Below are 49,090 nucleotides of genomic sequence, written 5' to 3'. Positions count from 1 at the left end.
GGGCCAGGCAGGGCCGGGCCAGGCCAGGCAGGGCCGGGCCAGGCAGGGCCGAGCAGACCCGGGCGGGGCCGGGCGGGGGCGGGGCCGGGTCAGGCCAGGCCGGGCGGGGCGGGGCGCGGCAGTGGCAGGCGGGCACGGCAAGACCGGGCCGGGCGGCCGGCGGCCGGTGTCGGTTCCGCCCGGCTCGCCGGCCAACCGGGCGGGGTGGTCGGGTGGGTTCGGGGCCGCCGCCCGCCGCACCGAACGAAGCGGCCGTCGCCGGACCCGCTCCCCCGCCGGTTACCGCACCGCGTGCGGCGGCTCCCACCACCCCGTCACGCCCTCGGGCCACTCGGCCGCCGCCAGCGCCGGTTCGTGCTCGGGGTTCGGCGCTTCGACCTCGCGCAGGTACAGGTCGTACCAGCCGGTGGAGAGGCCGAGGCCGCCGCCCGCGCTGGGCACCTCCACCGAGCCGGGCAGGCCGAACACCGGGTGCAGCAACCGGTCCGCGATCTTCGGCACGCCGAGGCTCGTGGGCCACTCGACCCACCACCGGTCGCCCTGCACCAGCGCCCGCACCCACGGCGCGGCGCTGAACAGGTGGTAGCGGCGCAGCACCGCGCTGCCCACGCCGGTCGGGTACGGCGTCTCGTCCAGGTGGTCCTGCTCCACCCGGGTCAGCGGGCCGTCGATGAACGCGCTGCTCATCCGGCGGCCCTTGAGCAGGTTGTGCACGTACCGCATGCCCTCGGCCCACGCGCGCTCGTCCACGCCCGCCAGGTGCACGGCCGCGTCGAGCCCGATCAGCCGCAGCTCCACCGACCGCGGGTGGTGGGTGACGCGCAGGCCGGCCACCCCCGCGACCCACGACTCGTCGTGGCGCGGCAGCAGCTCGTACAGCAGCGGCCCGAGGGCGTGCTCGGTGAGGTGCACGCGGGGGTGCGCGAACGGCTCGACGGTGCGGAACGCGTGCGCCGGCCGCAGCATGCTCGCGGGCGGGCGCAGTTGCAGGTGCCCGGCGGCGTCCAGGCCCGCCTTGAGCAGCACGCACTCCAGCGCGCGCTGGTCGTCGTGCTCGGCGTCGGGCAGGAACAGGCCGCGCACGTCGGCCTTGCCGTGCAGCGCGTCGACCACGCGTTCGCGCCGGTCGTCGGGCAGGCCGTGCAGCACGGCCTTCACCGCGGGCACGGCCTGGGTGAGGTTCTCGCCGGTGTAGCTCCGGCGGAGGTCGACCAGTTGCTCGGTCAACGACGATCGCGCCATGGCAGTCCTCGCTCCCGCCGCCCGGCCCGGCGCAACAAGGACGCGTCACGCGTCGTTCAACGGTCTTCGGTGTACCTCGCGAGCAGGGGTGCCCTCACCCCGCGGCGGATCACGCCACCCGGTTGCCGGGGAGTGGCTCCAGCCTCACGTCTGCTCGCACACGCCGTCACCGACGATAGCGCACCGTTGCCCCGGGGGCCGCGCGTCCCTAGCGTCTGGCGCATGGTGAGCGGGGCGGAGCGGTTGCTGGGTGTGCTGGCCGCGCACGGCGTCGAGGTCGTGTTCGGGCTGCCCGGTGTGCACAACCTGCCCGTGTGGGAGGCGCTGCGCACTTCCGGCATCCGCCTGGTCGGGGTGCGGCACGAGCAGACGGCGGTGTACGCGGCGGACGGCTACGCCCGCGCCACCGGCCGGCTGGGCGTGGCCCTGGTGACCACCGGTCCGGGCGCGGCGAACTGCCTGGGCGCGACCGGCGAGGCGTACGCGTCCGGGTCGCCGGTGCTGATCGTCGCCACCGACATCCCGTCGTCGCTGCGCCGCCCCGGCGAGTACCGCGGCACGCTGCACGAGACGCGTGACCAGCGCGCGATGTTCCTGCCGGTGGTCAAGGGCGGGTGGACGCTGCGCGAGGCGGAGTCGGTCGGCATCTACGCCGACAGCGCCGCGCTGCTGGCCACGACCGCGCCGCAGGGCCCGGTGTACCTGGGCGTGCCGACCGACTTCCTCACCGCGGACGCCGGGGTGTGGAGCCGCATCCCGACGCGGGCCCCGTCCGCGCCGGACGTGGGTCCCGGGGTGGAGCTGGTCGCGGGCGCGGAGCGGCCGTTGATCTGGGCCGGCGGCGGCGCGGCGCGGTCAGGGGCGGGCGCGGCGCTGGGCGAGCTGGCCTCGCGCATCGGCGCGCCCATCGTGACCACGTACGGCGCGCGCGGGCTGGTCGATCACCCGCACGTGGTGCACGGACCGGTGCACCTGCCCGAGGTCGGCGCGCTGTGGGACGAGGCGGACCTGGTCATCGGGGTGGGCAGCGACTTCGACGGGATGATGACCCAGAACTGGCTGCAACCCGCGCCGCCGCGGTTGTTGAACGTCAACGTCGAGGCGATCCGCAACTACCGGCCGGACGTGACGCTGCGCGGCGACGCCCGGGTGGTGGTGTCGGCGCTGGCCGCCGCCGTGCCCGCGCGCCCGGAGAACGGCATGGCCGACCGGGTGGCGGAGCTGAACGACCTGGTGCGCAAGGCGGTGGAGGCGGACGAGCCGCGCGCGGTCCCGTTGCTGGAGGCGCTGGAGGGCCGGCGGGTGGTGGCCGACATGTGCGTGGCCGGGTACTGGGTCGGCGGGTTCGGCCGGATCACCCGGCCGCGCGGGCTCGCCTACCCGGTCGGGTGGGGCACGCTCGGGTTCGGGTTCCCGGCGGCGCTGGGCGCGGCGCTGACCGGCCGGGTGGTGGCGGTGTGCGGCGACGGCGGGTTCCTGTTCGCGTGCGGCGACCTGGCCACGGCCGCGCAGGAGCGGCTGCCGGTCACCGTCGTGTTGGTGGACGACGGCGGGTACGGGATGCTGCGGCACGACCAGGTGCGGGCCGGCCACGAGCCCTTCGGGGTGGACCTGCGGTCGCCGGACTTCGTGGCGCTGGCGGGGAGCTTCGGCGTGGAGGCGTCCGCCGTGGACGGTTTCGGCGCGGCGTTCCGGGAGCGGCTGGACGAGTACGCGACACGGCCGGGGCCCAACGTGCTGGTGGTGCGGGCAGCCGCGCTGAAACCGCCGGTCACCACGTCACCGCGGTGGTACCGCCGGACCCGCCTGACCTAAGGTGTCGAACATGAGTTCGAACGAGCGGGTGTGGCCCGAGGTGGCCGCCCACGACGAGCTGCGGCTGCTGACCGAGTTCCTGACCTTCCTGCGCCTGACCGCGGTGTCCAAGGTGGAGGGCCTGAGCCGGGAGCACGCCTCGGCCGCGCCGATCCCGACGTCGCCGGTGGTGAGCGCGCTCGGCGTGCTGCGGCACCTGACGGCGGTGGAGCGGTGGTGGCTGTCGATCGAGACGGGCGGTGCGGACCTGCCGTCGCTGTGGGGCGAGGACGCGGACGCGTCGTGGCGGCTGCGGGAGGGCGACACGGTCGAGTCGGTCATCGCCGAGTACCGGGCGGAGTGGGAGCACTCGGCGCGGGCGCTCGACGGGCTCGGGCCGGACGACCGCACGCGCGGCGACCGCGACGGCCGGGGCCGGACGGTGCGCTGGGTGCTCGCGCACCTGGTCCAGGAGACCGGCCGGCACGTCGGCCACCTGGACTTCCTGCGCGAGCTGGCGGACGGGCAGAAGGGCGAGTAGCGCCACTGCCGGCCGGCACGGCACGCCTGGCGGTAGGCCGAGACCGGGGTCGGCATCGGCGGGCGGAGGGTTCGGCGGGCAGGGGTTCGGCGGGCAAGGGCAGGGTTCGCCGGGCAGGGCGGGACAGGGCGGGCCGCGAGACCGCCGCGCGCCCGCCCTCCCGTGACGCGAGCGGGTGAACGGGCGTGCGGCCCCCGGGTTCGGCTGATTGGATCAACGCCCATGCGCCATCCGGTAGCGGTGCTCGCCGCGCTCCTGCTGTCCCTGTCCGCCGTGCCCGCGACCGCCGTCCCCGCGACCGCCGCGCCGGTCGCGCCCGCGCGGGCCGACGTCGACTTCACCGGGACCGTGTCCCTGAAGGGCTGCTCCGGCGCGGTCGTCCGGCCGCCCGAGCACGAACCGTCGGACCCGGCGCTGGTCATGACGAACGGGCACTGCGTGCGGTTCCTGGGAGCCCGCGAGGTCGTCCGGGACGAGCCGTCGGAGCGGGAGTTCACCCTGCTCAACGCCTCCGGCGACGGCTCGCTCGGCACGCTGCGCGCCTCCTCCCTGGTCTACGCCACCATGTTCGGCACCGACGTCGCGCTCTACCGGATCACCTCCACCTACGCCGACCTGGAGCGGCTGGGCTCGCGGGCGTTGGAGCTGTCGGCCGAGCACCCCGGCGACGGCATCGACATCACCGTGGTCTCGGGCTACTGGCGGCGCACCTACTCCTGCGAGGTGGACGGCTACGTGCACGAGCTGCGCGAGGGCCGGTACACGTGGCGGGGCTCGCTGCGCTACACCGAGGCGTGCCGCACCAGGGGCGGCACGTCCGGCTCCCCCGTGGTGGACGTGGCCACGGGCAAGGTGGTCGGCGTGAACAACACCGGCAACGAGGACGGCGAGCGGTGCACGGACAACAACCCGTGCGAGGTGGACGCGAACGGCGAGGTGACCGTGCGCCAGGGCATCGGGTACGGGCAGCAGACCCACCAGATCGTCCCGTGCCTGACCGGGGGCGGCCGGGTCGACCTGACCGCCCCCGGCTGCGGGCTGGCGCGACCGGAGGAGGGGTCCCGCTAGAACCGCTCGCCGGACAGCGCCCGGACCGCCGCCATCGGGTCGCCCAGGTGGTAGTGGTCCACGGCCAGGTAGGTGGGGGTCTTGCGGGCGGCGGGCTCGCAGAACCGGCGGGCCCGGTCGGCGAGCTTGCCGTTGTCCGTGGTCGCCGTGCCGGTGAACGGCACGTCGCGGAAGTGGTTCATCACGAACAGCGGCCGGAAGCCGGGCTCGGTGCGGGTGAGCGGCGTGCTCCAGCGGCTGTGACAGGACCAGTCCGAGCCGCCCAGGCCGGGTCCCATCGACCAGTGGTTCTCCACCGTCCACTCCGGCTGGTACATCACGCCGAAGCTGTCGCGCGGCACCGCGTCACCCGACCGGGCGTGGTCGGTGAAGATCATGAGACGGGTGCCGGCGGCGCGCAGGGTGTTCAGGGTCGGCCAGCCGCCGGTCCGCACGCCCGCGAGGTCGGGGCGGAACAGGAGGTCCCGCAGGCCGGTGACGCGGTCCAGCTCGGCGCGCAGCACCTCGGCGGCGACGTAGTCCTCCAGGAACACCGTGACGAACTCGTTCGGGTTGCGGCGCAGGAAGTCCACGATCCGCTGCAGGTCCACCCACAGCGCCACCGGGCGGCTGACCAACGTGCAGCTGTTGTGGCACAGGATCGCGCCGTCCGGGGTCTGGTGGACGTCCAGCTGGAACCCGCGCACGCCGTCCGCGAGCTGCCGCTCGATGCCGCGCGCCTGGTTCGGCGCGAGGTTGACGAACGGCGGGGCGAAGCCGCCGTCCACGCCGTTGGCGTAGGCGTTGTGCGCGGTGAGGAACGTGACCTGGTCCAGCCGCCGCTCGCCCTCCGGCGGCACGGGCACCCGCCGAGGGGACACGGGGGTGAGGTACCAGAGGTCCGCGCCGGCGCCGACCCGCACCTGGTCCGTGCCGACGGCGACCAGGTGGCGGTCCGCGCCGGGGACCTTGAGGCGGTACCGGTCGGAGTCGCCGTCGGGCAGCACGTCCCACTGCGCGTCGGCGCTGTCGCACGACGTCATCACGGCCAGGTCGCCCCGGCGGCCCAGGCACTGCGCGCCCTCGCGCAGCGTGCGGCCGACGAGGGTCCACTGCTGGTGGTCCTCGTCGCCCTTCGGCCGGCGTTGGAGCACGGACGTGCCCGACACGCCGGCGTTCAGGCCCGTGGTGGCGCTCTGCACGTAGTAGACGCCGTCGGCGGTCCCGGCGTGCGCGGTGACCGGCGCGGCGAGGGCCGCGGCCGCGAGGAGGGTGGCGATCAGGACTGGTCGGGTGGCGCGCATCAAGACGTCCTCTCGAAGGCTCCGCGGCGGCGGAACCCCGAGAGTAAACGCGAAAACGGTTCACGTCAGCCCGTCCTACGCTGGTGCCATGACCGAACCGTGGGGTGACCCCGAGAAGATCCGCCGCATCCTGGCGGAGGGCGAGACCTGGGCCGTCGTGGGGCTGGCCGAGAACCCGAGCCGGGCCGCGTACGGCGTGGCCCGGTTCCTCCAGCAGCGCGGCAAGCGCATCGTGCCCGTGCACCCGGACGCGCCGACCGTGCACGGCGAGCAGGGCTACGCGTCGCTGGCCGACATCCCGTTCCCGGTCGACGTGGTGGACGTGTTCCGCCGGTCCGAGGCGGCGGGCGAGTTCGCCGACGAGGCGGTGCGGATCGGGGCGAAGGCGGTGTGGTTCCAGCTCGGCGTGCTCGACGAGGAGGCGTTCGGCCGGGCCACCGAGGCCGGGCTGGACATGGTCATGGACCGCTGCCCCGCGATCGAGTGGGCCGAGCACGGGCCGCGCTGATCACCGGCGGACCGCCGGGAACCCGTGCCCGCGGGCGGCGACCACGACGACCACGACCGGCACGAGGAGCGCCAGCGCGCTCCACGGCAACGCGCCCGCGCCGAACCGGTCGAGCAGGACGCCGCCCGCGACGCCGCCGCCCGCCATGGCCGCGTTCCACACCGTGACCAGCAGGGCCTGCGCGGGGTCGGCGGCCTCGCCGCCCGCGTCGCCGACCGCCGTGGTGAGCAGCGTCGGCACCCCGCCGAAGCCCAGGCCCCACAACGCGGCCGCGACGTGCACGAGGAGCGGCGACGCCGGTTCGGCGGCCAGCGCGGTGACCGCGACCGCCACCAGCACCGCCGCCGTGATCATGAGCACGCGCAGGCGGCGGTCGATGTGCGCGCCCACCACCCAGATGCCCGCCACCGACGCGACGCCGAACACCAGCAGCACCGCGTCCACCCGGTCGGCCAGGCCGAGGCGGGCCAGGTACGCGGCGACGTAGGTGTAGAGGACCGTGTGCGCGAGCACGAACACCAGCGCCACGACCAGCACCGGCACGACGCCGGGCCGGGCGAGCGTCCGACCCACCGGGATCCGGCCGCCGCGCGGCTGACCGGGCAGGTCCGGCACGACCGCCGCCACCCAGCCGAGCAGCACCGCGGCGATCGCCGTCACGGCCCAGAACGCGGCGCGCCAGCCGAGCGCGCCCCCGAGGAACGTGCCGGCCGGCACGCCGAGCGACAACGCGACCGGGATGCCGGTCATGACGAGCGCGGTCGCCTTGCCGCGCAGGTGGTCGGGCGCGATCCGGCGGGCGTAGCCAGCCAGCAGCGCCCACACCACGCCCGCCGCCACGCCGGCGACGAACCGGGCGGCCAGCGTGAGCGCGAAGTCCGCGGACGCGGCGGTGACGGTGTTGGCCAGCGCGAACCCCGCCACCCCCACCAGCAACAAGCGCTTGCGCGGCCAGCCGGAGGTGATCGTGGACAGCGGGATCGCCGCCGCCACCGTGCCGATCGCGTAGACGGTGACGAGCTGGCCGGTCGCGGCCTCGCTCACGCCCAGGCCGGCGCTCATGCCGCGCAGCACGCCGGCGGGCAGGGCCTCGGTCAGGACGGTGGTGAACGCGGCCGTGGCCAGCGCGAGCAGTGGCCGCAGGGGCAGCTTCGCCGCGCCCGGCGCGGCGGTCGTCGGTGTCGTGGTGGTGCGCATGCCGCATGGTGGAACCTGACACCGGTGTCAGTTTCAACCCCGGCGTTCCCGTAGCGGTCGCGTGGAGCCGATCAGTAACCTGCGGGCCATGCCGGTCGTCGCGCTCAACGGGATCAACCTCAGCTACCAGGTGGAGGGCGAGGGGGACCTCGTCGTGCTCGTGATGGGCACCGGCAGCCCCGGCCGGGTGTGGCACGCGCACCAGGTGCCCGCGCTGCGCGCGGCGGGGTTCCGGGTGGCGACGCCGGACAACCGCGGCATCCCGCCGACGGACGAGTGCGCGTCCGGGATGGTCATCGGGGACCTGGTGGGCGACGTCGCGGCGTTGATCGAGTCGCTGGGCGGTCGGGCGCACGTGGTCGGCACGTCCATGGGCGCGCGGGTGGCGCAGGAGCTGGCGCTGGCCCGGCCGGACCTGGTGTCGAAGGCCGTCATGCTCGGCACGGCGGGCCGCAACGACCCGGTGCAGAACGCGCTGTCCCGGGGCGAGCGCGAGCTGCACGACCAGGGGATCACGCTGCCGGCGCGGTACTACGCGGCGGTGAACGCGGTGCTGAACCTGTCCCCCGCGACGCTGCGCGACCCGGTGGTGGCGCGCGACTGGCTGGACGTCTTCGAGTTCACCGGCTCGACGGTGGGCAAGGGCGTGCGGGCCCAGATGGAGATGAACGAGTTCGACAACAGGCTCGACGCCTACCGCGCCATCAGCGTGCCGTGCCTGGTGGTGGGGTTCGCCGACGACCGCGTGCTGCCCCCGCACCTGGCCCGCGAGGTGGCCGAGGCCATCCCGGGCGCGCGGTACGAGGAGGTGGCCGACGCGGGCCACTACGGCTTCCTCGAACAGCCCGCCGCGGTCAACCGCCTGCTGGTGGACTTCCTCCGGGGCTGAACCGCCGCACGCCCCGGCCGAGCCGGGACCACCCAGCGTGACCGCCCGACCACGGGAACTCGCCTACCCCCGCGCCGCGAACGCCGTTACCGTCGTTCGCGACCTGGTGGGAGGGCAGATGGACGCGCGACGCGGCGGGGGCCGGCTGGGCCGCACCGCCCGCCTGGTCGCGCTGGTCGTGGTCGGCGGGGTGACGGTCCTGGTGCTGGTCCCGGTGGCGGTCAACGCCGTCACCGGCGGGTCCGCGCCGCGGGTGCTCGGCCCGTACGCGTCGTGGCTGTGGCCGGCGCTGGCTGGGCTGTCCGCGCTCACCGCGTGCCTGGCGGCGTGGGACCGGCTGGCCGCGCTGCTCGTGCGGCGGCGTCCCGCGCACCCGACGAACCGGCGGGTGGCGCTGGACCGGGTCGAGCGGTTCGTGCGGGCGCGCGTGGCCGGGTCGCCGGCCGAACAACTCCGGCTGAAGCTCGGCGTCGCGCCCCGCGTCGGACCGCGCCTGCCGACCCGGATCCGCGACCCGCTGGTCGTGGTGGGCGAGCCGGGCGCGGGCAAGACGACGTTGGTGCTGGAGCTGGCCGAGGCGTTGCTGGCGCGGGCCGCGGCCGACCCGATCCGGCCGATCCCCGTGGTCGTGGACCTCGGCGGGTGGCGGCGTGACGACGACTTCCGCGAGTGGCTGCTGCGCGTGCTGGCCGACCGGTACCGGATCGCGCCGCGGGTCGGCCGGGCGTGGCTGCGGGAGCGCAACCTGGTGCTGCTGTTCGACGGGCTGGACGACCTCGCGCCGGTGGACCGGGTCGAGTGCCTGGCGTGGATCACCGCGCTGAACGTGCCGCAGGTCGTGGTGTGCACCGACGGCGACGAGCACGAGCACCTGCCCCGGTACCGCGTCGTGCGCGTGGAACCGTTGGCGCGCACCGTGGTGCTGGAGCTGATCGACGCGTGCGGGCCGCGGTTGGACGGGCTGCGCGACGAGCTGGACAAGAACCCGGACCTCTGGGACGAACTGCGCACGCCGCTCGCGTTCGGGCTGCTGGCGCTGGCTTACCGGGCCGGGCGGGTCGAGTACCGGGGCGTGCTGGACACCTACGTGGTGGAGTCGGCCGCCCGCGGCGTCCGTCCTGATCGGACGGTGCGCGCCCTGCGCTTCCTGGCCAGGATCGCGCGGCGCCGGCACGACCTGGTGGCGCGGTCGCACCTGCCCCCGCGGCACGTGTGGCTCGACTTCGTCGGCCCCGAGGTGGTGTGGCGGATGTTCCGGCGGGCCGCGCCGGGCGCGTTGGCGGGCGCGGCGGCGGCACTGGGTTTCGTGGTCGGTGTCCGACTGGGCCTGGTCGCGGGCGCGGTCGCCGCCCTCGCCACGATCGCCTTGCCCCACGGCGACTTCCGGGTGCCCCGCAGTGATCCCCGCCGCGGGAACCTCTGGGCGGCAACGGGTTTCGCGGCCGGGGTCGTGGTGGTCGGCGCGGTGGCCTGGCTCGGCGGCCTGCTCGGCGCGTCGGCCGCGCGGTGGCCGGCGCCGGTCGGGTACGCGCTGGTCGTCCTGGTCACGCTGCTCGTCGGCTACGGCAACACCCGCGACCGGTACTGGGCCGTGGTGTGCGCGCTCGTGCCGGCCGGGGTGATGGTGGTGACGGGGCCTTCGCCGCAGTTGGTGTCGGGCCTGGGGATCGGGCTCGGCACGGGCGCGGTGGCGGGCGTGTTCGTCGGCGGTCTGCGCGAGGTGTGGTCGGGCCTGCGGGTGCGGCCGGTCACCGGGCTGCGCTGGCTGCCGGCGGCAGGCGCCGTCGGGGTTGGCCTCGCGGGGCTCGCGGGCGCGGAGGTCCGGCCGTCGGCGTGGGGCGCGGTGACCGGGCTGCTGGTCGGCCTGGCCGTCACGCCGCTCGCGGACCGGCCCGCGCACCCGGTCGCCGAACTGCTCGCCCGGCCGCTCGCGCTGGACGAGTTCCCCTTGCGGCGCAAGGCGGTCCTGCAATCCGCGCGGGACCGGGTGCTGCTGGTCGACGGGCACCGGTTCCCGCACGACCTGGTCCGCGACCACCTCGCCGAGTGCGACCCGGCGGACCTCGTCACGATGGTCGAGCGCCGACGGGCCGAGCTGCACCCCACCGGGTCCGGCCCCAGGGCTTGAACACCGACAGCGCCGTGTTCACCGTGTAGAGGGTCAGCGAGACGCAGGCCGCGGTCAGCACGTCGCCGCCCGCCGTGCCGACGACGCCGTCGGCCGCCTCGTGCAGCGCCGAGCGCAGCGAGAACGTCGTGGCGACCACGGCCACGACGGTCAGCGCGAACTTGGCCAGCACCCACTTGTGCCGCACCAGCCCCCACTTCGTGCCGAGCGACAGCACCACCCCGGTGACCAGGGCGGCCAGCGCCAGCGGGAGCACGACGGCGTCGCCGAGCAAGGACATCGCCTGGTACAGCTGCGGCGCGTCGAACGCCGCCAGCGCCAGCACGAGCATCCCGATCGTGACGCCCAGCCAGCCGACGGACGTGATGACGTGCAGCAGCACCCAGGACTTGCGCGCGTTCGGTCTCATCATGGCGCACAGCGTGGCGCGGGCCGCCCCGTCACCGCGTCGGCCCGGCGGCGGCTCGTGCGCCTACGCCTGCCGACGTACCCAGTGCGCCGGGCGGGTCACCGACTTCGGCAGCCTGGTCGCCTCGTCGCCCGCGGCGGCGTCCACCTGGGCCTGGGTGAGGAAGAAGCTCCCGGTCAGGTCCGCGCCGGACAGGTCGGCCCCGCGCAGGTCCGCGCCGATGAAGTCGACCAGCCGCAGGTCCGCCTTCGTCAGGTTGGCGCCGATCAGGTACGCGCCGCGCAGCGTGGACGCCCGCAGGGTCGCGCGGGTGAGGTCCTTGCCGACCAGGTCCGCGCCGCGGCGGTTCTTGCCCTTGCCGCGGGTCAGCTCGCTGGCCCGCAGCAGCAGGGCGTTCGCCCGTTCCCAGCGCGGGCCGACGTCCAGCGCGACGAGGTCGTCCGGTGTGCCGGCGGTCAGGGCCTCGATCTCGTCCCTCAGCTCGCGCACGGCGGGGTGCAGCGCGCGGGCGCGCTCCAGCTCCAACGCCTCGGTCAGGTACCACAGCAGCTCGTGCAACTGCCGCATGACCGGGAACACGTCGAACATGGTCCGTGCCGACGCGGGGTCGTCGCGCCAACTCGTGCCGCCGAACGTCACCTGCGACACCTGCTGGCCCGCGCCGAAGCAGTCGTACACCGTGCAGCCGCGGAACCCGGAGTCCCGCAGCCGCGAGTGGATGCCGCAGCGGAAGTCGTCGCGCAGGTTGGGGCACGGGGTGCGGGCGGGCTTGTCGATCGCGAAGTCGACCGACTGGGCGAACGCGGGCACCACGCAGCACAGGGCGAAGCAGCGCGTGCAGTCCGCGCGGAGTTCGTTCATGCGCTCAGCGTGTCCAGGATCTGCTGCCCGTACTTGGCGAGCTTGTTCTCGCCGACGCCGCTGATCGCGCTCAGCTCGTCCAGCGTCGTGGGCACGGTCGCGGCGATCTGCCGCAACGTCGCGTCGTTGAAGATGATGTAGGGCGGGACGCCCTGCTCGCGCGCCTGCGCCGTGCGCCACGTGCGGAGCTTCTCGAACACCGGCGCGGCCTCGGCGGGCAGGTCCACCGGCGCGCCCTTGGCCGCCTTGGCGGTCTTGACCTTCGCCGAGCGCTCCGGCTCGCGCCGCATCAGCACCTTGCGGCCCTGGTAGAGCACCTCGTCGCTGGCCGGCGTGAGCACGAGAGTGGAGTACTCGCCCTCCACCGCGAGCAGGCCCTGCGCCAGGAGCTGCCGCACCACGGCGCGCCAGCCGCTCTCGTTCAGCTCCGTGCCGATGCCGAAGACCTTGAGCTGGTCGTGGTCGTGCTGGATCACCTTCGCGGTCTTGCGGCCGAGCAGGATGTCGATCGTCTGGCCCGCGCCGAACTTCTGCCGCCGCTCGTTGCGCAGCCGCACCACCGTGGACAGCACCTTCTGCGCCGCCACCGTGCCGTCCCACGTCTCGGGCGGCGCGAGGCACGTGTCGCAGTTGCCGCACGGCGTGCTCGCCTGGCCGAAGTAGTCGAGCAGCCGCACGCGGCGGCACTCGACCGTCTCGCACAGCGCGAGCATCGCGTCCAGGTGGGCCATGAGCCGGCGGCGGTGCTGCTGGTCGCCCTCGGAGTCGTCGATCATCTTGCGCTGCTGGACGACGTCCTGCAGGCCGTAGGCCAGCCACGCGGTGGACGGCAGCCCGTCGCGGCCCGCGCGGCCGGTCTCCTGGTAGTAGCCCTCGACCGACTTGGGCAGGTCGAGGTGGGCGACGAACCGGACGTCCGGCTTGTCGATGCCCATGCCGAAGGCGATGGTGGCGACCATCACCAGCCCGTCCTCGCGCAGGAACCGGGACTGGTGGCGCGCGCGGGTGCCCGCGTCGAGGCCCGCGTGGTAGGGCAGGGCGGGGATGCCGTTCTGGGTCAGGAACTCCGCCGTCTTCTCCACCGAGTTGCGGGACAGGCAGTAGACGATGCCCGCGTCGCCCTGGTGCTCGGTGCGCAGCAGCTCCAGCAACTGCTTCTTCGGCTCGTTCTTGGGCACGATGCGGTACTGGATGTTCGGGCGGTCGAAGCTCGCGACGAAGTGCTTGGCGTCGCCGAGGCGGAGGCGTTCGGCGATCTCGGCGTGCGTGGCCGGGGTGGCGGTCGCGGTGAGCGCGATGCGGGGCACCTCCGGCCACCGCTCGTGCAGGTGCGAGAGCGCCAGGTACTCGGGCCGGAAGTCGTGGCCCCACTGGGAGACGCAGTGCGCCTCGTCGATGGCGAACAACGCGATCCGGCCGCGCTCCAGCAGGCGGGTGGTCTGCTCGGTGCGCAGGCGTTCCGGGGCGAGGTAGAGCAGGTCCAGCTCGCCGGCCAGGAACTCGGCCTCGACCAGGGCGCGCTCGTCGGGGAACTGGGTGGAGTTGAGGAAGCCGGCGCGCACGCCGAGGTCGCGCAACGCGTCCACCTGGTCCTGCATCAACGCGATCAGCGGCGAGATGACGACCCCGGTGCCCTCGCGCACCAGCGAGGGGATCTGGTAGCACAACGACTTCCCGCCGCCGGTCGGCATGAGCACCAACGCGTCGCCGCCCGCGACGACGTGGTCCACGATCTCCTGCTGGTCCCCGCGGAAGGATTCGTAACCGAAGACCCTTCGCAGCACCTCTTGCGAAGCCATCGCCCGATCCTAATGGACCCCACCGACACCTCCGTCCGGCCGACCCCGGAAGACGTTGTGCCGGTGCCACTCGAAGTAGCGCGCCGACCCCGGCCCGGGAGTCCGACCTGGCCGCCATGCGCACCATCGGGCCTGATCGGAGCCTGCCGTCCGACGTCTCCATCGCCACACTCGTCCGCCGCGACGCGGTCGACTGGCGGCTTCCACTGCCGCAGCACGTCGCTCCGTCAAGAGCTTCGGAGCGAAAAGACGCATCGGCGCCATCGCGAGGAGCCGGCCGGACGCCGGGTCGTGCGAGTGGATGGACCGCGATGTGAATTCGCCTCGCTGCGGACTCCTAGACGAACCCCTGCCAGCAGCGAGGAATTGGATCAACGGACCCTTACCGACCTTAGCCGACCCGAGCATCCCCGAGGTTAACACCAGACCGAACAGACGACTCGTTGTTCCTCAACGAACTGGGCGGGGCATTGTAATGGACCGCAGCTCAGCCCGGCACTCGAGTTGGCGACATCATCTTGGTAACGTCGGCTAACGAAAAGGCCACCGTCGGGTATATCGGGTACAGCGCGGCTTGTCGCACCAGCGGGCCAGCGCACCTGACAGGAGTAGGGGTGGAGCCTGTGACCGAGTGGAGCCTGACCGTACCGACCGAGGGAAGCATCGAGCTACCACCCGACCCTCGGGCGATGGACGCCATCGGTCGCAACCACTCGCTGCCGACGGCTCTCGCCGACCTGGTCGACAACTCGATCGACGCGGGCGCGACACACGTCCTCGTGCGCATCGTCAAGGTCGGCGAGCGCCTGACCTCGCTCTACGTGGTCGATGACGGAAACGGCATGTCGCCGGACGCGATCGACTCCGCGATGACCGTGGGCGGCCGACGTGAGTACGGAGACGGTGACCTCGGCCACTTCGGGTTGGGCCTCAAAGCCGCGTCGTTCAGCCAGGCCAGGATCCTGACGGTGATGTCGCGGTCTGCGGGCCACGAAGCGGTCGGACGGCGCTGGCGCTTGGCGGCCGACGGTGGGCGCAGCTTCGCCTGCGACGTGGTTCCCCGCCGGTTCGCCGAGTCGGAGTTGGACCGGGACTGGGGCATCGAACTGCGCGGCAGCGGGACGGTGATCCGCTGGGACGACGTGGTCGCTTTCCCCGCCACCGACGACCCGCGCCGGATCGATGAGTTCATCGACCACATGATCACCAACGCCTGTCAGCACATCGGCATGGTCTTCCATCGATTCCTCGAACAGAACCGGTTGAGCGTCGACTTCGACGTGCACGAGGTCGACACCGGGTTCGTGGGACCACCGATCCCGGTCACGCCGCTGAACCCGTTCGGTTACGCGCGATCCGGTCGACCGGACTTCCCGCAGACCTTGACGGCGGAGGAAGGTGACCTGAAATTGGCCTTCCGCTGCCACCTATGGCCCGGTCAGTCGGGGAATCCTTCGTTCCAGTTGACCGGGAACCCCGTCAGCCACCAAGGGCTTTACTTCTACCGGCGGGACCGCCTTCTGCAAGCCGGCGGCTGGGAGGGTGTGCACGCGCCCAATCCGAAGCTCCGGCTCGCTCGGGTCGAGGTGGACATCGACAACGACATCATCGGCCTGTTCCGCATGAATCCGGAGAAGTCACGGGTGAACGTCGGACCGGAGTTCGCCCGGTTAGCGGCCTCCGCCAGATCAGCCGACGGTATAAGCCTCGACAAGTACTTCGACCTGGCCGAGGCGGTGTACACCGAGTCGAGGAAGCGCTCGACGAAGCGGACGCCCATGGTGTACCCGGGCGCGGGACTGCCGCCCCGTGTGCGCGACACGATCAAGCGCGAGATCCCGGAGAAGTCCGGCGAGGAACCCATCGACATCCGCTGGGACACATTCACGGACGACCTGCTGTTCCACGTCGACCGCGACCGGCGCACCCTATGGCTGAACAAGCGCTACCGCAGGATGCTGCTGGGCGGCAAGCACGGCGGTCTGAACGACCTCCCGCTGGTGAAGTCGTTGCTCTACCTTCTGGTCTCGAACGTCTTCGAGGGCAGTCACCTCGGACCGAAGGACAAGGACAACATCGCGCTGTGGCAGACGATCCTGACGGCCGCGGCACGGGCTGAACGCCAGTGAACGCAGAACCGAGGATCGACGAGCGCCACGTCTCTGCCGAGAACTTCGACCGCATACTCGACAGCGGGGTTCCGGTCACGCTCGCGGTCGCCGGCGCACCGGACACGTTCATCTTTTTCGAGCCCCGGGTGCCGGAGCTCGGCCTGCGGGTCGCGGTCTCGGGCAAAGAGGACGCACCTGACACCAAGTTGCGCAACATACTCGCGCGAATCGCCCTGCGTGACGGGAAGCGCTTCTTCGAGGTGGTCGTCACCGCTCGAGACCTCTTCCAAGACGCCTACCCGATCCTTTGCTCGGTGGCGGACCGGGTCCAGCTCGGTGGCTTGTCGCCCGCTCGGGCACTGCACGCGACCTTGGACCGCATGTCCTCGTTGTTGCGGACACCCGAAGCCTTGACCCGGGAACGTGAGATCGGCTTGTTCGGGGAGTTGCTCGTTCTCGGCGGTCTGATCGAGCGGCTAGGTGCCGTGAAGTCGGTCGAGGCATGGCGCGGGAGCTTGGCTGAGGAGCACGACTTCGGACTGCCCGAGCTCGACGTGGAGGTCAAGACGACGACCTCCGAGTCGAGGACGCACTGGATCGAGTCGTTGACCCAACTGGTGCCCAAGGAAGGGCGTCCGCTCTGGCTGGTCTCGCACCAGCTCACCTCGGCGGGCGCAGGAACAGGGTCGAGCCTCCCCGGCCTCATCGAGGCCGTCTCCGCACAACTCGGCCCCGGTCGACACCAGGACGACTTCGAGGACGCGCTCGCCCGTTCCGGCTGGCGCGACGCCTACCGGGAACGCCTGACCACGCGCTGGGCCCGGCGATCCGCGAGCCGCGGTTACCACGTGACCGGCCCCTTCCCGCGCCTCACTCCCGACGACCTGCGAAATCGGGGCGTCGTCATCGACCGCATCCCGACAATCCGTTACCGGATCGACCTCGATGGCTTCGCGGACGAGGACAAGACGCCGAACGTCATCCGCTCGGCCTGCGACTTCGAAGGATGGACATGATCACCCCATTCGTCCGGGCCTACACCAGCGCGCTGCGCGCCATGGAAGACGACACCCCGCGAGCTCTGGTAAAGCGCGCCGCGTTGGAAGCCGAAGACCTCGAGCCCGGCCTCGACGTGTCGGAAGGACGGTTGAGGGAGCACCTCGCCGTGGCCGATCCCAACGACAAACTCCGGCTCGATCTGCACATGAACCTCGCCAAGTGGGACAACGCCCCGGTCGAGGGCAACTCCTGGACCACCGGCACGGAGCCGAACACGGAAGAGCGTCGGTCACGGGTGATCGAGGCGTTGGGGCTCGGCTCGGAGACCGCTGCCGAGATCGCTCGCCACTTCCCCCTCGCCAAGGGTGACGGCACCACGGTCATCGCCGGCCCGTGGGATCCGTGGTACACCGACGAAGTCAAGAAGGCGCGCGACTTCTACTGGGGACATTACGCCGACTACCTGCACAAACAGCGCCGTTGGGATGCCGACTCGATCGTCAACCTGGACACAGCGACCACGCGGGTCGTCGAACGCCTGATCGACCCGTCCCGAGCGAAGGCGGGGCAGACGAAGGGGCTCGTGGTCGGGTACGTGCAGAGCGGTAAGACCGCCAACTTCACCGGTGTGATCGCCAAAGCCATCGACGCCGGCTACCGCCTCGTCATCGTGATGACCGGCACCACCAACATCCTGCGTGAACAAACCCAGCGCCGGGTGGACATGGAGTTGGTCGGCCGGGAGAACATCCTCCGCGGCAGCGACGAGAGCGACCCCGACGCGGCCCAGTTCATCGACTACCTGGATGACGAGGACTGGGTAGCCGATCGCTTCGTCCGGCACGGCGCGTGGCCGTCGCAGATCGGCAGGCCCGACATTCACCGGATGACCAACCGCAGATTCGACTACCGACGCCTCCAACAGGGACGATCCGCGCTGGAGTTCGAGCGCAGGGATCGCACGAAGCCCCTGTGGCACCCCGACAACCTGTTCACCAGCGACGCCCGTTTGATCATCGTCAAGAAGAACGCCAGTGTCCTCAACAACCTCGTCAAAGACTTGAAAAACACCGCTGACCGCCTGGAGAACATCCCCGCGCTGATCATCGACGACGAGTCCGACCAGGCGTCGGTCAACACGACGGATCCGCGTAAGTGGCTCGAGGACAAGAAGTCTCGGACGGCGATCAACGAGCACCTGTCCAACCTGCTGGCACTGCTGCCGCGCGCCCAGTACATCGGTTACACGGCCACCCCGTTCGCGAACGTCTTCGTCGACCCGACGGACGCGGAGGACATCTTCCCCAAGGACTACCTCATCTCCTTGGAACGACCGCTCGGTTATATGGGTGCGGAGGACTTCCACGACCTCGACCTCGACCCCGACGTCGAGCGGACCTTCCGCACCTCGAAGGAGATGGCGCACCTCCGGCTGCTGGACGACCGTCAGGACGAGGACGACGCCGAGCTCCAGGTGGCGCTCGACTCGTTCGTCCTCACCGCCGCCCTCAAGCTGTACCGGGAAGCCGAGGGCTCCGGTCCGTTCAAGCACCACACGATGCTGGTGCACGAGACGATGCGGAAGGCCGGCCAGCGGTCGCGCGCGGAGACCATTCAGGAACTGTGGCGGACTGCCGGTTACCTGAGTGGACGCGCACACCGCCGGCTCCGGACGCTGTTCGAAGACGACTTCGCACCGGTGGCGGAAGCGCTCGACCTGAAGCACCCGATGCCATCGAGGTTCGACGACCTGACCCGGTTTTTGGGCGAAGCCGCCCGCAGGATCGCGCCCAACGGCAACCCCGTGCTGGTGGTGAACAGCGATAAGGACATCGAGCAGGAGGATCTGGACTTCGACAAGAGGTCCGTGTGGCGAGTGCTCGTCGGCGGCAACAAGCTCGCTCGCGGTTTCACCGTCGAAGGTCTCACCATCACCTACTACTCCCGGAAGGTCGGACACGCCGAAGCTCTGATGCAGATGGGGAGGTGGTTCGGCTTCCGCAAGGGGTACCGCGACCTAGTCCGCCTGTTCATTACCCCCGGCGTCCGGGACGCGTTCGAAGCCGCCTGCCGCGATGAAGAACACTTCCGGGAGGAGCTGCGCCAGTACGCCGTCATGGTCGACGGGCGCCCGCTGTTCACGCCCGAAGACATCCCTCCGCTCGTCGCCCGGCACGGGCTTCGGCCGACCGCCGCGAACAAGATGTACAACGCCAGACTGGTGGAGCGGCGCACCCGTACCAAGGAGCCGAGCTCGGGTTATCCGTTGCTCACCGATCAAGCAGCGCTCGACCACAACATCGACGCGTTCGTGCCGCTGCTGAAGGCCGCGCGGCATGTCACCTCCCTCACGGATGGTCGCCGGTCCTTCGAAACCTTCCTCGGTGAGGTGTCCCACGAGGACATGGTGTCCGTCCTGCGCGATCTGAAGTGGGCAACGCCGGAGACGTTCGCCGCGGACCTCGCCTGGATAGCGAGTCTGCCCAAGGAGCTGATCGACCGCTGGGACGTCATGTTCCCCCAGCAGAAGACCGGCAAGCGGGTCAATCTCCGCGGCATCGGCGAGTTCACCGTCCACGGCCGGACCACGCTTGGAGACCACAGCATCCGCGGCAACTCCGAAACAGCGCACCGGGTTGCGATCGCCGGCATCCCGGGCAGGACGCCGACCTCAGGTTGTGCGATCGTCTACCCGGTGATGAGGAAGGACAAGCTCAAGCTCGACATCGCGACTGATGGCCACCCGACCGGGGTGGTCATGGCATTCAGGCTGCAACTGCCGGATGGCACGCTTCCGCTCGATCGCAAACCGTTGGTGTACCAGGTTGCCATTCCCGACAAGCCTTACTACGCGCTCGTTGACGCATGAGCGATTCCTCTCTTCCGGTAAGGCGGACAACCCGCATGCCTCGCAGTGATGACGGCCCGCGACGCGGTAGGCTCCCGCGCATGTCGGCTGAACCGGATCTGCCGGGACGCACGTCGGTGGAGCTGTTCGCGGGCGGCGGGGGCCTGGCGATGGCCGTGCACCGCTCGGGGTTCCGGCCGTTGCTGCTCAACGAGTTCGTCAGGTACGCGTGCGACACCCTCGAGGCCAATGTGGCCGCCCCGCGAGGCGAGGAAGAGCGCATCCCCGAACCCGGTGAACGGATCCCCTTGGTACGCGGTGACGTTCGCGACCTCAAGATGGGTTACCTCGAAGGTGCTGTCGACCTGCTCGCCGGCGGCCCTCCGTGCCAGCCGTTCAGCCTGGGGGGCATCGCGAAGGGCGACGAGGACAAGCGGAACATGTTCCCCGAGATGTTCCGCGCCATCCGGGAGATCAAGCCCAAGGCGTTCATCTGCGAAAACGTCCGCGGCCTACTCCGGCCTTCGTTCAGGCCTTATTTCGACTACATTACGCGCGAGTTGGAATTCCCGTTCGAGGAGCGCGACCCCGAGGCCAGTTGGCTCCAGCACGACGCTATCCTCAAGTTGAAAGAGCAGCGCGGGGACGTCAAGCCCACTGAGCGGTACCAGGTTTTCACATTTCCTGTGAACGCTGCCGACTACGGTGTGCCCCAGATTCGGAACCGCATCATCATCGTCGGTTTCCGAGGCGACCTCGACATCGATGTGGACTTGCTACGACATGCCGTCAAGCCTACTCACTCCGAGAGAGCGCTCATCCGCTCGATGCAGTCGGGCGAGTATTGGGAACGCCACAAAGGGGTCGACCGGCGTGCCGATGTACCGGAACACGTCAGGGAATACATCATGGGCAGGTCGGAGGCCGTCCTGCCGCTCGAGGAGGCTTCAGACGGGATGAAGCCCTGGCGGACTCTGAGGGACGCTCTGGCCGGCGACTCGGACAGCGAGCCGCTGCCCGATGTCCCCTGGACCCGACTGGACCGACGGCAGTACGACGACATGCCCAAGGAGCACATCGGCTGGCCGGACGCGGGCATCTACCCCGGCCACACGCCGAATTACCTGGATCGTCCCGCGAAGACGGTCAAGGCGGGCGTCCATGGTGTCCCGGGCGGCGAGTCGGTGATGCTGACCGACACTTTGATCGGCACCGACGCCGACGCTCCCCCCGTCAAGAATCCGAGCGCCTATCCCTACCACCACCGGTACATGACGGTCCGCGAGACGGCGCGGGTGATGACCTTCCCCGATGACTGGGAATTGCGTGGTCCTCGAGGCGAGCAGATGAAACAACTCGGCAACGCCGTCCCGGTCCTGTTGGGCGAGGTGTTCGCAAAGGCGGTTTCGACGGTGCTCGACGACGCCGAGAAACGACCGTGAGTCGTCAGTCCGCGAGAGCTTGGAAACCCAAGGCCGGCCGGGCGAGATCACTGGTCGACGCCGAACAGGACAAGGCGGCCGGTGGCGCTCATCGCCGTGTCGTGGACCTGGATTCCGGACGAACCACCAGGGGCACCGTCGTGCTGAGGATGTCCGAGGCATCGGGGATCATCCGCGCGCACCTGCGGTGGCGAGACCACGACCGCACAATCTCGCGGTCACTGGGTGCGGTCGAGCACCGCATGCGATCGGCGAACCTCGCCGAAGGGTGGGAGAGGGCTCGCGCGCTGGGTCTGGTGCGCGACGAGGCGCTCCCGGACGAGTCGTGGGCGTCGTCGCGTGAGGTGCGGGCCTCGATGAGGGGTAACCGGGGCCGCGATACCACTCCCGAGCTCCGACTGCGCGCCGCACTCCACGCTCACGGCCTGCGGTATCGGGTATCGGTACGACCGCTGCCGGAACTGCGGCGGACCGCCGATGTCGTCTTCACCAGGGAGCGGCTGGCGGTGTTCGTGGACGGCTGCTTCTGGCACGGCTGTCCAGAACACTACCGTCCAGCGAAGAAGAACTCCGAGTTCTGGGGAACGAAGATCCTCGACAACCAGCGACGTGACGCCGAGACCAACCAGGCCCTGATCGAGCGCGGATGGACGGTGATTCGTTGTTGGGAGCACGAGGACACCGACGCCATCGTGAACCAGGTTGTCACCGCACTGGGTCGTGCCGCCACGCAGCGCTGAAGTGAGGGATGCATGCCGGAGATCGCCGTACCGAAGGACGTCAGGGATTCCGTCATCCGCGAGCTCTACCGTCAAGTGGGGTCGCTGGACTGGGAAGGGGTTCCCGCCCGCGAGCGGACCGCCTACTACACCCGGTGGGTCGAGGACGAGGCGATCGGTGGGGAGTTGGCGGACTACTACACAGCGGAGGGCATGCGCGTCTGGCTCAAGGACGGCCCGTTGAAGGAGTACGCCCGCGCCCTCGAGAACATCGGCTCCTACGCCCCGTACGCGACGAAGAGGCTGTCACCTCCTGACGAGTTCATCGCCGAGTTGGTCGGTGACGAGTGGCGGATCAAGCCCGGCTCGGTCAAGGAGAAGCCGATGCACTGCTTGATCACCGACCAGGCGCGGGAGCGCTACGTCTGCTGGGGTCGACCACGCACATTCAGGGATCTGCTGTGGGCGGCGGTCAACAACGCGGTCACCGCGCGATCCAAGCCCCTCATCGTGGTGTACGTGACCGACGACCGAGAAGTCGAGGAGCGGCAGAAGCGCCAGCACGAACGGATCGCGAGGCACTGCTCGTTGGATCTCGCTTACGTGCGTCGCCGCCTCGAAGCCCTGCCACCGGCATGACCGCTCCAGCCCGACTCGAAAGCTTTCCACCTCTCGCAGGACATCAGATGGTGGGCCACTCACCATGGAACCGTGCATGATGTGTGTATGGGGGAACTCTCGGGCGACGAGGCGAAAGCGCTTGCTGGCGGTTTGCGGCGGTTGGTCCAGGTGGCGGCGAACCTCGTCGAGCAGGACGGTGAGGCCGGGCCGTTGATCCGGCGGGTGCGAGAGCACCTCCGGTGCGAGTTGTCGGAGGTGTTGTCGGTCGCCACGCGGTTCGAGGTGTGGGAGCACGTGAACCTCCAGCGCGGGGTCGACGCGTACCTCGCGGCGCACACGCCGGACGCCGAGTGGTTCGGCCTCGGGGACGGCCGGCAGCGCGGGCACGACGACATCATGGGCATGCTGCTCTCCGCCCGGCACACGCCCCACTCCGGGATCGGCGCGGCCGACTACGCGACGGCGGCGGTGGGGCCGGAGGACAGCGTCGAGGTCGTGCAGCTCGGCCTGGCGCCGACCGCCGCGCCCGACGGCACGCCCGTGCTGGTGGGCATCCGCGGCCCCAACGACTTCGGGCCGCCCGCGTGCCGGCTGGAGGTGCTCGCGGCCGACCGCGCGGCGGCGCGGGCGGTCGGCGCGGAGGTCGAGCGGCTGATGCGGGAGCACGACGCGTTCCGCCGCCAGGTGCTCGCGTTCGGCGTGAGCGAGCACCGCGGCAACGAGCTGGTCACGTTCCTGCCCCGGCCCGCGCTGGACGCCGACGACGTGGTGCTGCCCGACGGCGTGCTGGACACGATCGAGGAGCACGTGGTCGGCATCGCCGAGCACTCCGCGCGGCTGCTCGCGGCGGGACAGCACCTCAAGCGCGGCCTGCTGCTGCACGGCCCGCCCGGCACCGGCAAGACGCACACCGTCCGCTACCTGATGAGCCGGCTGCGCGACTGCACGGTGATCCTGCTGACCGGCCCGGCGATGCGGTTCATCGGGCACGCGGCGGCGCTGGCTCGCAGGCTCCAGCCGTCGATGGTCGTGGTGGAGGACGTCGACCTGGTCGCCATGGACCGCGGCCACGCGCCCGGCGCCGCGAACCCGCTGCTGTTCACCCTGCTCGACGCGATGGACGGCGTCGGCGCGGACGCCGACGTCACGTTCGTGCTCACCACCAACCGCGCGGACGAGCTGGAACGGGCGCTGGCCGACCGGCCGGGGCGGATCGACCTGGCCGTCGAGGTGCCGCGACCGGACGCGGACGGGCGACGCCGGCTGCTGCGGCTCTACAGCCGGGGCGTCGACCTGCGCGCGGACCTGGACCCCGTGGTCGAGGCGACCGAGGGCGTCACGGCGTCGTTCGTCAAAGAACTGCTGCGGCGTGCCGTGCTGAACGCGGTCCGGGACGACGGCGCGGGCGGCACGCCGGTGGTCGGCGACGAGCTGGCCGACGTCGCGCGCGCCATGCTCGACGAACGCGCCTCGCTGACGAACGTGCTGCTGGGCGGGCGTCCCGGTCCGGAGCGACCGCACCGCGGTCCGGTGGTGCGCGCCGTCCCGCCACCGGTCGGTCCCGGCCTGCACCCGGGCTGAGCGCCCGACGGTCGTTCGTTCCCCTCCCGCCCCCGCCCGTGCCATGGTGGTCCGTAATTGGTCTGGACCTTCAGCGGAGAGGGGATCGGGACGATGCGCGGCACCACCGTGTTACCGGGAACGCCCAGCCGGGCGCCACGCGAGGGCGAGCTGCCCGTGCACCGGCTGGAGGTGCCGGCGCCGGACGCGCTGCCGTTCGCGATGGGCACGTTCGACACCATCGGGCCGATGTCGCGGGCGTCCTTCCCGCACCGGCACACGTTCCACGAGATCGTGCACGTCATCGGCGGCACCGGGACGCACGTGGTCGACCTCGCCCGCTGGGAGCTGCGCCCGCCGCACCTGTGCGTGATCGCGCCCGGCCAGGTGCACCACTGGGACGACGCGCGCGACCTGCAGGGCACGGTGCTGCTGTTCACCGACGACTTCCTGCTCGACCACCCCGCCGACCGCGACCTGCTGCGCCGGATCAGCGAACGGCCCTGGCTGACGCTGGACGAGACCGCGCACGCCCGGGTCGCCCGGACGATCGCCGAGCTGCACGACGAGTACCGGCGCGGCGAGGCGGGCGTGGAAACCGTGCTGCGGGCGCTGCTGCACGTGCTCGTGGTGCGCGCGGCCCGGCTGCCGGCGACCCCGGCCGCCGCGCCCGCCCGGCCCGGCGCGGTGGCGGAGGAGTTCGTCCGGCTGGCCGGGCGCGCGGACCACGACCTGTGGTCGGTGCGGGCGTACGCGGAGCGGATCGGCGTCACCCCCGGCTACCTGACCGAGGCGGTGAAGGCGGCGACCGGGCGGACGCCGTCCCAGCTCGTCCGCCAGGCCCGCACGCACGAGGCGCAGCGGTTGCTGGTCAAGACGGACCTGACCGTGCGGCAGGTGGCGAACCGGGTGGGTTTCGCCGATCCCGCCTACTTCTGCCGGTTCTTCCGCCGCGAGGCGGGCGTGAGCCCCGGCGCGTTCCGGCGCGCGGCCGTTCACAGTGAGCGAGCCGGGTAACGGCGACCGCGAGGATCACCACGACCGGCGGTCCCAGTCCATCGTCGGGTCCGCGCGCCGCTCGTAGGTTCGGGGTATCCCGACCAAGCCCCACGAGGAGCAGGCATGGACGCATCGACGGACGGCGACCGCGGCCCGACCGGGCACACCCCCGGCGACGAGACGGACCCCCGCCACCTCAGCCGCAAGACGGTGCTGCGCGCCGCGTTCGCGGCGGGGGTCGCGCTGCCGGTGGCCATGATGGGCGTGCCCGCGCTGGCCCGCACGGTCGGCGCGCGCGGCGAGCAGGTGGAGCTGACGCCGGCGTGCGACGACGGCGACGACCCCACCCCGCCGCAGACCGAGGGCCCCTACTTCAAGCCCAACTCACCGCGCCGCACGTCGCTGGTCGACGCGGGCACCGCCGGCACCCGGCTGACCGTCACGGGTTACGTGTTCGGGCTGGCGTGCCTGCCGCTGGGCAACGTGCTGATGGACTTCTGGCAGGCGGACGTCAACGGCGTGTACGACAACACCGGCTTCCGCTTCCGGGGCCACCAGTTCACCAACCCCGACGGCTCGTTCTCGCTGACCACGATCGTGCCGGGCCTCTACCCCGGCCGCACGCGGCACATCCACGTGAAGCTGCAGGCGCCGGGCAGGCCCGTGCTGACCACCCAGCTGTACTTCCCGGGCGAGCCGCGCAACAACACCGACACCATCTTCGACCCCCGGTTGCTGATGGAGGTGCGGACCGTCGGCAGCGCCCGCGAGGCGAAGTTCGACTTCGTGCTGAACGTGCCGCAGAGCAGCACCACGCGGCCCACCAGCACGACCACCACGCCGTCGTCGCCGGGTGGCGGCACGTGGGCGGTGGGCACGAACTACGCGGCGGGCGCGACCGTCACCTACAACGGCGTCGGGTACGTGTGCTTGCAGGGGCACCTCGCCCAGCCGGGCTGGGAACCGCCGAACGTGCCCGCGCTGTGGCGCGCGGAGTGACCGCGGCCTGACGCCCGCGGGACGACCCCTCGGCGCACGTCGCCGAGGGGTCGCGCCCGAGGTCAGGAACCCGAGCCGGCGTGGCGCGGCGGCACGGCGACCGGCTCGCGGAACAGGTCGGTGTAGGAGCGCTGCTCGTCGCGGCGCGGTGCGGTCACGTCCTCGGGCCGGGACGTGTCCGGGTGGCTGAACAGCGCTTGCTGCGTGGTTGACATGTGCTTTCCGACTTTCTCCGCGCCCGACGCGTGCTCACGGCCGGCGGTGCCGGTCCGGAGGTCTCCGCGTGGCGCGAGGGGTATTCGGGGTTCTGAAAAAGAAGAAGTGGAACGACCCCGATGTCACCCACGGTACACGCCACCGCGCCCGTACCGCCACCGGGTTGCGCCGGCCACTCCCGCGTCGCACCGTCCACTCCGGACTCGTGACCGCCGCCCGCACCCGGATCACCCGTCCGACGGAACCCGCGACGGCCACCGGACGAGTCCGCGCCGATCCACAGTGGACCGACCTCGGCACGCGCCTGACCTGCCGATCCGCTCGGTTACGATGCCTCCCGACCCGAGGGGGGCCATGGCACACGACGGATCCGAGGGGCGCGCGGACGAACGGCTCGACGCCGAGGGCGAGGTCGCGGCCGCCCGGCTCGCCCTGGCCGAGGGCGACCTGCGCCACGCCGCGCGCCGGCTGGCCGACGCGATCGCGGCCGACCCGCGCCTGCCCGACGCCCACGAGGCGCTCGCCGAGCTGGTCGCCCGCGCGGGCGGGCCGGAGCGGGCGTTGCGGCACTTCGAGCCCGGACCCGAGCGGGCGTCCACCGGCACGATCGCCGCCCACGCGCACGTGTGCGCGATGGCCGGCCGCTGGGACCGGGCCGTGCCGGAGCTGTTCGCCGTCGCCGCGCGCGAGCCGCACCGCCCCTGGCTGGACGTCGCCTGGCTGCACCGCCCCGACCTGCCGGACCTGCTCGACCCCAACGCCGCCGCGATCGCCGCGGCGCGCTGCGCGCAGCCGTTGGCCGACCCGGTCGGGGAGGCCGAACGCGCACCGCTGCTGCCCGCGCTCGCGGTGCTGCGCGGCTGCGTCGCCCGCCACCCCGAGCACGCCATGCTGCTGTGGTGCGGCTCCACCCTGGCCCGCCGCCTCGGCGCGGCCGACGAGGCGATCGTGTGGGCGCAGCGGTCGTTCGACGTGGAGCCGACGCACGAGGCGGCGGTCGCGAAGGGCCACGCGCTGCGCACCGCCGGCCGCACCGAGGAGGCGTTGGCCGCCTGGCGGCGGGAAGCGGCCCGCACCCCCGAGGGCCACGACCTGTTCCTCCACATCGCCGACCTGCTGGAGGCGACGGGCCGGCCGGCCGAAGGGCTGGAGTGGGCGCTGCGCGTGGTGGACGCCAATCCCGAGCACCCGAAGGCCCTCGCGACCGCGCTCGGCCTGCGGCACGTCCTGAACGACGACGTGCGGCACCTGGTCGCGCTCGCCGACCACCTGCGCGACCACCCCGAGCACTCCTACGCCGCCGACGTGCTCGCCCGGCGCGCACGGGGCCGCCCGTGGCTGGGCGGCGTGCCGGAGGCCGCCGACGACCTGGTCGGCCTGCTGCGCGACGTGCTCCAGGAGTACGGGCCGTCGGCCGACGTCGAGCCGGAGGTGACGCTGGCCACGCCGGCGCCGCCGAGCGCCGTGCTGGCGCTGCGGCTGGCGTTCCCCCTGGCCGAGGTGGCGGTCGACCACGTGCCGGAGCCGGACCCGCGCCGGCCGGTCGGCGACGTCCGGCACGTCGTGTGGGCCTACGACGGGACGACGGCCCGACCCGCCGTGCCGCCGCCGTCGCCCGAGGCCGTCGAGGCGGTGCCGGCCGTGGCGGCGACGAGCTGGCCGTCCCTGCCCGCCGCCTACGACCGCGCGGTCGTGCTGTCCGCGCTCGACCCGCACGACCTGCTCGGCGTGCTCGTGCACCCGCCCGCGCCGACCGGGGACGTGGTGCGGCACGCGCCGCAGCGGTGGTTGCGGGGCGTGCAGGTGTGGGCGTGCCTGGGCCTGGCGCACCACCGCGCGGACGAGCCGTGGCCCGCCTCGCGCCGCCGCGGGCTGCTGGCGGACCTGCTGAACGGCCCCGAGGACTGGGTGGCGGAGGCGGCGGGCCTGGCGCTCGTGGCGACCGCCTGGGTGGAGCCCGCGACCCGGCCCGATGTCGCGGAACTGGTCGTGCACCGGATGCGCGCCGCGGTGCGGGCGCGGCGGACCCGTGAGGTCCCCGTGCTGGCGTCGCTGTGCGAGCTGGTGCTCGCCCTGCCGGAGGTGGACGACGGGTCCGCCGCGCTCGCCCGCGACGTGCTCGCCGGGGGCGCGGACTGACCGGCGTCGCCGACGCGTTCGGCTCCGGCCAGGGCCAGGACGGCCGGCGGGACGCGCTCGGCTCCCGGCGCCGGCCGGGACACGCGGTCGGCTCCGGCTCCGCGGTGAACGGTCAGGACGGCCGGCGCGGCGTGGTCGCGGCCGACGCGAGCAGCGACCGGGTGCGGGCCGGCGCGGTCGGCGGCAGCGCGGCGACGACGTCGGCGAGGGAGTCGGCGGCGAGGGCGCGCCGCCAGGCGTCGTGCGCGTCGGCCATCTTCGCGGCGAGCAGGCACGTGTCCCGGCAGTCCTGCGGCGGCAGCGCGCCGCGCCCCCGCTGCCGGATCTCGCGGCACTCGTAGGGCGAGGACGCGCCGTCCACCGCTTCGACCACCTGCAACAACGTGATCTCCGACGCCGGCCGGGCGAGCCGGAAACCGCCGCGCGGACCGGTGGTCGCGGCCAGCACGCCGGCCCGGACGAGCGCCTGCAACTGCTTGGCCAGGTAGGGCGCGGGCAGGTCGTAGTACGCCGCGAGCTGGGCAGCCGACGCGGTGGACCCCGGCTCGAGCTGCGCCAGGGTCGTCGCGCAGTGCAGTACCCACTCCGTGCTCACAGGCAGCTTCACACCGGCCAGTCTAACGGCGATATTGCGGATCAGTTTTGTCCGAGATAGGTTGGCGGCGTACCGAGGCAAGGGAAAGGAACGTCATGCGCATCGCAGTCGCCGGCGCCACCGGCAACATCGGCTCCCTCACCGTCGCCGCCCTGGAGCGCGACGGGCACGAGGTCGTGCGCATCAGCCGCTCGCTGGGCGTGGACCTGTCCACCGGCGCAGGGCTGGACGAGGCCCTGGCGGGGGTCGACGCGGTGGTGGACGCGGTCAACGTGCCCACGGCGCGGCGCGAGGAGACCGTGGCGCTGTTCTCCGAGGCGACCCGGAACCTGCTGGCGGCCGAGGAGCGCGCGGGCGTGCGGCACCACGTGCTGCTCTCGATCGTCGGCATCCACCGCGTCGAGGGCAACGTGCACTACGCGGGCAAGCGCGAGCAGGAACGGCTGGTCGAGGAGGGTCCCGTGCCGTGGACGATCGTCCCGGCCACCCAGTTCCACGACTTCGCCGAGATGGTCGCGGGCTGGACCGAGCGGGACGGCGTCGCGACGATCGCGCCGCTGCTCGTGCAGCCGATCGCGCCGGCCGACGTGGCGGACGTGCTGGCCGAGGTCGCGGTCGGCGAGCCGCTCGGCCGCCACGCCGACCTCGCCGGCCCGGAGACGCAGGACCTGGTCGACATGGCGCGGCGCACGCACCGGGCGCGTGGCCGGGACGTGCGGCTCGTGCCGACGTGGTCGGGGGTGTTCGGCCCGGAGATGGCCGGGAACGTGCTGCTACCCGGCGAGGGCGCGCGCATCGCGCCCACCACGTTCGAGGAGTGGCTCGCGAAGTCCGCGTGACGCGGACCGGTCCGGCGCCGGGGGTTCGACGCCGGACCGGTGACGGTCACGCGGGAGCGGTCACGCGGTCGCGTCGACCAGGTGCTTGCGCTCCTCGCGGTCCTGCTCCAGCCCGGCGCCCTCCACGTCGAGGGTCGGCAGCCGGCGCAGCCACTTCGGCAGCCACCACGCCTTCTCGCCGAGCAGGGCCAGCGCCGCGGGTACCAGGACCATGCGGACCACGAACGCGTCGAACAGGATGCCGATCGCCAGGGCGAACGCGATGGACTTCATCGGGCCCTCGCCCGCGGGCACGAAGCCCGCGAACACCGAGAACATGATCAGCGCGGCGGCCACGACCACGGGCGCGGCCTGGCGGAACCCGGTGCCGATCGCGTCGACCGGGGCCTTGCCGTGGTGGTGCGCCTCGTGCATCCGGGACACCAGGAAGATCTGGTAGTCCATGGCCAGGCCGAACAGGATGCCCACCATCAGGATCGGGGTCAGGCTGAGCAGCGGGCCGGTCGTGTCGAGGTTGACCGCGTCGGCCAGCCAGCCCCACTGGAACACCGCCACCGTCGCGCCGAGCGAGGCCCCGATGGTGAGCAGGAAGCCGAGCACGCCGACCAGCGGGACCAGCAGCGACCGGAACACGAGCACCAGCAGCACCAGGGCGAGGCCCACGACCAGCGCCAGGTAGACCGGCATGGCGTCGTCCAGCGCCACCGCCACGTCCACGCTGACCGCGGTCGCGCCGGTGACGTAGGTGGTCGCGCCCTCCACGTCGGCCAGCCGGTCCCGCAGGTCGGTGACCAGCTGCTCGGTCGCCTGCGTGGCCGGGCCCGACTCGGGGATCACGGTGAGCATGGCGGCCGTGCCGTCGGCGTTGGGCCGGGGCGGCGTGACGAGCGCGACGTCGTCGAGGCCCTGGATGGTCGGGGCGGTCGAGGCGGCGGTGGCCGCGGCGCCGTCACCCTCGAACAGCACCACCAGCGGGCCGTTGAACCCCTCGCCGAAGCCCTCGGCGAGCACCCGCTCCGCGCGGGCCTGGGTGGAGTCGGCGGCCGGGGCCGGGACCAGCGTGGTCTCCATCGCCGTCACCGGGACGGCGATCACGCCGAGGCCGACGACGGCGAGCAGCAGCGCCGCGACCCGGTTGCGGGTGACCGCGCCGATCCAGCCGCGGAAGAAGCCGCGCCCGTCCGCCTCGGTGTCGGCGTTCGCCGGCCCGTCGCCCGCGGGGGCCGTGCGCTCCTTGCGCGGCAGCACCCGGCGGCCGAGGTAGCCGAGCACGGCGGGCACCAGCGTGACCGCGACGAGGACGGCGACCACGATCGTCACCGCGGCGGCGACACCCATCTGGGTCAGGAACGGGATGCCGACGACGGCCAGGCCCGCCAGCGCGATGACCACGGTCAGGCCGGCCGTGACCACGGCGGAGCCCGCGGTGCCCACGGCGGTGCCGATGGCGTCGCCCACGTCCCGGCCGCGCCGCAGCTCGTGCCGGTAGCGGTTGATGATGAACAGGGCGTAGTCGATGCCGACCGCCAGGCCCAGCATCGCGGCCAGGATCGGGGTGGTGGACTGCAGGTCCATGAAGCCGGTGGCGATCGTGACGCCCAACGCGCCGATGCCCACGCCGACGGCGGCGGTCAGCAGGTTCATGCCGGCCAGGACGAGCGAGCCGTAGGTGATGGCGAGGACCAGCAGGGCGACGACGACACCGATGACCTCGGCGGGTCCGCCGACGTGCGGCGGGGCCTGCGTGGCCTCACCGGTCACCTCGGCGGGCAGCCCGGCGTCGCGGGCGGCGTCGAAGAGCGCGGTGCGCTGCTCCTCGGTGACCTCGCCCACGGGGGCCTCGTAGGTGACCGTGCTGTAGGCCACGTCCTGGTCGGCGTTCACGGTGGGCGCCTGCGGGTCGAGCGGGTTGCTGGCCGACGTGACGCCGGGCAGCTTCGACAGCTCGTCGACCAGCCCGGCGAGCTTCGGCGCGAGTTCGGGGGAGGTCAGCTTCCGGCCCTCCGGGGCCTGCACGACCACCCGCGCGGTCGCGCCCCCGCCGCCGCCGAACTCCTGGTCGATCTTGTCCAGGGCGGTGGTGGACTCCTGGCCGGGGATGGAGAAGGAACTCGACGTCGTCCCGGCCAGGGTGACCGCGCCGAGCGCCGTGCCGCCGAGGACCAGCAGCCACAGCAGGACGACGACCAGGCGGCGCCGGTGCGCGCCGAAGCCGAGTCGGTAGAGCAGACGTGCCATGGGGATCAGGGCTCCGGGTGGGTGGGGTGGGAGAGGGCGCGGTGGCCGAGCGCGTCGAGGCAGGTGGCGATGATGTGCGGCCGCCACGCGGTCTTCTCGCCCGTGTGGTTGGCCGCCAGGCTCAGCACGGCGAGCGCGCTGAGCATCCCGACGACCCGGACGAGCCGTTCGGTGTCGTCGTCGTCCTGCGTCACGCCGAACACCGCCAGCACGTGCTGGGAGAGGGCGTCCAGGCGGGTGCGGTCGCCGTCGTCGGCGCCCAGCACCCCGATCGCCCGCGATTCCAGCGCGATCAGGCCGGGGCGGTCCAGCGCGAAGTCGACCAGCAGCTCCACGGCCCGCCGGTCGCGGGTCGGGCCCGCGGGCGTGCGGGCCGCCTGCTCCAGCAGTTCCCTGCTGTGCGTGCGCCCCACGTCCCGGACCGCGTCGAAGAGGGCCTGCTTGCTCGGGTAGTGGTGCAGCAGGCCGGCCTTCGACAGGCCGACCGCGTCGGCCAGGTCCTTCAGGGACGTGTGGTCGAACCCGTGGAGGGCGAACACCCCCGCCACGCGGTCGAGCAACCGGTCGTCGGTCTGCCGGCGCAACGCTCGTGCCATGGCTTCCATGGTACGCATGAACCAACCGATCCGGTCGGTAAGCCGACCGGATCGGTTGGTGGGATCGGTCACGCCCGAGCGCGCTACCCCGTGCCTGAGTACCTTGTCAATCCCCTGCGGAGCCCAATCCGCCCAACCACCGGCTCCGCATCGCGAAAGGATTGACGGGCCTTGACCCTGACCGACTTGCAGTCCCTTCCCATCGAGGTCGTCCGCGGGCCGCGCACCGACCCCTATGAGGACAAGGTGGCCGCCGTCTACGCCGATGACCCCGAAGAGTGGCGCAAGGTCATCGGTGACGAGTTGCACTTCCAGTGGGGCGTCTACAACCACCCGGACTCCCCGCGCCCGGTCTCGCTCGACGAGGCGGGACGACGTCACCTCGACCGGCAACTCGAACTGGCCGGTTTCACCGGGCGGACGCCCACGCCGCGCCGGGTCCTGGACCTCGGCTGCGGCTGGGGCGCGGACCTGCGCGCGCTGGCCCGTCGGTTCCCCGACGCCCGGCGGCTGGACGGCGTCAACATCAGCCGCCGACAGCTGGAGCACTGCGCCCGCGCCCTGGCCGACGACCGCCGCGTCCACCTCTACCAGGCGAACGCCCGCGACGTCGCGCTCCTGCCGGACCCCGGCGACCCGTACGACCTGACCGTCGTCCGCGGCGCGATCACGCACTTCCCGATGGACGTGCTGCGCGAGGCGATCGCGGGGCTGTCGGCACGCGTCCGCGGCGGCGGGCTGCTGGTCATCTCCGACAACCTCTACAACGTGGACCTCGACACGTACACCTCGGCGATCCCCGATCGGGTGGACCGCCTGGCGTGCCGGCACCGCAAGACACCGGCCGACGTCACCGGGGCGCTGGAAGCCGGCGGCTTCGCCGTCGAGGACATCAGGGTGCTGCCGTCTAACACCGACGTGGCCCGCTCGCTGCTGGAGACCCGGAGCAACCTGGAGACCCACTTCCCCGAGGGCGTGACGGGCGCCCTGGAGGAACTGCGCGTCATGGCCGTGAACCTGTCCATCGCCGTGCTGAAGAACGAGATCTCCGCCTACAGCATCATCGCCCGCCGCCGGTGACGCGGTCGCCACGTGCGCCGCTCCCGCCGCCGGACCGGTGGCGACGGCGGCGCACGTGGTCCCTTCGGGCGTCGAGGCTCAGGACGCGGCCCCGACCGCCGTGGCGCGGGCCGCGTCGAGCAGGAGTTCGGCCAGCTCCCGCGGTGCGGTGACCATGCAGTCGTGGCCGGTCCGCAGCTCCCGCACCCGGGCCGGGGAACCGTTGGGCTGCACCGGCGGGACGGGCCGTCGGGTGATGCCCGCCGGCATCGCCCCGACGCAGTGGACGTGCGTCCGCGGGATGGCGTCCGCCGCCGGGTTGCCCAGCCGGACCGGCTGCCGCAGGGAGCGCACCGGCTGGTCGGACAGCATCCCCCGCAGCCAGGCGACGTCCGCCGGATCGGTGACGCCGAACAGGCCGTGCGGCGGCGGCAGCTCGGGCAGCGGCGGCACCCGCCAGCCGTCGCCGGACCGCGCGGCGAGGTCGACGAGGTCCCGGGTCACGGGCTGGACGTCCATCGCGCTCTCGCCGTCCTCCGGGACCATCGCGTCGAGGTAGACGAGGTGCGCGACGCGGTCCGGCACCCGGTCGGCCGCGGCGGAGACCACCAGGCCCGCGTAGCTGTGCCCGACCAGCACCACCCCGGTGAGGTCGTGGTGGGTGATCAGCGAGACGACGTCCTCGACGTGCGTGTCGAGCCCCACCTCGGGGTCGAGCAGGTGCGCCCGGTCGCCGAAGCCGGTGAGCGACGGCGCGAGCACCCGGTGCCCGGCCGACTCCAGCAGCGGCGTGACGCGCTCCCAGCAGCGGCCGCTGTGCCAGGCGCCGTGCACCAGCAGGAATGTGGGCATGTGGCAGTGACTCCCGTTCGCGCGAGGTGGGGTGGACAACCGCGGTCACCATTCGTAACCCGGTACTGTTCGAGAACTGCCACCATCGTGATCGTCCGGCCGGTGTCGGGCAATAAGGCACATTCCCGTGCCCCGGTTCCCCGGAGGTAACCATGACGACCCAGGACGGCGGACCGCGCCGGGAGGACGCGTGCCGGACCCGCGTGGTGCTCGACATCGTCGGCGACAAGTGGTCGCTGCTGGTCGTGCGCCAACTCCGGCACGGCCCCCGCCGCTTCACCGAGCTGAAGCGGGACGTCGACGGCATCAGCCAACGCATGCTCACCGTGACGCTGCGGAGCCTGGAGCGGGACGGGATCCTCACCCGGACCGTCCACAACGTCATGCCACCGCACGTGAGCTACGCGCTGACCCCGATGGGCAGGACCCTCCGCGAGGCCGCCGCGCCCCTGCTGGAGTGGAGCGTCGCCCACCTGGCCGCCATCGACACCGCCCGCGCCGACTACGACGCCCGCCACCCTTGAGGTGCCGCGCCCCCGGTCACCCGGCCCACTGCAGGACCGGCGTCGCGACGGCGGGGGCGAGGTACAGCAGCGGGAACACGGTGGTCTTGTAGGAGCGCGCCCGGATCGTCGTGGCCGCCGCGCCGAGGAAGTAGAGGATCAGCCCCACCGCCGCCGGGACGGCCAGGCCCACGACCAGCCCCACGGCTCCGGCCGACTTGGCCGGCGCGAGCCGGTTCCACCACGACCGCGGCACCCCGTACTGCTGGAGCGGTTCCACGACGAACGGCCGGCGGGAGAACAGCGAGTACCCGGAGAAGCCGATCCAGACCGCGGTGAGGACGGCGACGATGTGGTACGCGGTCATGGGAGGTCCCTTCACGAGCGTTGTGTCGGCGCGGCGGCGGACGTGGGTTTCCACGCCGTGCGCGGGCTGCGCCGTGGTGCCGCCACCAGCCTGGTCGTCGTGACGCCGTCGAAAAAGGACGGTTCCGGAGCCGCACTGTCGAGGTCCGGGTCAAGGGTCTGGAGGGCGCGTGGAGCTGCGGGACATCGAGATGGCGCAACTGCGTTCCGGTGAGGTCGACGTGGCGCACGTGTGGCTGCCCGTCCACGAACCGGACCTCACCACCGGACCCGTCACGCACACGTCACCGGTCCTGCTGATGCTCGCCGACTCGCACCCCTGCGCCGACCGCGGCTCGGTGTGCCTGGAGGACTACGGCGACCTCACCTCCGTCAACCCCACCGCGCCGGTCCCGACGTCGATGGAGGAGGCGTTCCAGCCCTTCCGCACCCCCGCCGGCCACCCGATCCCGCGCGGGCCGTCGGTCTCCAGCCGGGACGACCAGGTCAAGGCCGTCGCGTCCGGCCGGGCCGTGCTCGCGGTCCCGGCCGAAGCGGCCCGCTTCTCCCCCTGGCCCCACCTGGTCTACCTGCCGGTCCGCGACGCCCCACCGGTCCACTGGGCTTTCGCCTGGCGGACCGCCGACGAGACCCCGTAGGTCCGCGCGTTCGTCCGGGCGGCGCCGAGGGGCGGCCCCACCGCGGTGGCGCCGCCCCGACCGGCGTCACGGCTGGTGGGGACCCGGCGGGTAGGGCGGCATGGGCGGCTCACGGCGAAGCCGACGACGCCGGACGACCACCACGACGACCAGACCGCCGACGAGCAGGAACCCGACGAGGACGAGCCACGCGACGACGGTCCCCGAACCCGACCCGCCCGCGGGTTGGACCTCGTGAGGGCCGTACGCCTCGTGCAACTCCTCCGCCGTGGCGGACCTGGTCTTGTCGTTCACCGTGACGACGACCCGGTCGACTTCCCCGGGGTAGGTGTCCCACACCAGGCGGAAGATCGCCTCCCCGTCGTCGTCCCGCCGCTCGATGTTGTAGGCCGCGACGGCGAGCGTGTCGAAGCCGTTGGAAGTGTTGTGCCTGACGGAAATGCCGGTGTAGCCCTTGTCCTGGATGCGTGAGCCGAGGTTGGACAACTCGGCGAGCGAGGCGCACCCCGCCGCCATGAGGACGCACAGCAGCATGCCTAACAGGCGGGCACGGTTGACGGGTTTCACAAGTCCCCCTTGGTGAAGGGCTCGCCGGATCGCACGGGCAGCCGCAGATCGCCCCGTCGGCGAGCCGGTTGGATTCGGTCCGAGCGCTTCGGACGGCGCCGAACCGGCTCCCGGCCCTGCGGACCGGGGAAGCCGTACGGGGAGATCAGGCCGACGTGACGCCGGCCGGGGAGTGGGCAGCCGCGGGCGGGCAGACGCCGGCCGGCGCTACGAAGGAAGTGGGAAGGAGCACGGCGGGTCCTCCGGTTCCGACTGCGAACCGGGGTCTCCCCGACCACCGAAGGCGGTGGCGTCGTGACCGGGCCGCCGCGGAGCGACCGAAGTGACGATCACGAACTCGGTGGGTACTCCCCCCTTGCCGGGGAAGTCTGCCGGACCATCATCACCGTCAAAGTGACCCAGCCCACCGACCGTCCGGGAAACGCGGGTCCTGCCATGCTGCCGATCGCCGTGGCGCAACGCAAAGCGGGAGAAAAGCACCGACCCACACGGCTACCGGCACCACATTCCCGCGACCCCGACCAGCCACAGTGGACCCACCCGCGCCTCAAGGCTCGCGAGCCCCGCCCAACCCCGAGCCGCTGCCGGTGACGCGTCCGGCACGCAAAGCCCCCGGCGAGTCGCACCCAGGGCCGCACTGTTGATCATTTCCCGACTGCGATGCCTGTGTCAGGCGCAGTGCCCCCGGTGCGACTCGAACGCACACTGGACGGATTTTGAGTCCGCTGCCTCTGCCGATTGGGCTACGGGGGCCGGCGCGGAGCACTGTACTGGATCAGGCCGCCCGGCCGCCCCGCGGGGTGGCGGCCGGGGGCGCGGTCGTCAGGACCGGACGAGGCGGCCGATCGCGGCGGAGGCTTCGGCGATCTTCTCGTCCGCCACCTCGCCGCCCTCGGCCACCGCCTGGGCCACGCAGTGCTTCAGGTGCTCGTCGAGCAGACCCAAGGAGACCGCCTGCAACGCCTTCGTGGCGGCGGAGATCTGGGTCAGCACGTCGATGCAGTACTCGTCGTTCTCGACCATCCGCTGGAGGCCGCGGACCTGGCCCTCGATGCGGCGCAATCGCTTGAGGTACGCGTCCTTGTCCGCCGTGTAACCGAGCATCGCTCCCGACCTTCCCTACCCTGGGCGGGTATCCGACCCCAGGATAGGCCACTCGACCGGGTGTGACCGGCACCACGGGGTGACGGCGTGCGGGGGGTTCATTTCGGCTCGGTGCGGTTTGTGTCGCGAAATGACCCGTCCGGGGGCATCAGTCACATTTTCTCCACGAAAGGTTAGGCGATATTCCTCTCGTGCACTATGGTGTCGAGCTAAGCGTGTGGCGCAGAACAAGTCGAGGGCAGCACGCGCTATGCGAGCACACACGGAGGAACAGTGGCACAGCAGACCGTCGTCCAACTCATCGACGACCTCGACGGCAGCGAAGCCGCCGAGACCGTGACCTTCGCGCTGGACGGTGTGGAGTACTCCATCGACCTCTCCAAGGACAATGCGGACAAGCTCCGCGAGTCCCTGGCCGACTTCGTCGCCAAGGCGCGCCGCGCCGGTGGCCGCAAGCAGCGCAAGGGCACCGGCAAGAGCACGGTAAAGGCTGGTGACAAGGCCCAGGCCCAGGCCATTCGGGACTGGGCTCGCGCGCAGGGGCACCAGATCTCCGACCGGGGCCGCATTCCCCAGGGCCTGGTCGTGCAGTTCCAGGAAGCCCACGCTTCCTGAGCCACGCTCTGTTCTCCCCTGCGGCGGGCCACCTCCGTCGCAGGGGAGAACAGCAGGTCAGGGCAGGTCGTCACGCCCCGGGAACGCGACGCCGGCCAGGCTGAGCAGGGCAGCTGCCTTGACCGTGGTCTCCTCGAATTCCTCCGCGGGGTCGGACAGCGCGATGACCGCGCCCCCGACCCCGAAACTCACCTTGTCGCCGTCCACGACCAGCGTCCTGATGACGATGCTGAAGTCGGCCGTTCCGGAGAGTGAGAAGTAACCGAGCGCACCGGAGTAGACACCCCGGGGCCCGGCTTCCAGCCCGTCGATGATCTGCATTGTCCGGATCTTGGGCGCTCCTGTCATCGACCCGCCGGGGAACGCCGCCCTAACCGCCCGGACGGCGGAACTACCGGAACGCAGTCGAGCCCGAACGGTGCTCACGAGCTGGTGCACTGTCGCGTAGCTCTCCACCTCGAAGATCCTGGGCACCTCCACGCTGCCGACTTCCGCGCAATGGCCCAGATCATTGCGGACCAGGTCCACGATCATGAGGTTCTCGGCGCGGTCCTTCGCGCTGGTAGCCAAGGTCTTGCGCAAACCCCGGTCCTCGGCGGCGGTCGCCCCGCGGGGGCGGGTCCCCTTGATTGGCTCGGATTCGACGACACCCCGTCGGTCCACCCGGATGAACCGCTCGGGTGAAGTGCTGAGCACGGAGAGCGCACCGAAACGGAGCAACGCGCCGAACGGAGCGGGGCTTTCCGCCCGCAGGAACCGGTAGGCGTCCCACGGGTCCAGCGGCCCGCGCCACGTCACGGTGTTCGTCAGGCACACCTCGTAGCTCTCGCCCGCCGTGATGGCCTCCTGGCAGGCCGCGACCAGCTTCAAGTACTGCGCACGGCTGTGCCGGGCCTGCACGGCGGCGGCCCGGACGGGGCGCGGCGGGACCGCCGGGGCGGGCGGGACACGGCGGAGGAATTCCTCCGTTCGGCGCAACCAGTCGTCTTCGTCGGACAACGCCAACAGGTACACGCAATGGGAATCATGGTCGAAAACGAGGGCGCGGTCGGCGAACACGAATGCCGCGTCCGGTTGCTCCGAACGGTGCGCGGCCACCGCTCCGCATTCGGCCTTCAGCTCGTACCCGAGGTAGCCCACCCAGCCGAGCGCGAAGTCGAACGGCACGTCCGGCTGCTCGACCCGCCACGCGGCCAGGTCGGCCTCCAGCCAGTCGAAGAACGGCCCGGGGTGGGTCACCCCGTCCACGGTCACCCGACCCGTCCCCACGTCGTACGTGGCCACCCGCGCCAGCGGCCCGCCGGCGTCACCCATCACGGAGAACCGGCCCCGCTCCCCCACCAGGCTGCTGTCGAGCCAGAACGCGTCGCCGGACGCGCCGTAGAGGGCGGCGTACACGTCCTCCGGCGGGGGGTGGACGTCCACGCGCCGCACGAGCACCTCACGGGCGGGCCCACGGGACGGTGCGAGGGTGGGAGGAGGCGCTGCTGTGGCAGGCGGTGCAAGCGGTGTAGGTGCGGTGGCAGTGGCAGGCGAGGTGGGAGGGACCGGAGGGGCGGACGCGGGCGGGGCGAGGGCGGCGGTCAGGTCGCGGAAGTTCGCCAGCAGCTCGCGGCCGTGCGAGGTGCACACCGACTCGGGGTGGAACTGCACGCCCCACGCCGGCCGCGACCGGTGCCGCACGCCCATCAGCACGCCGTCCGACTCGGCCCAGGCGACCGGCTCCAGCGACGGCGGCAGGTCCGACACGGCCAGCGAGTGGTACCGCACGACGGGCAGCGGCGACGGCAGGCCGGCGAACAGGTCCGCCCCGGTGTGCCGCACCCGGTCCACCACGCCGTGCCGGGGCGTGACCAAGCCCACGGACGCGCCGTGCGCGAGGCACAGCCCCTGGTGGCCCAGGCACACGCCGAGCAGCGGCAGGTCGGCGTGCTCGACCACCGCCCGGCACAGGCCGAAGTCGGCGTCGCGCTGCGGCCGGCCCGGTCCCGGCGAGATCACCACGTTGTCGTAGCGCCGCAGGTCGGACAGCCGGAACCGCGGGTCGTCGTTGGTGATGACGACCGGCTCGCGCCCGTTCACCTCGGCCAGGTGCTGGAAGAGGTTGAAGGTGAACGAGTCGTGGTTGTCGATGAGCAGGGTCCGCATGGCGAACAGCACGGTACCTGCACGAACACACCGATGGAGTACCCCTGGACGGGCGATGGGAGACGCAGTCGGTGACCGAAAAGGCCGGGCGGCGCCACGCCGCCCGGCCTCCCGGATCCCCGTGCCGGCTCAGTCCAGGTGGAACTTCGGGTCCGCCGCGAGCGCCGCGAGCTGCGCCGGGGTCAGCGCGGGCCGCGACAGCGGCGGGTGGCCGGACTGCAGGAACTCGTCCGCGTACGCGACGGTCACCAGCGTCCCGTCCGGGTGCCGGTGGAACGCCGCCGCGTCGAGCGTGTTGGCGTCCCCGTCCCGGGTCGCCCCGGTGACCACGGCGACCTGCTTGCCCTCGACGTCGACCACCTGGCACGTGCCACCGGACACCGGGTATGGGTACCGCGTCGCCGCCGCGCACCCGACCAGGTCGCCGAGGCGGGTGTTGCCCCGGGTCTCGACCTTGATCGTCAGCTCGCCGACCCCCGGCTCGCCGGGGAACACGACCGGCGTGCGCGCTTCGTACTCCCAGACCTGGAGGTCGCCGACGTACTCCGCGAACTGCGCCTGGCGCCACGTCATGGGCCCGTGGTCGGCGAAGCCGATCCGGGTCCGGTCCTCGGCCTTCACGCCGGGCGGCAACGACGAGGCCAGGTCGTTGAGCAACGCGACCCCCTTGTCCGCCCTCGGTCCGCCGGTGGCGGTCCGGTCGCCCTGGCCGTCGGGCCACGGCGTCCTGGTGTCGACCGGCGGCGCGCCCGACAGCGGCGCCGCCCCTGCCGACGGCCGGGGATCCGACGGCTGCCCTCCCGCCACCCCGACGCCGGAGCCGCCGCCACCGGTCAGCTGCGGCAGCAGCACCGCGCCGACCGCGATGGCCACCACCGCGAGACCGGCGACCGCACCTCCCCACGTGGCCTGCCTGCGGCGCTGCGCCCGGCGACCGCGGTCCAGCGCGGCCTCCGGGCTCATCGGTGGCGGCGGGCTGCTCGCCACCATCACCTCGCGCAACGCGCTCTTCAGCTCGTGCTCGTTCATCGCACCTTTTCTCCCTGCTGAGGGATGAGCAGGCCGCGCAGCGTCTGCAGCCCCCGCGCGGCCTGGCTCTTCACGGTTCCTTCGGAACAGCGCAACGCCCTGGCGGTGTCCTCCACCGACAGGTCCTCCCAGTACCGCAGCACGAGCACGGCGCGTTGCCGCGGCGGCACCTTGGCCAGCGCCGCCAGCAGCACCAGCCGGTCCTCCGCCGAGCCACGCCCGACGTCCGCCACCTCGACGGTGGTGTCGCTCACCCGTTCCCTGCGGAACCAGCCGCGTCGCAGGTCGGACACGAACGTCCGGACGAGCGTCCGGCGGGTGTAGGCGTCGAGTGCCTCGGGGCGGTCGATCCGCCGCCACGCCACGTAGAGCTTCGCGAAAGTGGCCTGAACCAGGTCCTCGGCCCGGTGCCAGTCGCCGCACAGCAGGTACGCCGTGCCGCATGGCCTCGGACCGCGCCGCGAAGTACTCGGCGAACGCGGCGTCCCGATCACTCATCCGTCCTCCCCTGCTGCGGTACGCGGTAATCACGCCCGCGGGCGGTCGGGGGGTTGCATGCCGGCTCCGGGATTCGTGGAAACTGGACATACCACCACTGGGGAGGCCGTGCTTGTTGTTCTTCGTGCTGTTCGCCGTCGTGATGGGCGCGGCGCACTACTACATCTGGAAGCGGGCCGTGCGGGCCACCACGCGGCAGGGCCGCGGTCGCCGGGTGGGCACCGCGGTCGTGGTCGCGCTGTACCTGCTGGTGATGGCGGCCCTCGCGGTGAGCCGGCTCGGGTCGGGGTTCGGCGTGGTCGTGGCCTGGCCGGGGTTCGTGTGGCTGGCGGGGGCGTTCTACTTCGCGCTGATCCTGGGCGTGCTGGAGATCCCGCGGGTCCTGCTGGTGCGGGCGGCGCGCCGGCGTGAGGTCCCGGCCCCGGTCGGCGTGGCCGAGCCGGTGGGCGCGGCCGAGCCGGTCGACGTGCCGGACGCGGTCGTGGAGACGCCGGACGGCACGCTCGGCAGGCCGGAGGACCTGGGTCGGCGCCTGTTCATCGCGCGGTCGTTGGCCATCGCCGGCGGCGTGGCGACGGCGGGCGTGGTGAGCTACGGCACCACGCAGGCGTTGGGCGACCCGGTGGTGAAGCGGATCCCGGTCACCCTCGCCAAGCTCGACCGCCGCCTGTCCGGCTACCGCATCGCGGTGGTGAGCGACATCCACCTCGGACCGCTCCTCGGCCGCGCGCACACCGAGCGCATCGTGCGGATGATCAACGAGCAGCAGGTGGACCTGGTGGCCGTCGTCGGCGACCTGGTCGACGGCACGGTGGCCGAGCTGGGCGAGGCGGCGGCTCCGCTGCGCGACCTCGTGAGCACGCACGGCAGCTTCTTCGTCACCGGCAACCACGAGTACTACTCGGGCGCGGAGCCGTGGCTGGCGGAGCTGGAGCGGCTCGGCGTCAACCCGCTGCGCAACGAGCGGCTGGCGATCGAGCGGGCCGGCGCGTCGTTCGACCTCGCGGGCGTCAACGACGTCAACGGCGAGGCGTTCGGCGACGGCCCGGACTTCGACCGGGCGCTGGCGGGCCGCGACCCGGCCACGCCGGTGGTCCTGCTGGCGCACCAGCCGGTGCAGGTCCGCGAGGCCGCCAAGCACGGCGTCGACCTGCAGTTGTCCGGCCACACGCACGGCGGGCAGATGTACCCGTTCCACCTCGCGGTGGGCCTGCAGCAGCCGGTGCGCAGCGGTCTGGAGACGGTCGACGGCACCCAGGTCTACACCAGCAACGGGGCCGGGTTCTGGGGTCCGCCGGTGCGCGTCGGCGCGCCGCCGGACATCAGCGTCGTGGAGTTGCATCACAAGTTCGCCGGCTGATAGCGCATTTTTCGCCTGCACCACCTAGAGTGGACGGCCGTGCCCGAACACGGTCAGACCGTGCCTGATCACGGTTGCGGAGGGGGACCCCTAGCGAGATGACGACGAGCTTTGCCGATCACCGGCTCAACGAGGCAATGGCTCGTATTCGTCGTTTCCTGGACCGCGACCAACCCCCGACACCCTGCCTGGTCATCGACCTGCCGACGGTGCGGGACCGGTTCGCGGCGATCCGCGCGGCGCTGCCGCGGGTGGGGATCTTCTACGCGGTCAAGGCGAACCCGACGCCCGAGGTGGTCGAGCTGCTCGCCGCCGAGGGGTCGAGCTTCGACGTCGCCAGCCCCGCCGAGATCGACCTGTGCCTGGCCCGCGGCGCGGCGCCGGGCGCGATCTCCTACAGCAACCCGATCAAGAAGGCGCGGGACATCGCCTACGCCCACGACCGCGGTGTGCGACTGTTCGTGTCCGACAGCGAACAGGACGTGCGCGCGTTGGCCGAGCACGCGCCCGGCGCGTCGGTGATGCTGCGGATCCTGGTCAACAGCAAGGGTTCCACCTACCCGTTCGGCAAGAAGTTCGGCTGCTCGCCCGAGATGGCGACGGATCTCCTGCGGTTGGCCGCCGAACTCGGGCTCGTTCCGCTGGGCGTGGCGTTCCACGCCGGGTCGCAGCAGCTGGACCCGAGCGGCTGGGACGGGGCCATCGCCGACGCCGCCGAGATCATCGGGAAGCTGCGCGCCGAAGGGCTCGCGCCGACCACGGTCAACCTGGGCGGCGGCCTGCCCGCGGGCTACCTGGAGCAGCCGCCGCCGCTGGCCGAGTACGGCGCGGCCATCACCGCGTCGATCGCGCGGCACTTCGGCGACTTCGAGCCCGAGGTGATGATCGAGCCGGGACGCGCCGTCGTGGCCGAGTCGGGCCTCATCCGCTCCGAGGTCGTGCTGGTGGCGCGGAAGTCCTATTCGGACGAGCGCCGCTGGGTCTTCCTCGACATCGGCCGCTACGGCGGCCTCGCGGAGACCGAGGGCGAGGCGATCGCGTACCCGCTGGAGACCTTCCGGGACGGCGCGCCCACGTCCGGCGAGCCGGTCGGCCCCGTCGTCCTGGCCGGTCCGACGTGCGACGCGGACGACGTCCTGTACCAGAACACGTGCTACGAGCTGCCGCTGGACCTGCGCGCGGGCGACCACGTCGACCTGATCGGCGCGGGCGCGTACACGGCCAGCTACTCGTCGGTGGCGTTCAACGGCTTCCCGCCGCTGGCCACCCACTGCGTGCGATGAGCGCGCTCCCGACTGTCCGCTGCAGTGCCCCTCCTGAAGATGTTTGGAGTGATTGATGTCCGAACTCCCGTGCGAATCCGAGCCGGTTGGCTTGTTCGCAGGACAGCACGTGCTCGCCGAGCTGGAAGGCGTGAGCCCGGAGCTGCTCGACGACGAGCAGTTCCTGCGACACGCGCTCGGCGAGGCGCTCACCCAGGCTGATGCCACGGTGTTGGAGGTGGTCTCCAAGCAGTTCGAGCCGCAAGGGGTCACCGTGCTGGCCCTGTTGTCGGAGTCGCACGCGTCCATCCACACGTACCCGGAGGTCGGTGCCGTGTTCGTGGACGTGTTCACGTGCGGCACGCGGGCCAAGCCCGCGCTGGCGGTGCAGTTGCTGGCCGAGGCCCTGGGCGCCGTGTCGGCACGGACGGACATGATCAGCCGGGGCCACCGCGTCCCCGCGCTCGTCGGTGAGGAGAAAGCGTGATCCGCGAACCACTCGCGGCGGGGATGACCAGGCACTGGGACGTGTCGGAGGTCGTGGTCGACACCAGGACGGAGTTCCAGCACCTGGTGATCGCCCGCACCGCCCAGGGCCTGTCGCTGTTCTGCGACGACGACCGGCAGAGCACCGAGTTCAGCCAGCTCACCTACCACGAGGCGCTGATGGTCCCGGCGCTGCTGCTGGCCGACCGCGTCGACCGGGTGCTGGTCATCGGGTCGTCGGAGGGCGTCGTGTGCCAGATGGCCGTGGCGGCGGGCGCGTCGGTGGTCGACCACATCGACATCGACGAGCAGGCCGTGCGGCTGTGCGCCGAGCACCTGCCCTACGGGTACACGCCCGACGAGCTGGCGCTGGCGGAGAAGGGCGAGGGCCCGATCCGCGTGCGGTACATCGACGGGTACGAGTACATCCGGACGACGTCGGAGCGTTACGACATCGTCCTGGTGGACCTGCCGGACGAGCGCGAGGAGGAGGCGCAGCACAACCGCCTCTACGGCGCGGAGTTCCTCGGCCTGTGCAAGGCGCTGCTCACGCCGGGCGGCGTGGTGGTGTCGCAGGCCGGTTGCCAGACGATGTGGCGCAACACCACGTTGACCCGCATGTGGCAGCGGTTCAACGACGTGTTCGACACGGTCGCGTACTACGGCTCGGACGAGCACGAGTGGGCGTACCTGTTCGGGCGCGCGGACGAGGTGGCCGACCCGACGGCGTTGATGGTCGAGCGGCTGCCCGCGTGCGGTTACCGGCCGGAGACGATCGACGACCTGGCGTTGGTGGGCAACTCGATCCCGCCGTACCGGGTTCGGCACTCGTTGGCCTGATGCGTGGTGGAGCGGGGCCGTCCCGATGGGGCGGCCCCGCTCCGGCGTTCCTCAGGCGAGGGAGCGGCGCAGGAAGTCGACCTGGAGGAGCAGCAGGTTCTCGGCGACCTGCTCCTGCGGGGTCATGTGGGTCACGCCGGACAGCGGCAGCACGGTGTGCGGGCGGCCGGCGGCCAGCAGCGCCGACGACAGGCGCAGGGTGTGCGCCGCCACCACGTTGTCGTCCGCCAGGCCGTGCACGATCATCAGCGGGCGCTCCAGCTTCGGGGCGTCGGCGATGAGGGAGTTGGCGTCGTACACCTCCGGCTTCTCGGCCGGGTGGCCGAGGTAGCGCTCGGTGTAGTGGGTGTCGTAGAGCCGCCAGTCGGTCACCGGCGCGCCGGCGATGCCCGCGTGGAAGACGTCCGGGCGGCGCAGGACGGCGAGCGCGGCCAGGTAGCCGCCGTAGGACCAGCCGCGGATGCCCACCCGGGTCAGGTCCAGGTCGGGTTCGCGGGCCGCGACCGCGTGCAGCGCGTCCACCTGGTCCTCCAGGGTGGCGCCGGCGAAGTCGAACGCGATCTCCCGCTCCCAGGCCGGGCCGCGACCGGGCGTGCCGCGGCCGTCCACGACCAGGACGGCGAAGCCCTGGTCGGCCAGCCACTGCGAGGCCAGGTAGGCGTTGCGGGCGGACACGACGCGCTGCGCGTGCGGGCCGCCGTAGGGGTCGAGCAGGACGGGCAGCCTGGTGCCGGGCACGTGGTCGCGCGGGAAGAGGAGCGCGGCGCGCAGGTCGCGTTCGCCGACGGTCAGGAGCCGGACCTCCGGGGTGAGGACGGGGGTCTCGGCGAACGAGCCGATCGTGCGGGTCGTCCCGTTCGCGGTGACGGTCGTTCGAGCGCCGAAGTGGTCCAGGGAGGAGCGGGACAGGACCAGGACGCCGCCGGCGCGGGTCGCGCCGTGCACGCCGTCCTCAGTGGACAGCCGGGTCACCTGGTCCGGGCCGACCAGGAACACGTGCGTCTGCGTCGGGTCGTCGGTGGACGCGGTGACGAGCACGCCGTCCTCGGCGACGTCGAGGACGGACCGGACCTGGAAGCCGTCCGGGGTCCACGGTCGGTCGCCCACGACGAGCCGGTTCGCGTCGCCGAGCGGCAGCACGCGCAGCAGTTCGCCGTTCGGCGTCCAGCGCGGCGCGCCGGGCACGATCTCCAACCAGTGCGGGTCCCGGTCGTCGGCGACGACCTCGGTGCGACCGGTCACGACGTCGACCGCGAGCACCCGGACCCGGCGCTGGTCGCGTGACTGGACCTGGAGCAGCGGCTTGCCGTGCGTGGACCAGGAGACCGTGGTGAGGTAGGGGAACGCCTCGCGGTCCCACGTCACGTCGACCCGGCCGGTGTTGAAGATCGCCAGCTCCACCACGGCGTTGGCCTCGCCGGCGGCCGGGTAGGCGATCTCGGCGGCGGGCGTGCCGGGGTTGGCGGGGTCGGCGATGTGCCAGCGCGGCACGGGCCCGTTGTCCACGCGGGCCGCCAGCACGTGCTCGCCGTCCGGGGAGAACCAGTAGCCGCGGTGGCGACCCATCTCCTCGGCGGCGATGAACTCCGCGAGGCCCCACGTGACGTCCGGGCCGTCCGGGGCGGCGACCACGCGGTCCGCGCCGGTCTCCAGGTCCACCACGTGCAGCGCGCCGTCCACCACGTAGCCGACCCGGCGGCCGGTCGGGTCCAGGCGCGGGTCGATCGCCGCGCCGCGCACGGGCAGCTCGCGGACGGCGGCGGTGGCCAGTTCGAGCACGAACAGCCTGCCGGACAACGCGAACACGGCCTGCCGGACGTCGCTGTCGGTGGCGTAGCCCACGATGCCCGCGGCCTGCTCGCGGGTGCGCTCGCGGCGCGCCCGCTCCTGCGGCGACAGGTCCTCGGGGTCGGTCAGCAGGGTGCCGGGGTCGGCCAGCAGCACCTCCGCGCCGGTGGCGGTGTCGAACGCCCAGAGGCCGTTCGCCCGGCTCGTGGCCGTGGCGGTGCGGAGGAAGTACACCTTGGCGCCGTCCGGGGCCGCGGTGAACGTCCGGGGTGCGCCGAGGGTGAACCGCTGGGTGCGCGCGTGCTGGCGCGGGAAGGAGATCTCGTTGCCCACCCGGACACCCTACGGGCACCCCCTGTCTTGGTTCACGTCTTCGGGTGCGGCTGAACCGGGTTCGTCGGGGGGCCGTAGTCGTCGGTGGAGCGCATGACGGACCGAGGAGGAACGAAGTGATCCGACGGAATCGCATCGCCATCGCCGTCGCGGGCGGCATGGTGGCCGTGCTCGCGCTGGTCATGTGGACGTCCAACGCCACCGGCTTGCAGGGCCGGACGGTCGCGCAGACGGTCGCGGAGCCCGAGCAGGTCGGGGCGGCGGCGCAGGACTACGACGGCGGTGACTACGGCGGTGTTCAGTCGTTGGTGCCTCCGACCAGTGGAGAGGCGGTCGAGCCGGAGGAGGCGGTGGAGCCTGCGGCAGGAGCGCAGGAAGGGCCGCAGGTCACGCTCGTGGGGAAGAGCGTGCCCAAGATGGGCGATGTGGTGCAGGACGGGGACGGGCGGACGTTGTACCGGTTCGACAAGGACACGGCGGATCCGGCGAAGTCCAACTGCGAGGGTCAGTGCGCGGTGACGTGGCCCCCGTTGCTGTCCAACGGCACGCCCCGGTTGGAGGGTGTGGACCCGGCGCTCGTGTCGACGGTGAAGAGGGCCGACGGTTCGGAGCAGGTGACGTTGGCCGGGTGGCCCCTGTACACGTACGCGAAGGACGAAGCGCCCGGCCAGTGGAAGGGGCAGGGGGTTGGGGGCACGTGGTTCGTGGTGCAGCCCAACGGGAAGCGCAACGTGGAGTGCCTGCCGGCCGGGGTGACGGCACCGGCGGCTTGAGTCAAAGAATCAAAAGAGCAAAAGAGTCCTCGCCGGACGGGCAGATCAGCAGGATGACGGGGTTCGGTGGTTAAGCCCCCTGTACCAGCGGGGTCGGGTTTCGTGTCATCCCGCCGACCTCCACGAGGGCTACCGCGCGCGTCAAGGGGGCGGTTCCAGCGCAAAGGTGCGGTAGGGCCGGGAGTGCCCCCTTGACACGCGCGGTAGGGCTGCGCCAGGTCGGCGGGAT

General features: G+C 72.2%; 44 protein-coding genes and 1 tRNA gene. 26 read left to right on the top strand and 19 right to left on the bottom strand.

Annotation, left to right across the window (positions count from 1 at the left end):
• Window positions 1-279 precede the first annotated feature (279 nt).
• Window positions 280-1,242, bottom strand: coding sequence for a hypothetical protein (locus ACWEFJ_RS17425; RefSeq protein ID WP_449714347.1), 963 nt, complete (start codon window positions 1,240-1,242; stop codon window positions 280-282).
• 222 nt (window positions 1,243-1,464) lie between these two features.
• On the opposite strand from ACWEFJ_RS17425, the gene ACWEFJ_RS17420 reads away from it, so the two are divergent.
• From ACWEFJ_RS17420 to ACWEFJ_RS17410, 3 genes are all read left to right on the top strand, one after another.
• Window positions 1,465-3,057 carry a thiamine pyrophosphate-binding protein gene (locus tag ACWEFJ_RS17420; RefSeq protein WP_449714346.1) on the top strand — a complete coding sequence of 531 codons (1,593 nt, stop codon included), beginning with the start codon at window positions 1,465-1,467 and terminating at the stop codon, window positions 3,055-3,057.
• Between the two features lie 10 nt (window positions 3,058-3,067).
• On the top strand, window positions 3,068-3,577 hold the full coding sequence (locus tag ACWEFJ_RS17415) for a DinB family protein (protein WP_378084674.1): 510 nt from the start codon (window positions 3,068-3,070) through the stop codon (window positions 3,575-3,577).
• 222 nt (window positions 3,578-3,799) lie between these two features.
• A complete protein-coding gene (locus ACWEFJ_RS17410) occupies window positions 3,800-4,645 on the top strand; it encodes a S1 family peptidase (RefSeq protein ID WP_449714345.1) in 846 nt (281 codons plus the stop codon).
• On the opposite strand, the gene ACWEFJ_RS17405 is transcribed toward ACWEFJ_RS17410, so the two are convergent.
• On the bottom strand, window positions 4,642-5,928 hold the full coding sequence (locus ACWEFJ_RS17405; RefSeq protein ID WP_449714344.1) for a PI-PLC domain-containing protein: 1,287 nt from the start codon (window positions 5,926-5,928) through the stop codon (window positions 4,642-4,644). The two genes, ACWEFJ_RS17410 and ACWEFJ_RS17405, sit on opposite strands and share 4 nt — an antisense overlap.
• An 88-nt stretch (window positions 5,929-6,016) precedes the next feature.
• Between ACWEFJ_RS17405 and ACWEFJ_RS17400 the strand changes: the two genes are divergently transcribed.
• A complete protein-coding gene (locus ACWEFJ_RS17400; RefSeq protein ID WP_378084680.1) occupies window positions 6,017-6,436 on the top strand; it encodes a CoA-binding protein in 420 nt (139 codons plus the stop codon).
• On the opposite strand, the gene ACWEFJ_RS17395 is transcribed toward ACWEFJ_RS17400, so the two are convergent.
• A complete protein-coding gene (locus ACWEFJ_RS17395; protein WP_449714343.1) occupies window positions 6,437-7,633 on the bottom strand; it encodes an MFS transporter in 1,197 nt (398 codons plus the stop codon).
• 88 nt (window positions 7,634-7,721) lie between these two features.
• Here ACWEFJ_RS17395 and ACWEFJ_RS17390 point away from each other — a divergent pair, with 88 nt between their 5' ends.
• Together ACWEFJ_RS17390 and ACWEFJ_RS17385 are read left to right on the top strand one after the other, a co-directional pair.
• On the top strand, window positions 7,722-8,522 hold the full coding sequence (locus ACWEFJ_RS17390; RefSeq protein WP_378084684.1) for an alpha/beta fold hydrolase: 801 nt from the start codon (window positions 7,722-7,724) through the stop codon (window positions 8,520-8,522).
• A 118-nt stretch (window positions 8,523-8,640) separates the two neighbouring features.
• The gene (locus tag ACWEFJ_RS17385; protein ID WP_449714342.1) at window positions 8,641-10,650 is read left to right on the top strand and encodes an NACHT domain-containing protein; all 2,010 of its coding nucleotides are present in this window, start codon (window positions 8,641-8,643) and stop codon (window positions 10,648-10,650) included.
• On the opposite strand, the gene ACWEFJ_RS17380 is transcribed toward ACWEFJ_RS17385, so the two are convergent.
• Genes ACWEFJ_RS17380 through recQ form a run of 3 tightly spaced genes read right to left on the bottom strand, consistent with a single transcriptional unit; the run spans window position 10,589 to window position 13,719 of the window.
• A complete protein-coding gene (locus ACWEFJ_RS17380; RefSeq protein ID WP_449714341.1) occupies window positions 10,589-11,062 on the bottom strand; it encodes a hypothetical protein in 474 nt (157 codons plus the stop codon). The genes ACWEFJ_RS17385 and ACWEFJ_RS17380 overlap by 62 nt on opposite strands.
• Window positions 11,063-11,122: 60 nt before the next feature.
• A complete protein-coding gene (locus ACWEFJ_RS17375; RefSeq protein WP_378084687.1) occupies window positions 11,123-11,920 on the bottom strand; it encodes a pentapeptide repeat-containing protein in 798 nt (265 codons plus the stop codon).
• Window positions 11,917-13,719, bottom strand: a complete 1,803-nt coding sequence (recQ, locus tag ACWEFJ_RS17370; protein WP_378084688.1) for a DNA helicase RecQ — start codon at window positions 13,717-13,719, stop codon at window positions 11,917-11,919. The genes ACWEFJ_RS17375 and recQ overlap by 4 nt, the downstream gene beginning before the upstream one ends.
• 623 nt (window positions 13,720-14,342) lie before the next feature.
• Here recQ and ACWEFJ_RS17365 point away from each other — a divergent pair.
• The 9 genes from ACWEFJ_RS17365 (at window position 14,343) to ACWEFJ_RS17325 (ending at window position 26,017) form a co-directional block, all read left to right on the top strand.
• Complete coding sequence (locus ACWEFJ_RS17365; RefSeq protein WP_449714340.1) at window positions 14,343-15,848, top strand: ATP-binding protein; 1,506 nt, start codon at window positions 14,343-14,345, stop codon at window positions 15,846-15,848.
• Window positions 15,845-16,846, top strand: a complete 1,002-nt coding sequence (locus ACWEFJ_RS17360) for a PD-(D/E)XK motif protein (protein ID WP_449714339.1) — start codon at window positions 15,845-15,847, stop codon at window positions 16,844-16,846. The genes ACWEFJ_RS17365 and ACWEFJ_RS17360 overlap by 4 nt, the downstream gene beginning before the upstream one ends.
• Window positions 16,843-19,698 (top strand): Z1 domain-containing protein, encoded by a 2,856-nt coding sequence (locus ACWEFJ_RS17355; RefSeq protein WP_449714338.1) that lies wholly within the window; start codon window positions 16,843-16,845, stop codon window positions 19,696-19,698. The genes ACWEFJ_RS17360 and ACWEFJ_RS17355 overlap by 4 nt, the downstream gene beginning before the upstream one ends.
• A gap of 80 nt (window positions 19,699-19,778) precedes the next feature.
• A complete protein-coding gene (locus ACWEFJ_RS17350) occupies window positions 19,779-21,119 on the top strand; it encodes a DNA cytosine methyltransferase (protein ID WP_449714337.1) in 1,341 nt (446 codons plus the stop codon).
• A 101-nt stretch (window positions 21,120-21,220) separates the two neighbouring features.
• The gene (locus ACWEFJ_RS17345) at window positions 21,221-21,859 is read left to right on the top strand and encodes a very short patch repair endonuclease (RefSeq protein ID WP_449714336.1); all 639 of its coding nucleotides are present in this window, start codon (window positions 21,221-21,223) and stop codon (window positions 21,857-21,859) included.
• Window positions 21,860-21,871: 12 nt separating this feature from the next.
• On the top strand, window positions 21,872-22,477 hold the full coding sequence (locus ACWEFJ_RS17340; protein WP_449714335.1) for a hypothetical protein: 606 nt from the start codon (window positions 21,872-21,874) through the stop codon (window positions 22,475-22,477).
• An 87-nt stretch (window positions 22,478-22,564) separates the two neighbouring features.
• Window positions 22,565-24,040, top strand: a complete 1,476-nt coding sequence (locus tag ACWEFJ_RS17335) for an AAA family ATPase (RefSeq protein ID WP_449714334.1) — start codon at window positions 22,565-22,567, stop codon at window positions 24,038-24,040.
• Between the two features lie 93 nt (window positions 24,041-24,133).
• Window positions 24,134-25,036, top strand: a complete 903-nt coding sequence (locus ACWEFJ_RS17330) for an AraC family transcriptional regulator (RefSeq protein WP_449714333.1) — start codon at window positions 24,134-24,136, stop codon at window positions 25,034-25,036.
• A gap of 105 nt (window positions 25,037-25,141) precedes the next feature.
• Entirely contained in the window at window positions 25,142-26,017 is an 876-nt protein-coding gene (locus ACWEFJ_RS17325) for a dioxygenase family protein (protein WP_378084692.1), read from the top strand.
• A 62-nt stretch (window positions 26,018-26,079) separates the two neighbouring features.
• Here ACWEFJ_RS17325 and ACWEFJ_RS17320 read toward each other — a convergent pair whose 3' ends face one another.
• Window positions 26,080-26,232 carry a hypothetical protein gene (locus ACWEFJ_RS17320; protein WP_378084693.1) on the bottom strand — a complete coding sequence of 51 codons (153 nt, stop codon included), beginning with the start codon at window positions 26,230-26,232 and terminating at the stop codon, window positions 26,080-26,082.
• A 355-nt stretch (window positions 26,233-26,587) separates the two neighbouring features.
• Here ACWEFJ_RS17320 and ACWEFJ_RS17315 point away from each other — a divergent pair, with 355 nt between their 5' ends.
• Window positions 26,588-28,372: a tetratricopeptide repeat protein gene (locus ACWEFJ_RS17315; protein ID WP_449714332.1), complete on the top strand. Its 1,785-nt coding sequence runs from the start codon at window positions 26,588-26,590 to the stop codon at window positions 28,370-28,372.
• A 112-nt stretch (window positions 28,373-28,484) separates the two neighbouring features.
• On the opposite strand, the gene ACWEFJ_RS17310 is transcribed toward ACWEFJ_RS17315, so the two are convergent.
• Window positions 28,485-28,979 carry an RrF2 family transcriptional regulator gene (locus tag ACWEFJ_RS17310; protein ID WP_449714331.1) on the bottom strand — a complete coding sequence of 165 codons (495 nt, stop codon included), beginning with the start codon at window positions 28,977-28,979 and terminating at the stop codon, window positions 28,485-28,487.
• A gap of 83 nt (window positions 28,980-29,062) precedes the next feature.
• Between ACWEFJ_RS17310 and ACWEFJ_RS17305 the strand changes: the two genes are divergently transcribed.
• The gene (locus tag ACWEFJ_RS17305) at window positions 29,063-29,806 is read left to right on the top strand and encodes an SDR family oxidoreductase (protein WP_378084696.1); all 744 of its coding nucleotides are present in this window, start codon (window positions 29,063-29,065) and stop codon (window positions 29,804-29,806) included.
• A 60-nt stretch (window positions 29,807-29,866) separates the two neighbouring features.
• Here the strand turns inward: ACWEFJ_RS17305 and ACWEFJ_RS17300 are convergent, their stop codons facing one another.
• Window positions 29,867-32,044, bottom strand: a complete 2,178-nt coding sequence (locus ACWEFJ_RS17300) for an MMPL family transporter (RefSeq protein ID WP_378084697.1) — start codon at window positions 32,042-32,044, stop codon at window positions 29,867-29,869.
• Between the two features lie 5 nt (window positions 32,045-32,049).
• The gene (locus ACWEFJ_RS17295; protein ID WP_449714330.1) at window positions 32,050-32,640 is read right to left on the bottom strand and encodes a TetR/AcrR family transcriptional regulator; all 591 of its coding nucleotides are present in this window, start codon (window positions 32,638-32,640) and stop codon (window positions 32,050-32,052) included.
• A gap of 171 nt (window positions 32,641-32,811) precedes the next feature.
• Here ACWEFJ_RS17295 and ACWEFJ_RS17290 point away from each other — a divergent pair, with 171 nt between their 5' ends.
• Window positions 32,812-33,720 (top strand): SAM-dependent methyltransferase, encoded by a 909-nt coding sequence (locus tag ACWEFJ_RS17290; protein WP_449714329.1) that lies wholly within the window; start codon window positions 32,812-32,814, stop codon window positions 33,718-33,720.
• 78 nt (window positions 33,721-33,798) lie between these two features.
• Here ACWEFJ_RS17290 and ACWEFJ_RS17285 read toward each other — a convergent pair whose 3' ends face one another.
• The gene (locus tag ACWEFJ_RS17285) at window positions 33,799-34,551 is read right to left on the bottom strand and encodes an alpha/beta fold hydrolase (RefSeq protein ID WP_449714328.1); all 753 of its coding nucleotides are present in this window, start codon (window positions 34,549-34,551) and stop codon (window positions 33,799-33,801) included.
• 152 nt (window positions 34,552-34,703) lie between these two features.
• Between ACWEFJ_RS17285 and ACWEFJ_RS17280 the strand changes: the two genes are divergently transcribed.
• Window positions 34,704-35,075 carry a winged helix-turn-helix transcriptional regulator gene (locus ACWEFJ_RS17280; RefSeq protein WP_449714327.1) on the top strand — a complete coding sequence of 124 codons (372 nt, stop codon included), beginning with the start codon at window positions 34,704-34,706 and terminating at the stop codon, window positions 35,073-35,075.
• A gap of 16 nt (window positions 35,076-35,091) precedes the next feature.
• Here the strand turns inward: ACWEFJ_RS17280 and ACWEFJ_RS17275 are convergent, their stop codons facing one another.
• Entirely contained in the window at window positions 35,092-35,421 is a 330-nt protein-coding gene (locus tag ACWEFJ_RS17275) for a DoxX family protein (RefSeq protein ID WP_449714326.1), read from the bottom strand.
• A gap of 169 nt (window positions 35,422-35,590) precedes the next feature.
• Here ACWEFJ_RS17275 and ACWEFJ_RS17270 point away from each other — a divergent pair, with 169 nt between their 5' ends.
• Complete coding sequence (locus tag ACWEFJ_RS17270) at window positions 35,591-36,058, top strand: LysR substrate-binding domain-containing protein (protein WP_449714325.1); 468 nt, start codon at window positions 35,591-35,593, stop codon at window positions 36,056-36,058.
• A gap of 66 nt (window positions 36,059-36,124) precedes the next feature.
• Here ACWEFJ_RS17270 and ACWEFJ_RS17265 read toward each other — a convergent pair whose 3' ends face one another.
• From ACWEFJ_RS17265 to ACWEFJ_RS17255, 3 genes are all read right to left on the bottom strand, one after another.
• Complete coding sequence (locus tag ACWEFJ_RS17265; RefSeq protein ID WP_449714324.1) at window positions 36,125-36,625, bottom strand: hypothetical protein; 501 nt, start codon at window positions 36,623-36,625, stop codon at window positions 36,125-36,127.
• 679 nt (window positions 36,626-37,304) lie between these two features.
• A tRNA-Leu gene (locus ACWEFJ_RS17260) sits at window positions 37,305-37,378 on the bottom strand.
• A 69-nt stretch (window positions 37,379-37,447) separates the two neighbouring features.
• On the bottom strand, window positions 37,448-37,729 hold the full coding sequence (locus ACWEFJ_RS17255; protein WP_360793234.1) for a metal-sensitive transcriptional regulator: 282 nt from the start codon (window positions 37,727-37,729) through the stop codon (window positions 37,448-37,450).
• 273 nt (window positions 37,730-38,002) lie between these two features.
• Here ACWEFJ_RS17255 and ACWEFJ_RS17250 point away from each other — a divergent pair, with 273 nt between their 5' ends.
• On the top strand, window positions 38,003-38,344 hold the full coding sequence (locus tag ACWEFJ_RS17250) for a histone-like nucleoid-structuring protein Lsr2 (RefSeq protein WP_015104119.1): 342 nt from the start codon (window positions 38,003-38,005) through the stop codon (window positions 38,342-38,344).
• 57 nt (window positions 38,345-38,401) lie between these two features.
• On the opposite strand, the gene pabB is transcribed toward ACWEFJ_RS17250, so the two are convergent.
• The 3 genes from pabB to ACWEFJ_RS17235 all read right to left on the bottom strand — a co-directional run bounded on the left by pabB (window position 38,402) and on the right by ACWEFJ_RS17235 (window position 42,015).
• Window positions 38,402-40,492, bottom strand: a complete 2,091-nt coding sequence (gene pabB / locus ACWEFJ_RS17245) for an aminodeoxychorismate synthase component I (protein WP_449714323.1) — start codon at window positions 40,490-40,492, stop codon at window positions 38,402-38,404.
• A gap of 129 nt (window positions 40,493-40,621) precedes the next feature.
• Window positions 40,622-41,521, bottom strand: a complete 900-nt coding sequence (locus ACWEFJ_RS17240) for a hypothetical protein (RefSeq protein WP_449714322.1) — start codon at window positions 41,519-41,521, stop codon at window positions 40,622-40,624.
• Complete coding sequence (locus ACWEFJ_RS17235; RefSeq protein ID WP_449714321.1) at window positions 41,518-42,015, bottom strand: SigE family RNA polymerase sigma factor; 498 nt, start codon at window positions 42,013-42,015, stop codon at window positions 41,518-41,520. Before ACWEFJ_RS17235 ends, ACWEFJ_RS17240 begins: the two co-directional genes overlap by 4 nt.
• A gap of 116 nt (window positions 42,016-42,131) precedes the next feature.
• Between ACWEFJ_RS17235 and ACWEFJ_RS17230 the strand changes: the two genes are divergently transcribed.
• The 4 genes from ACWEFJ_RS17230 (at window position 42,132) to ACWEFJ_RS17215 (ending at window position 45,967) form a co-directional block, all read left to right on the top strand.
• Window positions 42,132-43,379, top strand: a complete 1,248-nt coding sequence (locus ACWEFJ_RS17230) for a metallophosphoesterase (protein WP_449714320.1) — start codon at window positions 42,132-42,134, stop codon at window positions 43,377-43,379.
• A 98-nt stretch (window positions 43,380-43,477) separates the two neighbouring features.
• A complete protein-coding gene (locus ACWEFJ_RS17225; RefSeq protein ID WP_449714319.1) occupies window positions 43,478-44,662 on the top strand; it encodes a type III PLP-dependent enzyme in 1,185 nt (394 codons plus the stop codon).
• 55 nt (window positions 44,663-44,717) lie between these two features.
• Window positions 44,718-45,128, top strand: a complete 411-nt coding sequence (speD, locus tag ACWEFJ_RS17220) for an adenosylmethionine decarboxylase (RefSeq protein WP_367136999.1) — start codon at window positions 44,718-44,720, stop codon at window positions 45,126-45,128.
• Window positions 45,125-45,967 (top strand): spermidine synthase, encoded by an 843-nt coding sequence (locus ACWEFJ_RS17215; RefSeq protein ID WP_449714318.1) that lies wholly within the window; start codon window positions 45,125-45,127, stop codon window positions 45,965-45,967. Before speD ends, ACWEFJ_RS17215 begins: the two co-directional genes overlap by 4 nt.
• Before the next feature lie 51 nt (window positions 45,968-46,018).
• On the opposite strand, the gene ACWEFJ_RS17210 is transcribed toward ACWEFJ_RS17215, so the two are convergent.
• Window positions 46,019-48,088, bottom strand: a complete 2,070-nt coding sequence (locus ACWEFJ_RS17210; RefSeq protein WP_378084753.1) for a S9 family peptidase — start codon at window positions 48,086-48,088, stop codon at window positions 46,019-46,021.
• A 116-nt stretch (window positions 48,089-48,204) separates the two neighbouring features.
• Between ACWEFJ_RS17210 and ACWEFJ_RS17205 the strand changes: the two genes are divergently transcribed.
• Complete coding sequence (locus tag ACWEFJ_RS17205; protein ID WP_449714317.1) at window positions 48,205-48,861, top strand: COG4315 family predicted lipoprotein; 657 nt, start codon at window positions 48,205-48,207, stop codon at window positions 48,859-48,861.
• Window positions 48,862-49,090 lie beyond the last annotated feature (229 nt).

The organism is Actinosynnema sp. NPDC004786 (assembly GCF_053601135.1).
Note: the sequence above shows the minus strand (reverse complement) of the source record. Positions and strands in the feature narration are given on the sequence as shown.

What these genes read in the sequence shown, in the direction of transcription:
- ACWEFJ_RS17225 (WP_449714319.1), top strand. Translation starts at nt 43,478, where the DNA reads ATGACGACGAGCTTTGCCGATCACCGGCTCAACGAGGCAATGGCTCGT.
- ACWEFJ_RS17375 (WP_378084687.1), bottom strand. Translation starts at nt 11,920, where the DNA reads ATGAACGAACTCCGCGCGGACTGCACGCGCTGCTTCGCCCTGTGCTGC.
- recQ (WP_378084688.1), bottom strand. Translation starts at nt 13,719, where the DNA reads ATGGCTTCGCAAGAGGTGCTGCGAAGGGTCTTCGGTTACGAATCCTTC.
- ACWEFJ_RS17300 (WP_378084697.1), bottom strand. Translation starts at nt 32,044, where the DNA reads ATGGCACGTCTGCTCTACCGACTCGGCTTCGGCGCGCACCGGCGCCGC.
- ACWEFJ_RS17295 (WP_449714330.1), bottom strand. Translation starts at nt 32,640, where the DNA reads ATGGCACGAGCGTTGCGCCGGCAGACCGACGACCGGTTGCTCGACCGC.
- speD (WP_367136999.1), top strand. Translation starts at nt 44,718, where the DNA reads ATGTCCGAACTCCCGTGCGAATCCGAGCCGGTTGGCTTGTTCGCAGGA.
- ACWEFJ_RS17405 (WP_449714344.1), bottom strand. Translation starts at nt 5,928, where the DNA reads ATGCGCGCCACCCGACCAGTCCTGATCGCCACCCTCCTCGCGGCCGCG.
- ACWEFJ_RS17285 (WP_449714328.1), bottom strand. Translation starts at nt 34,551, where the DNA reads ATGCCCACATTCCTGCTGGTGCACGGCGCCTGGCACAGCGGCCGCTGC.
- ACWEFJ_RS17340 (WP_449714335.1), top strand. Translation starts at nt 21,872, where the DNA reads ATGCCGGAGATCGCCGTACCGAAGGACGTCAGGGATTCCGTCATCCGC.
- ACWEFJ_RS17380 (WP_449714341.1), bottom strand. Translation starts at nt 11,062, where the DNA reads ATGATGAGACCGAACGCGCGCAAGTCCTGGGTGCTGCTGCACGTCATC.
- ACWEFJ_RS17280 (WP_449714327.1), top strand. Translation starts at nt 34,704, where the DNA reads ATGACGACCCAGGACGGCGGACCGCGCCGGGAGGACGCGTGCCGGACC.
- ACWEFJ_RS17415 (WP_378084674.1), top strand. Translation starts at nt 3,068, where the DNA reads ATGAGTTCGAACGAGCGGGTGTGGCCCGAGGTGGCCGCCCACGACGAG.
- ACWEFJ_RS17320 (WP_378084693.1), bottom strand. Translation starts at nt 26,232, where the DNA reads ATGTCAACCACGCAGCAAGCGCTGTTCAGCCACCCGGACACGTCCCGG.
- ACWEFJ_RS17240 (WP_449714322.1), bottom strand. Translation starts at nt 41,521, where the DNA reads ATGAACGAGCACGAGCTGAAGAGCGCGTTGCGCGAGGTGATGGTGGCG.
- ACWEFJ_RS17390 (WP_378084684.1), top strand. Translation starts at nt 7,722, where the DNA reads ATGCCGGTCGTCGCGCTCAACGGGATCAACCTCAGCTACCAGGTGGAG.
- ACWEFJ_RS17330 (WP_449714333.1), top strand. Translation starts at nt 24,134, where the DNA reads ATGCGCGGCACCACCGTGTTACCGGGAACGCCCAGCCGGGCGCCACGC.
- pabB (WP_449714323.1), bottom strand. Translation starts at nt 40,492, where the DNA reads ATGCGGACCCTGCTCATCGACAACCACGACTCGTTCACCTTCAACCTC.
- ACWEFJ_RS17355 (WP_449714338.1), top strand. Translation starts at nt 16,843, where the DNA reads ATGATCACCCCATTCGTCCGGGCCTACACCAGCGCGCTGCGCGCCATG.
- ACWEFJ_RS17350 (WP_449714337.1), top strand. Translation starts at nt 19,779, where the DNA reads ATGTCGGCTGAACCGGATCTGCCGGGACGCACGTCGGTGGAGCTGTTC.
- ACWEFJ_RS17385 (WP_449714342.1), top strand. Translation starts at nt 8,641, where the DNA reads ATGGACGCGCGACGCGGCGGGGGCCGGCTGGGCCGCACCGCCCGCCTG.
- ACWEFJ_RS17400 (WP_378084680.1), top strand. Translation starts at nt 6,017, where the DNA reads ATGACCGAACCGTGGGGTGACCCCGAGAAGATCCGCCGCATCCTGGCG.
- ACWEFJ_RS17395 (WP_449714343.1), bottom strand. Translation starts at nt 7,633, where the DNA reads ATGCGCACCACCACGACACCGACGACCGCCGCGCCGGGCGCGGCGAAG.
- ACWEFJ_RS17325 (WP_378084692.1), top strand. Translation starts at nt 25,142, where the DNA reads ATGGACGCATCGACGGACGGCGACCGCGGCCCGACCGGGCACACCCCC.
- ACWEFJ_RS17420 (WP_449714346.1), top strand. Translation starts at nt 1,465, where the DNA reads ATGGTGAGCGGGGCGGAGCGGTTGCTGGGTGTGCTGGCCGCGCACGGC.
- ACWEFJ_RS17275 (WP_449714326.1), bottom strand. Translation starts at nt 35,421, where the DNA reads ATGACCGCGTACCACATCGTCGCCGTCCTCACCGCGGTCTGGATCGGC.
- ACWEFJ_RS17305 (WP_378084696.1), top strand. Translation starts at nt 29,063, where the DNA reads ATGCGCATCGCAGTCGCCGGCGCCACCGGCAACATCGGCTCCCTCACC.
- ACWEFJ_RS17335 (WP_449714334.1), top strand. Translation starts at nt 22,565, where the DNA reads ATGGGGGAACTCTCGGGCGACGAGGCGAAAGCGCTTGCTGGCGGTTTG.
- ACWEFJ_RS17410 (WP_449714345.1), top strand. Translation starts at nt 3,800, where the DNA reads ATGCGCCATCCGGTAGCGGTGCTCGCCGCGCTCCTGCTGTCCCTGTCC.
- ACWEFJ_RS17315 (WP_449714332.1), top strand. Translation starts at nt 26,588, where the DNA reads ATGGCACACGACGGATCCGAGGGGCGCGCGGACGAACGGCTCGACGCC.
- ACWEFJ_RS17425 (WP_449714347.1), bottom strand. Translation starts at nt 1,242, where the DNA reads ATGGCGCGATCGTCGTTGACCGAGCAACTGGTCGACCTCCGCCGGAGC.
- ACWEFJ_RS17255 (WP_360793234.1), bottom strand. Translation starts at nt 37,729, where the DNA reads ATGCTCGGTTACACGGCGGACAAGGACGCGTACCTCAAGCGATTGCGC.